Source organism: Saccharopolyspora endophytica, assembly GCF_018070075.1.
Classification (GTDB): Bacteria; Actinomycetota; Actinomycetes; order Mycobacteriales; family Pseudonocardiaceae; genus Saccharopolyspora; species Saccharopolyspora endophytica.
The window spans coordinates 509,045-565,836 of record NZ_JAGPXE010000003.1 but is presented as its reverse complement, the minus strand read 5'-3'; the positions used below and the strand labels follow the sequence as shown (position 1 = coordinate 565,836).

Below are 56,792 nucleotides of genomic sequence, written 5' to 3'. Positions count from 1 at the left end.
CACCTCCGAACCGATACAGTCCTGGGACGTCGCAGTGTGGTCGGGTTTGTCGCGATTGCCGAACCTAGCACCGGGAACGCGAATCACGGGAATGTTGGCGAAATTTCGACACGGTGACCCGAAAGGCCGCGCCACGTTCGCCGGAATGCCGGAGCAAATGGGAATTCCCATGTGCGCTCACGAGGAATTCGGCGAACAATGCCGTCGTTCACACGTCCCTCGGTTGAGAGGAACTCGCGATGAAGCGAACCCGACCCTGGCGCAGGCGCGCCGCGCTGCTCGCCGGCACCCTGCTGCTGGGAACGGCGGCGGGCACCGCGCCCGGCGGTGCCGCGCCGGTCGTGCAGGTGTGGGAGACCACCGGCGACAAGAGCAAGCTCCTCGAACGCCAGGAGGACGAGGAGTTCGGGTCCGGCGGCAGCGCGCAGACCATCATCGACGTGGACCCGGCCACGACCTACCAGACCATCGACGGGTTCGGCGCCGCGTTCACCGACTCCTCGGCCTCCCTGGTCGCCAACAGCCTCGACCAGGGCGCGCGCGACGAGCTGATGAACAACCTCTTCGGCGCCGACGGCATCGGGTTGAGCATGGTGCGGCAGCCGTTGGGCGCCAGCGACTTCGCCACCGCCGAGTCCGGCGACTACACCTTCGACGACACCTGCTGCGACCTCTCCGACTTCACCACCGGGCACGACGAGGGCTACATCCTGCCGGTCCTGCGGCAGGCCAAGCAGATCAACCCGGACCTGAAGGTGATGGGCACGCCGTGGAGCGCTCCGGCGTGGATGAAGACCAACGACAACGTCGACGGCGGTGAGCTCAAGACCGAGAACCACGGCGTGTTCGCCGACTACCTCGTCAAGACGGCCCAGGCCTACTCCGACGCCGGTGTGCCGCTGGACTTCCTGAGCATCCAGAACGAGCCCTACCACCCCGAATCCGGTGACGGCTCCTCCGGCTACCCGTCGATGCACATGTCCCCGGAGCAGCAGGCCGCGGCGATCGGCGACGAGATCGGCCCGAAGTTCGCCGAATCCGGGTTGAAGACCCAGCTGCTCGCGTGGGACCACAACTGGTCGCACCCCGAGTACCCGGGCATCGTCGTCGACGACCCCGAAGCGGGCCAGTACGTCCCGGGCGCGGCCTTCCACTGCTACGAAGGTGATGTGTCCGGGCAGAGCGAGTTCCAGCAGGCGCACCCGGACAAGGGCATCTGGCTGACCGAGTGCTCCGGTGGTGACTGGTCGCCGGACTTCGCCCAGAACCTCAAGTGGCAGACCCAGAACCTCGTCATCGGCGGAACCCGGAACTGGGCCAAGGGCGTCGCGCTGTGGAACGTCGCGCTGGACCAGAACCACGGCCCGACCAACGGCGGTTGCTCCGACTGCCGGGGCGTGGTCACCGTCAACACCGACGACGGGCAGGTCACCTACAACGAGGAGTACTACGTCCTCGGCCACGTCGCGAAGTTCGTGAAACCCGGTGCGCAGCGAGTCGAATCGACCAGCAACCCCAACGGCATCGAGTCCGTCGCCTTCCGCAACGCCGACGGCACCCTCGCCCTGCTGGCGCTGAACGCCTCGGACTCCGAGCAGACCTTCCAGGTCCGCAGCGGCGGTCAGAGCTTCGAGCACACCCTCCCGGCCGGGGCCGTCACGACCTTCACCTGGCAGGGGGCCTGACGCTGGGCGGGGGAAGGGCCGCCGGGAACTTCCCCCACCGCAGCGTCACTCGCCGACGGCCACGACCATGCCGCGGAGCTCGTAGCCGCCGATCGCCTCGTTGAACGACACCCTCGGCGGGGTCTGCAAGCGCACACCGGGCAGGGCGAACAGCCTCGTCAGGAAGACGTCGGTCTCCTGGATGGCGATGGTGTTGCCCGGGCAGCGGTGCGGGCCGTCGCTGAACGACAGCCCCGGCGCGGTCGCGTCGGTGAGCTCGCGGTGCGGGCACACCTGCAGCGGCTTCTCGCCGAACGCGGCCTCATCGGCGTTGGTGCTGGTCACGTCGATGTCGATGACCTCGCCGGCCGGCACGGTGTGGGTCTGGCCGTCCTCACCGGGCAGCTCCACCGGGGCGGTGGTGCGGCGCATCAGGTGCGCGACGACCGGCTCCAGCCGCAGGAACTCGTGCAGGATCGCCAGCCGCTCGGACTCCTCGGCGTTGACGTAGCGCTCGCGCAGGGCCTCATCGGTGAACAGGTGCCAGGCCGCCAGGTTGACGAACTCGCGGGTCGTGACCATGCCCGCCGCCGCGACCGTGATGCACTCGCCGAGGATCTCCGCCGACGAGCAACCGTCGGCGAGCAGGTGCGAGATGAGGTCGTCTTGCGGTTGCTTGCGCCGTGCGCGCACCGCGGGCAGCACGTCGGCGAAGTAGATGCCGCCCCAGTTCACCGCCTGCCGCCACACCCAGTACAGGCCGTGCAGGCTGGTGAAACCCGGCTCGCCGAACTCCTCCGGGAAGAACCGCTCCAGGCGTCCCGCCAGTCCCGGACGGCTCTCGGTCAGCCCGATCACCGCGCACGCCACGCCGATCGCCAGCTCGAAGCTCAGCTCCGAGAGCACCGCGGAGCCGTTGGCGGTGAGCTTGGCCAGCTGCTCGTCGCTGACCCGCTCCATGATCCCCCGGTAGGACTCGTCGACCTTGCGGGGAGTGAAGTACTTCGCCGTCTGGCGGCGGTGCTCGCGGTGCTCCGGGCCGTCCCGGTAGAGGACCGGGCGGCGGATCTTGGCGGGCATCTTCTCCACGGTCTCCACGCCGAGACCGGCCTGGACCGTGTCGGTGCTGCGCAGGGCCGCGCGGGCGGCGGCGTGACCGCGAACTCGCCACACGCCGTCGGCATCCCGGCTCACCGGGCATCCACCGGTGCTCTCCCCGCGATCGATCTTGCGTGCGTCCGTGCCGTCGTCGGTCGTCGACATCTGTGGGACCGGTCCTTTCCCGAAGCCGGTGGCGGAACATGATCTTTCCTCGCCTTTGGTAGCAGGCGCGCGATGGTCGGCGCAGCCGGGTCTGGCGCTTCGTAGCGGAAACTTCACCGAGCGCAGCGGCCGTTCAGGGGAGCGGGCAGTGGGCCGTGCTGTGCGCTCTGCGTAACCCAATAGGATGGCCGCAACTTCGGACTAGGAGCAGCAGTCGTGCAGTCGCAGTTCGGCCCGTACCGGGTGGAGGGCGTCATCGCCCGCGGGGGAATGGGCGAGATCCTGCGCGCTTACGACACCCGCCACGACCGCATCGTCGCGCTCAAGCTGCTCGCCCCGCACCTGGCGGCCGACCAGGAGTTCCGCGAGCGCTTCAAGCGCGAGGCGCACGCCGCCGGGCGGCTCAACGAGCCCCACGTCATCCCGATCCACGGCTACGGCGAGATCGACGGCCGCCTCTACCTGGACATGCGCCTGGTCGAGGGCGAAGACCTCGGCGCGCGGCTCACCGCTCACGGCCCGATGCACCCGCAGGACGTCGTGCACGTGATCGAGCAGGTCGCGCAGGCGCTCGACGCCGCGCACGCCGCGCGCGTGGTGCACCGCGACGTCAAGCCCTCCAACGTGCTGCTCGGCGCGGGCGGCTTCGCCTACCTCGTGGACTTCGGCATCGCGGCCTCCATCCAGGACGCCACGAGCCGCACCTCCGGCAGCGTCACCATGGGCACGCTGGCCTACATGGCGCCGGAGCGCTTCGGCGACGCCCCGTCCGACCACCGCGTGGACGTGTACTCGCTGGCCTGCGTGCTCTTCCAGTGCCTCACCGGCGCCAAGCCCTACGGCGTGACCAGCACCGAAGCGCTGATCTACGCCCACCTCAACCGCGAGCCCCCGAAGCCCTCGGACGCGATGCCCGGCGTGTCGCCGGAGTTCGACCGGGTGGTGGCCACCGGCATGGCCAAGAACGCCGCCGACCGCTACTCCAGCGCGGGTGAGCTCGCTGCAGCGGCCCGGCGGGCGCTGCGCAGCACCTCGCCGCTCGGGGCCGCCGCGTCCGGGGTCGAGCCCGAGCGGCGCAAGTCGCGGTGGCCGATCGCGCTCGCCGGCATCGGCGCGGTCGCCGCGGTGGCCGGTGTCGCCGCTGCGGTCATGACGCTGCAGCCCGAGCCCACCGACGGCCAGGCGATGCCGATCCCGGTCCCCACGTCACCCGCGGTGACGAGCGCCCCGGCGAGCCAGCCCGTCACCAGCGCCACGGCCACCCCGACGAGCGCCCCGACCTCGGCGACGTCCGCGCCGCGCAGCACCACCGCGACGCCGACGACCTCGCGGCGGCCGTACGCGGCGAAGACCTGCAAGACCATCACCTACGAAGGCAAGGATCGCGGCAACGGGTGCTTCAACGCCGACCGCGACCACATCGGGATCAAGGACACCTACAAGGACGGGTACTGGGTCAAGATCCGCTCGCAGACCGACTACCACCACACGGCCGAGTGCCGGGACACCAGCAGCGAGGGCGAGTACGTCGAGTGCAAGCTCCAGCTCAGGCCCGAGGGCGCGGTGCGGGTGACGGTCGAGCTGTGGGACGCCAACAAGATGCTCGCCCACACGTCCTGGTCGGACTTCGCGCCGATCAGCAAGTGAGTCAGTCGACGATGCCGGACTGGTAGGCGAACACCACCAGCTGGGCGCGGTCGCGCGCACCGAGCTTGACCATCGCTCGGCTGACGTGCGTGCGCGCCGTGGCGGGGCTGACCACCAGACGTCCGGCGATCTCCTCGTTGCTCAGCCCCTCCGCCACCAGGGCCAGGACCTCGCGCTCTCGGTCGGTGAGCGTGTGCAGCTGCGGGTGCGGATCGCGGGAACGCGGTGCCAGCTGGACGAACTCGCGCACCAGCTTCCGCGTCGCCGACGGCGCGAGCAGCGCCTCGCCACCCGCGACCAGGCGGATGGCGCGGAGCAGGTCCACCGGGGTGGTGTCCTTGAGCAGGAATCCGCTGGCACCGGCGCGCAGCGCGCTGAAGACGTACTCGTCGATCTCGAAGGTGGTCAGCACGATCACCTTGGTACCGGCCAGATCCGCATCCGCGGTGATGCGCCGGGTCGCCTCCAGACCGTCCACACCGGACATCCGGATGTCCATGAGCACCACGTCGGGGTGGTGCTCGCGCACCTTGCGGACGGCGTCGAGCCCGTCGGCGGCTTCGCCCGCGCAGTCGAGGTCGTCCTCGGATTCGATGAGCGTCCGCAACCCGATGCGCACCAGGTCCTGGTCGTCGACGATGAGCACGGTGATCACTGCTGCGCTCCGATCGGCAGCCGGGCGCGCACCCGGAATCGGCCGCCGGAGGCTCCGGCGCTGAACTCGCCCCCGAGCGCCTCCACGCGGCGTCGCATCCCCGGGATGCCGAGGCCGTCGCCGCCGGTGGTCGCGGGGGAGGGGTTGGTGACCTCGATGGTGACCTCCTCCGGCGAGTAGTCGACGGTGATCTCCGCGCGCTGCTCCCGGCTGTGGCGCAGCACGTTGGTCAGGGACTCCTGCAGTATCCGGTATCCGGTGAGGTCGACGGACTTCGGCAGCTCCGGCATCTCGCCGCGCACGCGCAGCGAGACGTCCACCCCGGCATCCCGGGTGCGGTTGACGAGGTCGTGCGCGCGGCTCAGGCCGGGTTCGGGGCCCTGGCCGGTTCCGGCGCGGACCACGGCCAGCGTCGCGCGGAGCTCGTCGAGGGCGTCGCTGCTGGTGCGGCTGATCGCGTTGAGGGCGATCTCGGCCTGGTCGGGTTTCTTCGGCAGCACGTGCAGCGCCACGTCGGCCTGCATCTTGATCGCGGCCAGCCCGTGGCCGACCACGTCGTGCACCTCCTGGGCGATGCGCAACCGCTCGTCGTCGACCCGTCGCCGCAGCGCCTCGGACCGCTGCCGGGCCGCGGCCTCCGACTGCGTGCGCGCCACCAGGCCCGCGGCGAAGGGCACCAGCACCCACGCCGCAGCCGGGATGATGCCGGCCCAGCCGGGGCCGGTGAGGAAGGTGTGCGCCCACAGCAGCAGAAGAGCGACACCGGCGGCGATGCCCGCCGTGCGCGGTGGTCGGTGGCGCGCGATCGAGTACACCGCGACCAGCAGAGCCAGCAGGATCGGCCCGTACCGGAACCCGGCGACTAGGTACCCGAACACCGCGACGGCCACGACCCCGAGCACCACCAACGGCATCCGGCGCCGCCACGCCAAGGTCAGCCCCGCGACCACGACGAACGCGATGGCGAGCCCGTCCAGGCCGCGCATCCCGTGCCCGGCCCACCGGTGGGCGGCGAGGGTCCCGACGACCCCGACCGCGGTCACCAGCAGCGCCAGGACCACGTCGCCGATGCGAGGGCGCAACACACTCATGCCGACCAGTCTCGCCGACCGGCCCGCGCTCGGGCGTCCTCCCAGTGCCGACACACCGGCTACGTCCCCGAGCGTACTCACGCGTCAACAGCGTCGATAACTTCAGTGTCGAATGAAATTGATCCGGTGGCACGAGCGGAACTGCCAGGAGCGAGGCGAGGGCAGCCGAACCGCGGAGTTCGCCGGCATGCGGGCGTGTTGGGAGCGTGCTGCGCAATCAACGACCGGGCGGCCATGCGGGCCGAGGAGCAGCGGGTCCTCGACGAGCTGGGGATCCGGGTCAAGTCGATTACCCAGCCGGTGGAGACACCCGCCAGCGCCAGCGCCAGGGCGTGGCGGAGGCGGGCAAGGTCCTCGAACTCATCGACCGGATCCGCGCGCGAGGTCTGCCGGTCTTGCTGATCAGCCACAACATGCCGCACGTGTTCGACATCGCCGATCGGATCCACGTGCACCGGCTCGGCAGGCGCGTGGGCGTCGTCTCGCCGCGCACGCACGACATGAGCCAGGTCGTCGGGCTGATCACCGGAGCGTTGGAGGCAGGGCAGGACGGAGCGTTGCGCGAGGTCTCAGGTGCTCGCCGCCGCGACGGCCGAGTCCGTCAACTATCCACAATGGAGTGGTACTCGGTCAGGCGGGCGACGTAGTCGTCGATCTGCTCGTCCAGCTCGGCCAGCCGGGCGCGCAACCGCTCGGCCTGCTGCGTCGAGGCACCGGGCAACTGCGCGGCGAGGTGCCCGTACTCGGCCAGCACCGTGGGGAGGTTGCTGGTGTCCTGCTGCCTGGGAATTCGCTCCATATCACGATGGTGCGGCCGAACGTCCGATTCGTCGATTCGATCTACGGCGTGCCACACGACCCTGGTCGGGTGATCTCGAGCGGATATGCTCACCAGCAACAACCGACCGGGTGAATTGGGGAGGCGCGATGAGCGACGCGGACGTGGTGGCCCAGGCCCGAGAGCTGCTCGAGGCCACGCCGGTGCTCGACGGTCACAACGACCTGCCCTGGGCGCTGCGGGAGCAGGTCCGCTACGACCTCGACCAGCGCGACATCGCCACCGACCAGACCGGGCGGCTGCACACCGACCTCGCGCGCCTGGACGCCGGGGGAGTCGGCGGGCAGTTCTGGTCGGTCTACGTGCCCACCGAGCTGCAGGGCGACGCCGCGGTCAGCGCCACGCTGGAGCAGATCGACTGCGTCAAGGCCCTCGCCGCCCGCTACCCGGACCGGCTGCGCCTGGTCCGCACCGCCGACGAGATCGAGGCCGCCCGCGCCGACGGCAAGATCGCCTCGCTGATGGGCGCCGAAGGCGGGCACTCGATCAACTGCTCGCTGGCCACCCTGCGCGCCTTCTACGACCTGGGCGTGCGGTACCTGACGCTGACGCACAACGACAACACCCCCTGGGCCGACGCCGCCACCGACGAGCCCGCCCACGACGGGCTCACCGCCTTCGGCGTCGAGGTCGTGCGCGAGATGAACCGGATGGGCATGCTCGTCGACCTCTCGCACGTCGCCGCCGAGACCATGCGCGACGCGCTGCGCGCCAGCCGTGCCCCGGTGGTGTTCTCGCACTCGTCCTCGCGCGCCGTGTGCTCGCACCCCCGCAACATCCCCGACGACGTGCTCGCCCAGCTGCCCGGCAACGGCGGCGTGGCGATGGCGACGTTCGTGACCAAGTTCGTCCTGCAGGAGTCGGTGGAGTGGACCGCCGCCGCGCAGCGCGAGCTGGTCGCCCACGGCCTCAGCGACCTCTCGGGCACCCCGGAGGCCAAGGAGGTCCTGCGCAAGTTCGAGGAGGCCAACCCGCAGCCGGTGGCCACCTCGGCGACCGTCGCCGACCACCTCGACCACATGCGCGAGGTCGCCGGCATCGACCACATCGGCGTCGGTGGCGACTACGACGGCACGATCTTCCTGCCGCAGGACCTCGACGACGTCTCCGGCTACCCGAACCTCATCGCCGAGCTGCTCCGCCGCGGCTGGTCGCACGCCGACCTGGGCAAGCTGACCTGGCACAACGCCGTCCGCGTGCTGCGCGACGCCGAGCGAGTGGCCGCGGAGCTGCAGCGCACCGAGTCGCCGTCGATCGCCACCATCGACCAGCTCGACGGCTGATCTCCTCGTGACGCGCGCCCGGCGGTGATCTCCGCCGGGCGCGTTGTGCTTCGCCCTCCTCTCCCCGGATCCGCTTCGGCCTCCGCTGCGCCGACCCGGTGACCCGGAGCCGTTGCTCGCCCCCGCGCGCAGTCGCAGTCGGTAGTCGACTAGTCCAAAGTGGTCAGGGTTGGCCACTCGATCCGGCCACCTGCTGGCGGGTCTGCGCGGGACGCGCGCATCCGGTGTCCAATATGGAACCGGGGAGAAGGTGCGTGGTCGAACACCGGCGCGAATCACCGTGATTCATGTGGTTCTTCGTTCGCCCTGCGGTGCGGCAGGGGCGCTCATACGATGCCGGTTGCGCCTCCTGGCCGGTGGATAGGAGGAGGACCGATGGTCTTGTCGTTGCCGGACGAGACGCTGTCCGGAGAGGATCCCGAACACCCGCAGTGGTCGGCGCGTCCGGGGGAGCTGCCGCGCAGCGCCGCCGTGCTGGCGAGAATGCGTTCGGAGAACTTCCCGGTGGCTTCCCGCGTCCTGCCCGGCGGTGTCCGCAGGCACCTGCACGCCCTCTACGGCTACTTCCGGCTCGTCGACTACGCCGGCGACGAGGCGCCCGGCAACCGCGACGCGCTGCTGGACTTCCTCGAACACGACCTCGAACGCGCCTACCAAGGCACCGCGCGCATCCCCATCATGCAGGCGCTGACGCCCACGGTCACCGAGTGCGGCATCCCGATGTCCACGCTGGTCAAGCTGATCGAGGCCAACCGGTGGGACCAGCACGTCAAGCGCTACGACGACTTCGCCGGGCTGCTGGACTACTGCGCGCTGTCGGCCAACCCGGTGGGAGAGTCGGTGCTGCACGTCTTCGGCCGCCCGGAGGAAGGCCTGATCGCGCTGTCCGACAGGATCTGCACCGCGCTGCAGATCCTGGAGAACCTGCAGGACATCGCCGAAGATCGCCGGGCCGGCCGCGTCTACCTGCCCACCGAGGACCTCGAGCGCTACGGCTGCGACGAGCAGGACCTCACCGCGCCGCGCGCCTTGACCGCGTTGCGCGGGCTGGTGCGCTTCGAGGTCGACCGGGCACGCCGGATGCTGCGCGACGGCAGCGTCCTGGTCGGCGCCCTGTCGGGAACCGCCCGGGTGGCCGTCGCCGGCTACGTCGCGGGCGGGCTGGCCACCGTCGCCGCGTTCCGCGCGGCCGGACACGACCCGCTGGCCGCGCAGGTCAGCCCGAGCAAGGCGCGCACCTTCGCCGAATGGGCGCGGCTGCATTCGATGGGAGGGACCCGGTGAGCTCACCGACCCGGTTCCGGGACGCCTACCAGGAGTGCGAGCGGATCACCCGCGAGCAGGCCCGCAACTTCTCCTACGGCATCCGGCTGCTGCCAGGTCCGAAGCGCGGCGCGCTCTCGGCGGTGTACGCCTTCGCCCGCCGGGTGGACGACGTCGGCGACGGCGATCTGCCGCGCGAGGACAAGCTGCGCGAGCTCAAGAACTGCCGCGAGGCGGTGCACCAGGCATCGACAGATTCGACCGATCCGGTGCTGGTGGCGCTGGCCGATGCCGCGAACCGCATGCCGTTGCCGCTGGAGGCGTTCGACGAGCTCATCGACGGTTGCGAGGCCGACGTGCGCGGCACCAGCTACACGACCTTCGACGAGCTGCTGCACTACTGCCGCTGCGTCGCCGGTTCGATCGGCCGGTTGTCGCTGGGCGTGTTCGGCACCGACGATCCGCGCGTCGCCACCGCGCGGGCCGATGCGCTCGGCGTGGCGCTGCAGCTGACCAACATCCTGCGCGACGTCCGCGAGGACCAGATCAACGGGCGGGTGTACCTGCCCGCCTCCGACCTCGCGCACTTCGGCGTGCACCTGGAGCCCGGCGGCGGGTTCGTCGAGGACAGCGCGCGGTGGAACAGGCTGATGCGGTTCCAGGCCGCGCGCGCCGACCGCTGGTACACCGAGGGCTTCCGGCTGCTGCCGATGCTGGACCGGCGCTCGCGCGCCTGCTGCGCCTCGATGGCCGGCATCTACCACCAGCTGCTGGTGCGCATCGCCACCAACCCCAACGCGGCGATGCACCAGCGGACCTCGCTGTCGGGCTGGCGCAAAGCCGGAGTCGCGGCCCGCTCGCTGGCCGGGATGACACCGTGAACCGCGGGACCGTGGTGGTCATCGGCGGTGGGCTCGCCGGCATGGCCGCTGCCCTGGACTGCCGGGAGCGCGGGTACTCCGTGCGGCTGCTGGAGGCGAGGCCCCGGCTCGGCGGGGCGACCTACTCGTTCGCGCGCGGAGACCTGCTCGTCGACACCGGCCAGCACGTGCTGCTGCGCTGCTACACCGCCTACCTCGACCTGCTGCGCAGGATCGGCGCGGCCGACGGGGTCCGGATGCAGCAGCGGTTCCGCGTCCCGGTGCTCAGCCCGGGTGCGGCACCGACATCGCTGACCCGCTGGAACCTGCGCGCGCCCGCGCACCTGGCCCCGGCGCTGCTGAACTACCGGCGGCTGAACTGGGCGCAGCGGGTCCGGGCGGCGCGCACCGCGCTCGCGCTGCGCGGCATCGACCCTTCGGACCCGGCGATCGACGAGCAGAGCCTCGGCCAGTGGTTGCGCGATCAGGGCGAGACGCCGCGCGCGGTCGACGCGCTGTGGGGTCTGCTGGCGGTGGCCGCGCTCAACGCCGCACCCGACGACGCCTCGATGGCGCTGGCCGCCAAGGTGTTCCGCACCGGGCTGCTCGAAACCGCCGACGCCTGCGACATCGGAGTCCCGCAGCAACCGCTCTCCGAGCTGCACGGCGAGGCCGGGCGGCAGACCCTGCTCGCGGCGGGCGTCGACGTGCGGCTGCGGCGCAAGGCGCGCGCGATCCGCCGCGGGCCGAAGGGCTTCCAAGTCCCGGTCGAGGAGCAGGCGGGCGCGAGCGTGCTCGACGCCGACTCCGTCGTGGTGGCCACCCCGCACTCGGCGGCGGCAGCGCTCGTCGACGAGCTGCCGGTGCGCGGATCCGCCGAGTGGTCCCGGCTGTCGTCCTCGCCGATCGTCAACGTGCACGTCCACTTCGACCGCGCGGTCACCGACCACGAGATGGCGGCCGTGCTCGACTCGCCCGTGCAGTGGGTCTTCGACCGCACCCGCATCTCCGGTGCCCGGCGAGGCCAGTACCTGGCGCTGTCGCAGTCGGCGGCGCAGCAGGAGATCGGGATGCGGACCGAGGAATTGCGCGAGATCTTCCTCCCGGCGCTGCGCGAGCTGTTCCCCGCGGTCGGGAAGGCGAAGCTGCTGGACTTCTTCGTCACCCGCGAACCCCACGCCACCTTCCGGCAGGCCCCCGGCAGCGCGGCGCTGCGTCCCTCGGCGATCACCGAGGTGCCCGGCCTGGTGCTCGCCGGTGCGTGGACGGCCACCGGCTGGCCGGACACCACCGAAGGCGCGGTGCGCAGCGGCATCCGCGCCGCCGAAGCGGTCGACGCCGAGCTGCGATCGCGGACGAGCGTGGAGGTGACGGCATGACGACACTCCTGCCCCCGGCCCTGCGCACAGCGCGGGAGCTGGTGGAACCGACGCTGCGCTCGGCGGTGGCGCGGCTGGACGCCGACACCCGCCGGGTCGGCGAGTACCACTTCGGCTGGATCGGCGTCGACGGCGCCCCCACCGACGCGGGCGGCAAGGCGCTGCGGCCCGCGATGGTCCTCGCCGCGACCGAAACCGCCTGCGGCACAGCAGAACGCGGTGTCCCGGCGGCGGCAGCGGTGGAGCTGGTGCACAACTTCTCGCTGCTGCACGACGACGTGATGGACGGCGACACCTCCCGCAGGCACCGGCCCACCGCCTGGACGGTCTTCGGGTCCTCCGCGGCGATCCTGGCCGGTGACGCGCTGCTGGCCGTGGCACCGGAGGTCCTGCTGGAATCCGATGCCCCCAACGCGGCGGTCGCGGTGCGCTCGTTGCTGACGACCACCCGGGTGCTCATCGCCGGGCAGACCGCTGATCTCGGCTTCGAACGCCGCCAGGACGTCGACCTCACCGAATGCCTGGGCATGGCGCACGACAAGACCGCCGCGCTGCTGGCCTGCGCCTGCTCCATCGGGCCGCTGAGCGCCGGAGCCCCGCGCGAGAGCGTCCGCGCGCTGCACGCCTACGGCACCGAGCTGGGGATGGCGTTCCAGCTGGTCGACGACCTGCTGGGCCTGTGGGGAGACCCGGAGGTCACCGGCAAACCGGTGTTGTCGGACCTGCGCACCCGCAAGAAATCGGTCCCGGTGGTGCACGCCCTGACCTCCGGAACGGCAGCGGGGGAGCGGTTGTGGGAGCTCTACGAGCAGCCCGAACAGCTCACCGAGGCGCAGCTGTGCGAAGCCGCCGAGATGGTGCGCCGCGCCGGATCCGAGGACTGGACGCGGCGGGAGTGCCGCCGCCGGCTCGACCTCGCGGAGGCGCAGCTGGAAGTCGGATCGCTGGGCGACACCGCCGCACTGGGAGAGCTCGCCGAATTCATCGTACGGAGGAAGCTTTGACCGAACAGCTGCAACAGCCCACGCGATCGGCCACCAGCGCCGCCGAGATTCCCAGCCAGGGAGCGGCGCGAGCCGACGCCCGGACGGCGGCGTTGGCCGCCCGCGACCACCTGCTGTCGCTGCAGAGCCCGGAGGGCTGGTGGAAGGGCGAGCTGGAGACCAACGTGACCATGGACGTCGAGGACCTGCTGCTGCGGCAGTTCCTCGGCATCCGCACCTCCGCGGAAACCGCGCAGACCGCCCGCTGGATCCGCTCCCAGCAGCGCGAGGACGGCACCTGGGCGAACTTCCACGGCGGCCCCGGCGACCTGTCCACCACGGTCGAGGCGTACGCGGCCCTCAAGCTCGCCGGTGACGACGCCGACGCCCCGCACATGCGGGCCGCCCGGGACTGGATCCTGGCCAGCGGTGGTCTGGAGGGAACCCGGGTGTTCACCCGGATCTGGCTGGCGCTGTTCGGCGAGTGGTCCTGGGACGACCTGCCCGTCATGCCACCGGAAGTGGTGCTGCTGCCCGAGTGGTGCCCGCTCAACGTCTCCGACTGGGCCTGCTGGGCCCGTCAGACCGTGGTGCCGCTGACCGTGGTGTGCACCCTGCGCCCGTGCCGCGACCTGGGCATCGACCTGCGGGAGCTGCGCACCGGACGGCCTGCGGTGCCGCCGAAGCGCGAGTGGTCCTGGGGCTACGGCTTCCACGCCCTCGACCGCGTTCTGCACCGCTACCACCGGCATCCGGTAAAAACGCTGCGCACGCACGCGATGCGGCGCGCGGCCGAGTGGATCGTGGCGCGTCAGGAGGCCGACGGCTCGTGGGGCGGCATCCAGCCGCCGTGGGTGTACTCGATCCTCGCGCTGCACCTGCTCGGCTACCCGATGGACCACCCGGTGATCGCCAAGGGCCTCGGCGGCCTGGAGCGGTTCCTGGTCCGCGAGCAGACGCCCGAGGGCACCGTGCGCAGGTTGGAGGCGTGCCAGTCGCCGGTGTGGGACACGGTTCTGGGCGTGCAGGCGTTGCGCGACGCCGGTGTTCCCGCCGACCACCCGTCGCTGCGGCGAGCGGTGGACTACCTGCTGGCCGAGGAGATCCGGGTCAAGGGCGACTGGTCGGTCAAGCGCCCGGAGCTGCCAGCCGGGGGCGGCTGGGCGTTCGAGTTCGACAACGACATCTACCCCGACATCGACGACACCGCCGAGGTGCTGCTCGCGCTCCACCGCGTCGAGCACCCCGACACCGACGCCGTGCGCGGTGCGATCGCGCGCGGCCTCCGCTGGTTGCGCGGGATGCGGTCCAAGGACGGCGGCTGGGCCGCGTTCGACGCCGACAACACCCGGCAGCTGGTGCGCAAGCTGCCGTTCTGCGACTTCGGCGAGGTCATCGACCCGCCGTCGGCCGACGTCACCGCCCACGTGGTGGAGGCGCTGGCCGTCCTCGGCGAGCAGGACGAGGTGCTGCGCGGCGGGGTGAAGTGGCTGCTGTCCAACCAGGAGCGCGACGGGTCGTGGTTCGGGCGGTGGGGCGCCAACCACGTCTACGGCACCGGTGCCGTCGTGCCCGCCCTGGTCGCGGCCGGAGTGGACCGCCAGCACCGCGCGTTGCGGGACGCCGTGCGCTGGCTGGAGAACCACCAGAACGACGACGGTGGCTGGGGCGAGGACCTGCGCTCGTACGACGATCCTCAGTGGATCGGACGGGGCACCTCCACGGCGTCCCAGACGGGCTGGGCGCTGATGGCGCTGCTGGCCGTGGGCAGGCACGACACCGACGCGGTGCGCCGCGGGATCGGCTACCTGGCCCGAAGCCAGCGCGCCGACGGCGGTTGGGACGAACCCCAGTTCACCGGGACCGGGTTCCCCGGGGACTTCTACATCAACTACCACCTGTACCGGGTGATCTTCCCGCTGGCCGCGCTCGGGCGCTACCTGCGGGACGGGGAGTGACATGTCGATGAGGATGCTGATCTGCGCGCCGATGCGACTGGAGGCCAGCGCGCTGCGCTCCGCCCTCGGCGGGGCCGTGACCGGCCAGGAAGCCCTGCGCACCGCCGGGCTCGGAGCCGATTCGGTGACGGTGCGCCGCACCGGGTACGGGCCGCGCCGCAGCGCGAGCAGCGCCGTCCGGCTGCTGGCCGCCGACTTCGACGTGCTGGTGATCGCCGGTTTGGCGGGCGGTCTGTCGCCGGAGGTGCGCAGCGGGGACGTGATCGTCGCCGACGAACTGCGCGGCCACCGCGAGGTGCTGCGCTGCGACACCGCCCACTCGCTGGCCGCCGAGCTCACGCGCAGCGGGTTCCCGGTGCGCTGCGGGCCCGTCGTGACCGCCGACGCGCTGGTCCGAGGTCAGCGCCGCGCCGAGCTCGCCGCAACGGGTGCGCTCGCGGTGGACATGGAATCGGCGGTGCTGGCCCAGGCCGCGGGGCACCGGCCGCTGGCGGTCGTGCGCGTCGTGGTCGACACCGCGCAACAACCCCTGCTGCGGCCCGGGACCGTCCACAGGGCGATGTCCGGGCTGGCGCGGCTGCACGCCGTGGGTTCCTGCCTGCGGCGCTGGGGCCGCCACATCCCACCGGAACTTCGCACGACCTGTGAGGAGGCGTTGTAACCATGGGCATTCCCGTGCGCCAAGCCGTTCGCGTCGGTGCGTACCTGATGAAGCAGAAGCTGGCCCGGCGCGAGAAGTTCGCGCTCACCCTGGAGCTGGAGCCGCTGTTCGCCTGCAACCTGGCCTGCGCGGGCTGCGGGAAGATCCAGCACCCGGCGAGCGTGCTCAAGCAGCGGATGCCGGTCGAGCAGGCGCTGGCCGCGGTCGAGGAGTGCGGTGCCCCGGTGGTGTCCATCGCCGGGGGTGAACCGCTGATGCACCCCGAGATCGACGTGCTGGTCAAGGAACTGGTCAAGCGCAAGAAGTTCGTCTACCTGTGCACCAACGCGCTGCTCATGCCGCGCAAGATCGACGCGTTCGAGCCCTCGCCGTACTTCTCCTTCGCCGTGCACATCGACGGGATGGAGGAGCGCCACGACGCCTCGGTGTGCAAGAAGGGCGTGTTCGCCCAAGCCGTGGACAACGTGAAGGACGCCCAGCGGCGCGGGTTCCGGATGACCACGAACTCGACGTTCTTCACCACCGACACGCCGCAGTCGGTGATCGAGGTGCTCGACTACCTCAACAACGACCTCAAGGTCGACCAGATGATGCTCTCGCCGGCCTACGCCTACGACAAGGCGCCCGACCAGGAGCACTTCCTCGGCGTGACCGAGACCCGCGAGCTGTTCAAGAAGGTCTTCGCCGACGGGCGGCGGAAGAGGTGGCGCTTCAACCACTCGCCGCTGTTCCTGGACTTCCTCGAAGGCAAGATCGACTTCGGCTGCACGGCGTGGGCCATCCCGTCCTACTCGCTCTACGGCTGGCAGCGCCCCTGCTACCTGATGAGCGACGGTTACGCGAGCAGCTACCGGGAGCTGCTGGAGGACACCGACTGGGAGGCCTACGGGCGCGGCAACGACCCGCGCTGCGCGAACTGCATGGCCCACTGCGGCTACGAACCCACCTCGGTCCTGGCCACCCTCGGATCGCTCCGGGAATCCGTCCGAGCCGTGCGCGGCTAGACCCGCTGTTGTGGTCGGAACCGACCGGTCACGACGGACTCGATCGTGGCCCGGTTCGGAGTGAGCGGCGATCAGCCGAACCTGGCGGCGAGGTGGTGGAAGACGCCGGGCAGCGCGCCGTGAATCCGGTCGGCCGCGGTCAGCCAGCCGGGGACGAAGACCTCCGCGCGGCCGCGGACCACCGCGTCCACCAGGGCGTCGGCGACCCGCTGCGGCTCGACCATGCGCGGGAACCGGCGCCGGTAGTCGCGGCCGTGGAAGAACGGGGTGCGCACCGCGCCGGGGAACACCGTCGTCGTGGTGATGCCCCGGTAGCGCAGGCTCGCGGCGAAGGCCCGCAGCCCTGCCTTGGTGGCCGAGTAGACGTCCTCGTCGCGGACGCCCACCACGGCCACCGAGGCCACGAACGCCACCCGCGGCGGCAGGACCGCGCGCGTCAACCGCATCGGCACGGTCAGGTTCAGCTCGACGAGCTCGTCGATGCGCTCCGGCGGCATCTCGGCGAAGGCTCCCGCCCAGCCGAGCCCGGCGCTGTGCACGAGCAGATCGACCCCGCTCGCCGCGTCCGCCACCTGCCGCAGCCCGTCATCGGTGGTCAGGTCCGCGGCGACGGTCTCACCTCCAGTGCGCTCGACCAGCGCGTCCAGGCGCGTCCGGTCGCGCCCGGTCAGCACGACCTGCCAGCCGTCGGCTGCGAGCCGGAGCGCGGTGGCCGCGCCGATCCCCGAGGACGCGCCGGTGACCAGCGCCGAGTTCATCCCCACGACTCGCTGTCCTCCCGGGCGGCCAGCTCGCGGCCGATCTGCTCGCTGCGCCGGGCCAGCACGGCGATGCCACCGATCATGAGCGCGCCCGCGACCACCTCGCCGGCCAGGATGGCGGGGGAGGACTCGATGCGCTCACCCAGCCAGCTCACCCCGATCGCCGCCGCCACCAGCGGATCGACCGTGGTGATCACCGCCAGCGACGGCGACATCAACCGGCCGCGCTGGAAGGTCTGCTGGCTGAGCAGGAAACCCATCGGCCCGATCACGCACACCACGTACAACGTCCAGTGCCCGAAGGGCTCGACGAGGCCGCCGGTGCGGAACTGCCCGGCCACCACCCGCATCAGCCCGGCCGTGACGCCGTAGAACACCCCGGTGGCCACGGCCAGACCGACCACGCCGAACTCACCGGGAAGCCACCGGGCCGCCAGCAGCGACGCGATCACCAGCAGTCCCATCCCCAGCGCCAAGGGGAGAACGGGTGCTCCGGTGAACTCGCTGCCCTGACCGGAGGGCCGCGCCAGGAGCAGGAACGCCGCCAGCCCGCCCGCGCACGACAGCGCGCCGAGCGCGAGAACCAGGTCCATTCGCCTGCCCGCGAGCCACGCCGCGAACGCCGCGCCGAACAGCACCGAGGTCACCAGCAGCGGCTGGACCAGCACCAGCGGACCGAACGCCAGCGCCACCACCTGCAGCGACAACCCGACGATCACGGTCCCGATGCTCAACACCCAGATCGGCTTGCGCACCAGGTCCCACAGCATCCGCGGGCTGAACGTGGCCACTTCCGGGACCTGCTTGGTGACCCGGTGCTGGATCGCGCTGGCCATCCCGAAGCTCGCGGCACCGATCACCGCGGCCGGCACCGCGACGACCAGGACCGTCCCGGAGGTCAACGCCTCTCCCGCAGCTCGTCGAAGGCCTCCCGCAGGTGCGCGGTCAACCGCCCGGCGTCGGGTGCGAGCCCGAGATCGGTGGTGATGCCGAAGCCGAACTCCTCGCCCCATCCGATCGCCCCGACCGCCACGCCCACGCCGTCGGCCAGCGACAGCACCGGCAGCACCTGGCCGACCCGGGTGCCGTTGACGTGGGCGGGCCGCCGCCGGCCCGGCATCACCGAGACCACCGCGTTGAAGAACCGGCGTCCGTAGATGCGCCGCACGATCCACGCGTGCACCGGGGCGGGCAGCAGGCCGAGCCCGGCCAGCACCGCGCCCGCCGCCTCGGGCTGTCCGCTGTGGTCGGGTTCGGCGAGCGCGTCGGCGACCGCGCGGATCCGCCACACCAGCGGCATCGGCCCGACCGGGAGATCGACCGACAGCGAGTGCGTGTGGTTGCCCGGAGCGGCGGTGCCCGCGCCGTCGCTCCCGGTGCGGGCCGTGCGCGGAACCATCACCCGGAACCGGGCCTCGCGCCGCTGCTCGCCCATCGCCCGGTGCAGCGCCTCGGCGACGAGCCCGATGAGCAGGGCGCTGCTGGTCACCCCGTGATCGCGCGCGCGGGCGCGGACCTGCACCGCCGGAAGCGTCACGTGGCCGAAGCTGCGGGCGTGCGAACTCCGCCCGGTCCAGGAGGGGTTGGTCGTACCGGCGGAGGTGGCCAGGCCGAGGAGTCCGCGCAGCACCACCGGGACCCGCCAAGCCCACGACCGGCCGCCGGTGCTCGGGGCCGAAGCGGGGTGGTGCCCGTCGCAGAGCAACCGGATCAGTGCGTTGGTGACCGCCAGTCCATCACCGAGGGCGTGGTGCATCTTCGCCAGCAGGGTCGCCCGCCCGGTGGCCGCGTCGTGCAGCAGGCGCAGCTCCCACGGCGGTCGGTCGGTGCGCACCGGCGTCGAGAAGAACTCGCTCGTGAGCCCCTCGGCGTCCTGCTCGGAGCCGATCTCGCGAAAGCCGAGGTGCAGGGCGGGGTCGACCGGACCGGCATGCCTCCACTGTGGACGACGGCCCGGCCGGGTCACCAGCCTGCGGGTGAGCATCGGCAGCGACGGCGCGTGGTCCTGGATCCGGCGCGCGAGGTGGTCGCACCACACCTGTGCTGAATCCGGCGACGGCTCCAGGCGCAGGATGGCGCCGGTCTGCTGCGACACCTCAGGTGTGGTGGCGTAGACGAAGAACGCGTCCTGAGCGCGCAACCGACGCGGGCCCTGGTGGCGGGGCACGTCGGCCAACACCGCCACCTGATCGGCGAACTCCGCCGACCGGCTGTGCTTGAGCGCCCGCTCCTCGCGCTCGCCGACCTCCTGCGGGTCGGCGACCCAGCGGCGCAGCGTCGCGGTCAGCTGCGACTCCCTCGGGCACAGCTCGGCCAGGCCCGCACCGGCCATCAGCTCGGCGTTGGCCCGGCCGTGACCGGCGATCGGCTCGAACATCAGCACCGCGCGCCCGCACGCGAGCGCCTCCAGCGCCGTGGCACCACCGGCGTTGGTGATCACCACGTCAGAGCAGGCCATCAGGCCGGGCATGTCCTCGACCCAGCCCAGCGGCACCAGCCGCTGCTCGCCCCGGGCGAGCAGGCGCTCCCGCAGCGCCTCGTTGCGCCCGCACACCACGAGCACCCGGGCGAGCCCGTCGACCCGCAGCGCCGCGTCGATGGCGCGCTCCACCGCGCCGAAGCTGAACGCACCGCAAGAGATCAGCGCCGTGAACCCGGCTTCCGGGAATCCGAACTCGGCCCGCGCCTCGGTGCGCTCTCGGGGATGGAAGTCGCGTCTCACCGGGGGCACCGACACCGCGCCGACCGCCTCGGGCTCGGCGCGGTGCATCGCGCGCAGGCTCGCCTCGCTCATCACGTAGTGCAGATCGGCTTCGGGGTACACCCAGAACGGGTGCGGCGCGAAGTCCGACACCACCGCCGAGACGGGGAGGTCGAGCTCGCCGTGCCGCCGCATCCAGTCCAGTCCCGCGGTTCCCAGCGGGTAGGTGGACACGATCAGATCCGGGTCGACCCGGCGGATCTCGCGGCGCAGCAGCGGACCGCACCAGGCGCCGACGAAGCGCCGCGAGGCGTTGGCGAACCATCGGTAGCGCCACAGCGAGTCGTAGAAGAAGTCGTAGAGCCACGGCGTGGATTCGACGTTGGTGACGTAGATCCAGTTGAACGCCCCGGGAACCCAGCGGCCCATGATGCGGAGCGCGTCGAGCCACACCACCTCGCAGCCGGGCCAGACCTCGCGGGCCGCCTCTTCGACGGCACGAGCGGTCGCGTTGTGGCCCTCACCGATGGTGGCGCTGATCAGGAGCACTCGACGGGGCTGGAAGCTCACGCGGCCGGTTCCTTTCGCCAAGCACGTGCCATCGCAGGCTAACGCGTGACGAGAGGACCGGCTTCCCGAGAACGGCCACCGAGGTCATCATCCACAGTGGCCGATGCCGCTAGGCCGCGGTGCGCTCCAGCGGGCCGTGGCTGGCCACCAGGCGAACGGTGCCGTCGGCCAAGCGGTAGGACAGGCCCGCCACGGCGCAGCGGCCGGCGGCGATCTCGTCGGCCAGCAGCGAGGAGCGCTCGACCAGCAGTTCGCTGGTGCGCTGGATGTGGACGTCGACGATGCCGTCGACGTCGTTCTCACCGGCGGCCCTGGCGGCCAGCACGCTCGGCGTGACCCGCTCGACGATGTCGCGGAGGTACCCGGGCGGGTTCGTGCCCTCCACGACGGCCTCCCGCGCCGCGACGACCGCGCCGCAGGAGTCGTGACCGAGCACCACGACCAGGGGAGTGCCCAGCACCCCCACGCCGTACTCGATGCTGCCCAGCACCTCCGAACCGGTCACCTGACCGGCGGTGCGCACGACGAACAGGTCGCCCAGGCCGCGGTCGAAGATGATCTCGGCTGCGAGGCGGGAGTCGGAGCAGCCGAACAGCACCGCGAACGGCGTCTGGCCCGGGGCCAGGGAGGCGCGGTGGTCGGCGTCCTGGTTGGGGTGCAGCCGGGTGCTCTCGACGAAGCGCTGGTTGCCTTCCATGAGTGTCGCGAAAGCCTCGGCAGGCGTGGCTGGCGTGCGGTTCATGGTGTTGACATTAACCCAGCCGGGTGGCCGCGGCAGATCGCGAGTGGGGCAGAGCACGCTGGTGGCGGCGGTGCTTGAGTTCGCAACGACCCTCCGTCCGTCGTATTCTCGGCGCGCGGTGGTGAGGCGGATGAGGGGGCCGCCTCACCGCCGATCTGTCGTTCGGAAGTGGTCCGCACGCGAGGTCCCACACGACATCGGCGTGTCGGAGCGAATTGAAATCGAGCAATTCGCACAGAGTTTCGCCAGGTCAGAATGGCGGCGGCGGCGAGCTTCGAAAATTGTTCGGCCTAAGAGCTTGTGCGCTGTTCGGGGGAACGGTCATCATCGGAACCGATGCCGGTGGTTCAACCACCGCGCTCTGGGGGAAGAAGCTACGCGAACACCTTGGGGGGTGTAGCGATGGATCATCGTCTTTTCTGGCCACGCGTGTAGGGCGACGCCGCGTGGGCCGACCTGCTTCGCCTGCAGGTCGGACGCCGATCACACGCCGGCCCGCGAGGCCGGATCACGTTGACGTTCCCGCGGCCTCGGCCGCCGCGTTGTCGCGAGCGGTTCGGGTTCTCGGAATGTCGTTCCATTCTCTGAAGGACCTGTTGTCACCCGGCCATTCGCGCTCCCATTCCGAAATCCGCGCCTGCATCGAACAGGTAGTCGGTATCACTCATTGGAGTGCCTCTCGTTGAGTTGGCCGCCGATGTGCGGCCAATGTGCGCGGCATGGCTTTCTCGCCGCTTTCCGGAGGCAGCGGCGAAGGGTCGAAGTGCGGCAGGATTGATCGTTTGTGGATTTCTGGGGGAAGCGAGATGCGGTTCGAAGTTCTTGGACCGGTCCGGATGTTCGACGGGGACAGAGCGGCGCTGCTGACGGGTGCGCTGCGGCGCAGCCTGCTGGCGGTTCTGCTCGCCCACGCCAACGAACCGGTACCGGTCACCGTCCTGTTGGAAGCGCTGTGGGGTGCGTCGGACGAGCACGGGGCGAGCCGGCTCCAAGTGCACGTTCACCGGCTGCGCCGGGAGCTCGACGACCCCGACCGGCTGACCTACGGCCCTGCCGGTTATTGCCTGCGGGTCGAGAAGGGAGAGCTCGACGCGGCGGTCTTCGCGGCCTTGCTCGACGAAGCGGCGGGAGAGCCGGATCCGGCCTGCGCGGCCGGCTTGCTGCGGCGCGCCCTGGGCCTGTGGCGGGGCAGGCCGTACCAGGAGGTCGACCTGCCCGACGTCGACGCCGTCGTCGAACGGCTCACCGAGCAGCGGTCGCTGGCGGTGGAGGAGTGCTACGCCGCCGAGCTGCGGGCCGGTCGGCATGAGTCCGTCGCGGGCGAACTGCTCGACGCGGTGCACCGCAATCCGCTGCGGGAGCGGTTGCACGGCCTGCTGATGCTGGCGCTCTACCGCAGCGGACGGCAAGCCGAGGCGCTGTCGGCCTACCAGCACGCGTGCGAGGTGCTCAACGACGAGCTCGGTCTGGACCCGGGACCGGAGCTGCGCGCCCTGCACGGCCAGATCCGCGCGGGCGAAGCGGTCGAGGTCATGGGAACGACGCACGTCCCGGCCCAACTGCCGCACAGCGCACCGGATTTCGTCGGCCGCGAGCTCCCGCTGTCCGAACTGGACGAGACGCTCGACGCCAAGACCCGCACGATCCCGATCGCGGTCATCGTCGGCACGGCCGGAACCGGCAAGACCTCGCTGGCGCTGCGCTGGGCGCACCGGGTGAAAACCCGCTTCCCGGACGGCCAGCTCTACACCGACCTCCGCGGCTTCGGCACCGGGACACCGGCTGAACCCGGCGACGTGCTGGCCGGGTGGCTGCGGGCGCTGGGCGTGGACGGCAAGGACGTGCCGCTGGACCCGGCCGAGCGCGGCGCGCGGCTGCGCAGCCTCCTCGACGGCAAGCGGGTGCTGCTCGTGCTCGACAACGCCGCCAGCGCCGAGCAGGTGCGCCCGCTGCTGCCGGGCAACTCCGACTGCGCGGTGGTGGTCACCAGCCGACACCAGCTCGACGGACTGCTCGTCGGGCACGGGGCGAACCTGGTCGAGCTGGACCGGATGACCGCGGACGAGGCGCGACTGCTGCTCAAGGAACTGCTGGGCGACCTGGTCACCGACGAGGGCGCCGTGGACGAGCTCATCGAGTGCTGCGCGCGATTGCCGCTGGCGCTGCGGATCGCGGCGGAACGGGTGCGGCGGCACCGCAACCGGGGCATCAGCCAGACCATCGCCGAGTTCGGTTGTGCCCAGGCGCGTCTGGACCTGCTCGACAGCGGTGACCCGCAGGCGTCGGTGCGCACCATCTTCGCCGCGTCCTACCGCAACCTGTCGGTGGCCGAGGCGAAGTTGTTCCGGATGCTCGGACTGCACCCCGGCGAGGAGATGGACGCCTACTCGCTGGCCGCGCTGGCCGGGGAGGACGACGTCCGCGTGATCCGCCGGGGCCTGGCCGAACTGGTGCGCGCGCACCTGGTGGAGGAGGTCGCGGGCAAGCGGGTCCGGCTGCACGACCTGCTGGAGACCTACGCCGCGGAGCTGTCCAGCATCACCGAGAACGCCGCCGAGCGGCGGGAAGCGCTGCGGCGCCTCTACGACTACTACCTGCAGGTCGCCACGACCGCGTCCGGGTTCCTCGCCCCGGGTTCGCTGCCGGCGCCCGAACCCGCCTTCCCCGCGCCGCCGATCCGCGACCACGAGGACGCGGCGCGCTGGCTGGACGCCAAGCGCGACACGATGGTGCGCATCGCCGAGATGGTCGACGGTGAATTCGAGCACTACGCGGTCGATTTCGCCGTCGTGCTGGACGTCGCGCTCGATTTCGGCTGGCACGTCGACGCGGCCCAGCGGCTCCACGGCAAGGCGCTGGAGATCGCCGCGCGGCGCGGCGATCGGGTCGGCGAGGGGATCGCGCTGCGCGGACTGGGTGTGGCGCACTGCCGGCGCAACGATTTCGCGGCTGCCCGCGACCTGCTGGAACGGGCGCTGCGCAAGGCCGATGGACCGGCAGGGACCGCGGCGGTGCTGCAGAGCCTGGGGGAGGTGTGCGTGTTCACCGGGCACACCGAGCTGGCGCTGGACCACCTGCGCCGTTCCACGCGGCTCTACCAGCAGGCCGGGCTGCGGTTGCTGGGCCTGCGCCCGATGATCTGCCTCGGACGGCTGCACCGCCGGTGGGGGCGGCACGAGGAGTCGCTGGAGTGCCTGCGGGAAGCCTCACGGGTGGCCGCCGCGCACGGGTACCGCCCGGCGGAGGCCGATGCGTCCTACGCGCTGGCCGGCCTCTACCGGGACCTCAACCGGTTCGCGGAGGCGGCCGAGCACGCCGAGCGCGCGCTGGTGCTCGCCCGGCGCAGCAAGTTCCGCTTCCTCGAAGGCATGACGTTGCACCGGCTGGGCACCATCCGCCGTTGCCTCGGTGACCACCCGCAGGCGCTGGAGAGCCACCGCGCCGCACTGGTCTTCGCGCGCCAGATGCGGTCGCCGAACCTGGAGGCGATCGCGCTGACCGCCCTGGCCGAGACGCACGCGGCGATGGGCGACGAGTCGGAAGCCACCCGCTGCCACCTGCACGCCCTGGGCGTGGCCAACAGCGGCTGCAGCAACTACGTGCGGGCCCGCGCCCACACCGGGCTCGGCGATCTGCACGCCGCGGCGGGCAAGCGCGAATCGGCCACCCGCCACTGGGAAACGGCGGTGCGGATCTACGAGGAGCTCGACGCTCCCGAGGCCGGCGAGCTCCGGAGGAGGTTGAACGCGGACATCAGCCCGAGCGTGCCCTGCTGAGCAGGCGCAGGCCGAGCCCGACGGTGAACACCGCCAGTCCTGCGACCACCGAGGTCCAGGGCAACGTCGCGGCCAGCAGGAGGCACCCCGCCAGCCCGGCGGCGTTGAGCGCCTTCGGCCACCGGCGCTCGGTCGGTGGCTGGGTGAAGGCGGAGGCGTTGGCGATCGCGTAGTACACCAGCACGCCGAAGCTGGAGAACCCGATCGCCCCGCGCAGGTCGGTGGTGAGCACGAGTGCGATCACCACCACGGCGACGGTCAGCTCGGCGTGGTGCGGGACCTGGAAGCGCGGGTGCACCGCTGCGAGGTAGTGGGGCAGGTCGCCCTCGCGGGCCATCGCCAGTCCCGTGCGCCCGACACCGGCGATCAGCGCGAGCAGCGCGCCGAGGCTGGCCGCTGCCGCGCCGATCCGCACCACCGGGGTCAACTGCGCGTACCCGGCCGCGGCGAGCGCGTCGGCGATCGGCGCGGTGCTCGCGGCCAGGGCGTGCGGTCCGAGGACCAGCAGCACGGCGAGTCCGACGACGCCGTAGGTCACGGCGGCGATCGGCAGGGCCAGCAGGATCGCACGCGGGATGGTGCGCGCCGGGTCGCGGACCTCCTCACCGAGGGTGGCGATGCGGGCGTATCCGGCGAAGGCGAAGAACAGCAGGCCGGACGCCTGCAGCACGCCGAGCGGCCCGTGCGGCAGCCAGTCGTGCGCACTGAGGGGCCCGGCGGACGGGTAGAGCAGCGCGGCCGAACCCGCGAGCACGACCAGCACCAGCACCAGCAGGATCCTGGTCAGCGCGGCGGTGCGGGTGATGCCGACGCAGTTCACGGCGGCGAGCACCGCGACCGCCAGCGCGGCGGCCGGACGCTCGAAACCCGGTGCGGCGTAGGCGGCGAAGGTCAGCGCCATCGCTGCGCAGCTGGCCGTCTTCCCGATCACGAAACCCCACCCGGCGGTGAAACCCCACCAGTGGCCCAGCCGGACGCGGCCGTAGACGTAGGTGCCACCCGAAGCCGGGTGGACCGCCGCGAGCTGCGCCGAGCTCGTGGCGTTGCAGTAGGCGATGAACCCGGCGATGACCAGCGCGAACAGCAGTCCGCTACCGGCGGCAGCAGCGGCGGGAGCGAACACCGCGAACACCCCGGCTCCCAGCATCGAGCCCAGGCCGATCGCGGTCGCATCCACGGTGCCCAACCGACGTGCCAGCGGAGCGCCCGAGGACTGCGGGTTCGTCGTCACGACCGGATCAGCGGTGCGCGGTGAGGAAGTGGGCCGGGACGAGCGCGCGTCCCGCCTCGTCGGCCGGGTGGTGGGTGCCGACCGCTGCGGGCAGGAAACCTGCGATGGTGCTCGGCTCGATCGAGTCGATCGTCCAGTGCTCGGCGACCGCCGCGCGCAGTTCGTCGGCGTCCACGGCGTGGGGTCCGCCGCCTTCCGGGAACGCGCCCTTGTCGAACACCAGCATGTGCAGCCGTGCGCCCTCGCGGGCCGCGCGGGCGATGGCGGCGACGTAGGGGGCGCGGCTCTCGACGGGCATGGAGTGGAACAGGGTGCTGTCGATGACCGTGCCGAAGTGCCCGTCGTGGCCGGAGAGCTCGGTGATGTCGCCGACCTCGAACGTCGCCGTGGCGTGCCGTTCGTCGCGGGCCGCCTCGGCTTGCGCGATGGCGGTCTCGGACAGGTCCACGCCCAACACCTCGAAGCCGCGCGCGGCCAGGTCCCGACTGGTGACGCCGACGCCGCACCCGGCGTCGAGGACCGGCCCGGCGATGTCACCGCGCTCGATGACCTCGGCGATGGCCGGCTGCGGCACACCGATGTTCCACGGCACGCGCGCGTCTTCGGTCACCGGCGACTCGCCCCGGTAGACGGCGTCGAAGTCAGGAAGTTCGGTGCTCACGCGAGCCTCCGCAGCAATTCGCACGATGCCTCGTCAACGCGGGAAAGCTACCACGCTCCAAGATCCGATCCGCGGTGTGCGAACCCGAGCCCGACGGTCTTCGCCGACGGCAGCGCCGCTTTCGCGCGATCACGCCCCCAGGTAGCGCCCAGGGCGGTGGTTGAGCGCGAGGACTCCGTTGAGCAGCACCGCGCCCAGCGCCGAGATCACCACCGCGATGGGCGAGACGACGAGCAGCGCGGCGATGATCACCAGCACGTCCAGCGCCATCTGCACGTAGCCCGCCCGCCACCGCAGGCGTTCCTGGGCGATCAGGGCGACGACGTTGAACCCGCCGAGGCTGGAGTCGTGCCGGAACACGATCAGCAGCCCGATGCCGATGAGCAGGTTGCCGCTGACCGCCGCGTAGACCTGCGGCAGGTGCAGGGCTCCGAACAGCTGCGCGTGCAGCGGGGCGAACGCCGAGACCAGCGCGATCGAGATCAGCGAGCGCACCGCGAACCGGCGGCCCTTCTTGGCCACCGCCAGCGCCATGAACGGCAGGTTGACCAGGAGGAACAGCACCCCGAAGGGAACCGGCAGCCCGTAGCTGAGCAGCAGTGACAGCCCGGCGGTTCCACCGGTGACGATCTGGCTCGACTTGAGCAGGTGCAGGCCGAGCGAGACCACGAAGGTGCCCGTGAGCAGACCGAGCACGTCCTCGGTGCGGGTGTGCGGTACCGCGGTCGGCTGCCGGATCTCGGCGGCGTTGGGCGGTGCGGTCACGGGGGTCGAGGTCGCGGTCTGCGCAGGCATGCTCGAAATGGTCGGGTCAGCACAGCACAACAGGCAACACAGCCCTTCGCGGCTGCGACAGAATTCGCGAACGACCGCGCGGGTGTGGCAGAGTGCTCAATCCGCAGGTGCTCGTCACACGGTTCTCGGTCGTTGTGTCGGGCACCACATCTGACCTGGGGTTTCGCCGGCGCGCCCAGAACGCGCGGCGACCACCGACCTCCCGGAGCGTGCCGCTGGTGAACGAGATCGATGCCCTCGACGCCCGAATCCTGCTCGCGCTCGACGACGATCCGGACCTGACCATCCTCGGCCTGTCCCGCGAGCTCGGCGTCGCGCGCAACACCGTGCACGCGCGGCTGCGCAAGCTGGGCCACAACGGCGTCATCGGCGACTTCAGCCGACGCGTCGACCCGGTGGCGCTCGGCTACGACCTGGTGGCCTTCGTGTCGATGCAGATCAGCCAGACCAAGCAGCCGGTGACCACCACCGCGCTGCGCGAGCTGCCCGAGGTGATCGAGATCCACGCGACCTCCGGCGACGCCGACCTGATGGTCAAGGTCGTGGCTCGCGACACGCAGGACCTGAACCGGATCACCAACGAGATCCTCGGCATCGACGGAGTCGAGCGCACCAGCACCGCCATCTCCTTGCACGAGGCGATGACCACCCGCATGCGGGGATTGCTGGAGGTCGCCGCCCGCACCTCGTGAGCGGCTGCGCAGCGAAGTGGCCGAATGGCTTCCGCCTTATGCTGCTTCGGCTACTGACTCGAGATCGAACCGTGTTCACCCGAAGGGGTGTGATCTTGCGTTCCGAACAGGCATGATCACCCGGTGTCGCTCGATGTCTCTCGCCTGTCCGTGCTGATCTTCGATGTCCTGGGAACCGTTGTCGACGAACGAGGTTCGATCCGCGCCGCGGTCCAGGACGCGCTCGGGGAGGCAGGTGAACCGGAGGAGAGAGGCGACGCGCTCGCGAACGCCTGGCTGACCAGGCTCGACGAGCTGCTGTCCGAGGCGGCCGGCGGCGAGTACCGGCCGATGGACGAGCTCAACCGCGAGGCCCTGGAGCACGCGGTCAAGGCCGCCGACGTCTCGCTCGGCGAGGACGCGCTCGCCGCGCTCGCCGCGGAAGGTCTGCGCCCCAAGCCCTGGCCGGACGCCGCGCCCGGTGTCGGCGCGCTGGCCGACCGGTTCAACGTCGTCGCCCTGTCCAACACGACCATGCTCGCGCTGGCCGAGATCACCCGTCGCGGCGGTCTGCGCTGGGCGTTCGCCCTGTCTTCGGAGCTCGTCGGCGCCTACAAGCCGGACCCGTCGGTCTACCGCAAGGCGCTGGAGCTCATGCGCGTCGAACCCGGTCAGGCCCTGATGGTGGCCTCCCACCCGTGGGACCTGCGCGCCGCCGCGGAGCAGGGCATGGCCACCGCCTACATCGCCAGGGAAGGCGAAGGCGAACCGGCCGAAGAGGACGAGTTCGACCTCCAGGCCGCGACGATCGCCGAACTCGCCGCCCAGCTCCTCTGAGGCGCCCGAAGCGCAAGTGCTCCGCCGTTCGGTGCATTGTCGCAGGTATGACGACTACGTGTTACCGAAATGTACACCCGAACGATTGCCACCGGGCTGCGGAACATGGACGATTTGCTGGGGATCGATGATCTCGCCTGCTCCGAACCACCTCAACGACGACGGGAACGGAACATGACGAACCTGGCAGCGAACCTGGTCGCGTCCGCTCAGCGGCACGGCGACCGGCCCGCGGTCCGTCTCGACGAGCACGTGCTCAGCTACGCCCAGCTCCACGCCTCGGCCGCCGCCGTGGCCGGTGACCTGCGGGAACGCGGCATCTCACCCGGCGACCGAGTCGGCTTGGTGTTCCCGAACGTTCCCGCTTTCCCGATCCTGTTCTACGGCGCCCTGCTGGCCGGGGCGACCGTGGTGCCGATGAACCCGCTGCTCAAGGCCCGCGAGGTCGAGTACTACCTGCGCGACTCGCAGATGTCGCTGGTCTACGGCTGGGACGGCGGCGGCGACGCGGTGCCGGCCGCTGCCGCGGAGGTGGGGATCCCGGGTGTCGTGGTGGGCGCGGTCGGCCCGCTCGAACTCGGTGGCGAGCCGATCACCGAACCCGTCGAGCGCACCGACTCCGACACCGCCGTGCTGCTCTACACCTCGGGAACCACCGGCAAGCCCAAGGGCGCCGAGCTGACCCACCACAACCTCGCCTCCAACGCCGAGATGGCGGTGGAGACGCTGTTCGAGCTCACCCCGGACGACGTGGTGATGGGCTGCCTGCCGCTGTTCCACGTCTTCGGCTTGACCTGCGCGCTCAACACCTCGGTGATGGTCGGCGCCTGCCTGACCCTGCTGCCGCGGTTCGACCCGGGGAAGGCCCTGCAGATCGTGCCGCGCGACGGGGTCACCATCTTCGAGGGCGTGCCCACCATGTACGCCGCGATGCTCAACCACCCCGACGCCGACGGCGCCGACATGAGCTCGCTGCGCACCTGCGCGACCGGTGGTTCGGCGATGCCGGTGGAGGTGCTGCGCGGGTTCGAGGCGAAGTTCGACTGCCAGGTGCTGGAGGGCTACGGCCTGTCGGAGACCTCGCCGGTGGCCTCGTTCAACCAGCCCGGCTACGAGCGCAAGCCCGGGTCCATCGGGCTGCCGGTGCGCGGCTGCGAGATGAAGGTCGTCGACCTCGACGGCAACGAGGTCGGCCTCGACGAGCCCGGCGAGATCGTCATCCGCGGCGAGAACGTGATGAAGGGCTACTGGGGCCGTCCGGAGGCCACTGCGGAGGCGATCAAGGACGGCTGGTTCCACACCGGCGACATCGCCACCAAGGACGCCGACGGCTACTACTTCATCGTCGACCGCAAGAAGGACCTGATCATCCGCGGCGGCTACAACGTCTACCCGCGCGAGGTCGAGGAGGTGCTCTACGAGCACCCGGCGGTCGCCGAGGCGGCGGTGGTCGGCGTCAAGCACTCCGACCTCGGCGAGGAGGTCGGCGCGGCCGTGTCGCTCAAGCCCGGCCAGGACGCCACCGAGGACGAGCTGCGCGAGTTCGTCAAGCAGCGCATCGCCGCCTACAAGTACCCGCGCGAGGTCTGGCTGGTCCCGGAGCTGCCGAAGGGGCCGACGGGCAAGATCCTGCGCCGCGAGGTCAAGGAGATGCCCCGCGAGGTGTGAGCGGTGCCGGGCCCGGCCGCGCGCCGGGCCCGGCACCGGCGGACTAGGCTCACGGAAGTCTGTGAGTGAGGTCTGAGCATGGTCGGAATCAAGGACGTCGCGCGGCTGGCCGGGGTTTCCATCGGCACGGTGTCCAATGTGGTCAACCGCCCGCAGCTGGTGTCGGACGAGACGCGGCGGCGGGTGCAGTCGGCGATCGAGGAGCTCGGCTACGTCCGCGACGAGTCGGCTCGGCAGCTGCGCGCCGGAAGCAGTCGCATCATGGCGCTGCTCGTGCTCGACCTGGCCAACCCGTTCTTCGTCGACCTCGCCCGAGGAGCCGAGGAAGCCGCTCACGAGGCCGGGCTCAACGTGATCACCTGCAACAGCGGCCAGCGCGTCGACCTGGAGTCCTCCTACCTGTCGATGCTGGCCGAGCAGCGAGTGCGCGGACTGCTGCTGTCCCCGGTGGACACGACCGGCGAGCGGCTGCGGACCTTCGCCCGCAGCCGCATCCCCTACGTGTTCGTCGACCGCACCGTGCCGGAGGTGCAGGGCAGCTCGGTCGCCGTCGACGACGTGACCGGGGGAGCGCTGGCGGCGCGCCACCTGGCCGAGACCGGGCACCGCGAGATCGCGATGGTCAACGGCCCGTCGATGCTCGCGCAGTGCCGGGACCGCGAGTCGGGCGCCCGATCGGCGCTGGAAGGCACCGGCGCGCGCCTGTCGGTGCTGGAGTCCTCCGCGCTGGACGTCGCGTCGGGACGCGACGCGGGTGCGCGGCTGCTGGGGATGAGCCCGCGCCCGACGGCCGTGTTCTGCGCCAACGACCTGCTCGCGCTGGGCCTGCTGCAGGCGATGGTGGCCGCGGGTGTGCGGGTGCCGGAGGAGATGGCGATCGTCGGCTACGACGACATCGAGTTCGCCGGGGCCGCGGCGGTGCCGCTGACCTCGGTGCGCCAGCCCGCGCGCAAGCTCGGCCGCACGGCGGCGGAACTGCTCATCGCGGAAACCTCGGGTGAGCCGATCCGGCACCGCCAGCTGGTGTTCCAGCCGGAGCTGGTCGTCCGCGACTCAACTCGCGTCAGCCGCTAGGAGCCGGACGAGAAGGCGCGGTGCGGGACTCGGCCCGCACCGCTGCGCGAAGCGGGTCCTCAACGGTTCCTAGAAGTAGCCGATCCACATCGCACCGACCGCGAGGAAGGTGGTGATGGACAGCGTCGCCGTGATCAGCTCGGCGTGACGTGCGGTCATGGTGGTTCCTCGGGTGGGCTCAGGTTTGGGCGGTGGCGCGGCCGGGGTGACCGGCAGCGGCGTGCGGATCGGGGAGGTGCCGGGGCGAGCGGGCAGCGGGCGCCCCACCCAGGGGCGGGTGGCGGTCGGGCGCGTGTTGTGCCTGCCGCGGGAGTGCTGCCTGCGCCGTGCCTTCCGGTGGACCTGTGCGGTGTTCAAACCAGCGCCCCCTCGCGGCCGATCATCCTAATGCGTCGCGGGCAGGAGATTCCCTCCGCCTGCCCCGAACGGCGTCGGGACCGTTGATCCGTTCGGTCGACCGCCGGCGAGGTGGGCATGCCCGCGCACCCGAGTGCTGGGCTCAATCTGACAGCGGCCGGAGCAGAAGTTAAGCGCTGATGTCCGGCGCGCCCGGATTCCGCTGGATTGCACCCGTTCGGCCGCCACCGGTCACTCATCGTGACGTAGCCGCTGAGCTGCGCGAAAGCGGTCAAGGTCAGTCGCTCTCGACGAGATCCAGGAACTGCCGGTGACCGTCCGAGAGGCCGGCGAGCAGCTTGCCGCAGTTCTGCGCACGCCCGGTCCCGAGGTCACGTGCTGGGTGCCTCCGTGCAGATCGCGGAAGGAGCGCTGCAGGACGCAGCGCCGCGACCTCGGCGATGGTCTCCAGCGCCTGGCGCGGGGAGAACTCGTAGCCGCCCAGCTCGACGGGGACCCCGATCCATTCGAGCAGTGGAACGCCCATGTCAGGTCCCCGAGGACGCTGCAGGCGGGTGCTCGGACGCGGCCACCGACCTGCGCAGCCGGTCAGCTGGAGGACAGCACCGACTGGGAGGAGATGATCGTGCCGTGTCGGGCGATGGTCAGCGCGGAGTCGTCGACGTGGTACACGTGCCCGTCGTTGCTCTCGGTCGCGTACCCGCTTCCGCTGGTGTAGGCGCGCAGCGTGATCGACCCGCTGTCGCTGGATCCGTAGTAGTACAGCGATCCTGCCGATCCGCAGATGTCCACATGGGACTGCGCGGTCTCGTAGGAGGCCACGCAACCGCTCGTGCGGCCCGCGCTCGGCTGCGGAACCTCGTAGGGCGCTGCGGGTGCGACGGGCGCTTCCGGCACCGGGATCGTGATCGTCGGCGCAGCGGGCAGGTAGGTCACGCACGCCGTCAGCGCCGGTGCGCTCAGCAGTGCGAGCGCAGCGGCGGTGGTGCGGAGCCGGCGGCGCATGGCGGGGTCCTTCCGGGTGGTGGGGTGGACGAGCGGGATGCGGGGTGAGGTCGCGATGAGTCCGCATCCCCCTCGAAGCGCGGGAACTCCGGCTGCGAGCCCGAGTTCCCGCTGTCATTGGGCTCCGGATCATCGAGCTCCGACCAGGGGCTTTGGTCCCGGGGCACCTGTGATGCGGCGACGTAACGTGGACCCCGGGTGGTTGGTCGTCCACCGCGGAATTCCTGGGGGTGCGTGATGTACGCAGCGGCCTTGGCAGGAGGTGTCGCGGCTGCCGCGTTGCTCATCGGGTGCTCTGCGGGGCAGCTGCCCCGGACCGTGTACGTCGAGGTCCCGACGCCGCCTGCACCGCCGCGAGCACCGGTCGAAAAGCAGCGCGACGACTGCGGGACCGATCCGGCGCGGATGAGCGAGAGGACCAAGGCCCAGTGCGGTCTCGTGGTCCGGGAGAGCGCGGATCGTCACTGCGACGATCCGGAGTGGTGGGACTTCTACGACCCCGCCGACGTCCACAGCTACCTCCGGCTGTGCGCCGACGGCCCGATCCCGGTTCCTGTCCCGGTACCCGTGCCGGTGCCGTACGAAGTGCCGGTCCCGCTGTCGACGAGTTCGCCCTCGGAACCGCCCTCGTCGGTCGAGTCCGAGGTGGAGGAGCCGGAGACATCTCCGCCCGAGTCGCCGGAGTTGCAGCCCCCGGAACCGGACACGAGCTCGGTCGAGCCGGACCCCGGGTCATCGGAGGAGGCTCCGAGTTCGGAGGACTCGACTCCCGAGGAGGATTCCGGCGGGTGATCCGGGCTGGTGGTTCAGCGCTCGATGATCGGGTTCCCGAGGACGTCCAGGGCGCCGGTGAGATCGTCGACCGCGATGAGGCGATCCGGCGGGAACGCCTGCTCCACCTTCACGACCGCGCCCGCGTCGATGCCGTCGTCGTCGATGAGCAGGTGCGGCTCGGCATCGACGCCGAGGCCGAGCAGTTCGACACCCGCGTGTGCCGTGCCGTCGGCGACCGGCTCGGGTGACGGGGGCGGTGCGGGAATCGGCAGCGGTGGCAACGGGTTCGGCTGCTGAGCGCCGGTCGGGGGAGCCGGTCGTCCGGGCGCCGGCGCGCTTCCCGGCGCGGCGGGAGCGGCCGGAGCCGCCGGGGGTGCGGGCGGCGACGGCGGTGACTGCGGCTGCGGCTGCTGCGGGGCGGACGGCTGCGGTGGTGCGGAGGCGACGGGCGGGAGGTCTTCCTCGTTGGCGGCCAGCGCCAGGCCGAGGACGGTCAGCGCTGCGGCCACGGCGGCCCCCGACACGGCCGCACGTCGCGGTCCGCCCACGGCGTTGACGACCCCGCCGACGACTCCGCCGCTCCCGGCACCCACCGCGGTGAGATAACCGGCCGCGGTCGCGCTGCCGATCACCAGGGGAGCGATGAACACGCGCAGCGCTCCGTTGATCTCCACCAGTTCCGCGGCCAGCGCGCTGCACCGGTCGCAGTCGTCGAGGTGCGCCTCGACCCGCGAGGTCTCCCGCTTCGCCAGGCCGCCGCGCGTCCACGCGCCGAGCCGTTCGACGTTCTCCCGGCAGCGCTCCTGCTCGGCGTCCAGGCTTCCCAGGTGCACCTGCAGGAACGCCTGCTTGAGGCCCTCCCGCGCGCGGTAGGCCAGCGCGGACACGCCGTTGGGCGTCATCCCCAGCAGCGGAGCGACCTTCGCCGGGGACTCGCCCTCGATCTCGACGTGCCAGAGCACCATCTGCCAGCGCTCGGGAAGCTTCGCGAACGCCGCCGCGACCAGGGACCGGTCCTCGCCCTCGACAGCGGTGTCCTGGAACGGCTCGGAGATGTCGATGCCGGGCACCGTCTCCAGGTCCTCGGCGTACTGGAGCCGCTGCTGCTTGCGGGTGCGGTCGTAGGCGGCGTGCCGGACGGCGGTCAGCAGGTAGGCGCGGAACGCCGAGGTCGGTCCGCGCTGGTCGCGGAGCAGGTCGAGGACCTTCGCGAACGCCTCGGAGACGACGTCGTCGGCCTCGGCGGGCGATTTGGTGACCTGGCGGGCCATGCTGTGCGCGGCGGCGACGTGCCGCTCGTAGAGGCTTCCGTAGGCCCCGGTGTCGCCCTCGCGCACCGCCTCGATCAGCTCGCCGTCGCTGCGCTCCTGGGAGCCAGCCTCCGTCGGTAACGCCGCCATGCCAGCCCCCTGCTCGCGATCTTGATCATCACTGCCCGGCACAATTGCTACCCCGGCCAGGACGGCGGTGGTCGGCGGCGACCCCATTCGTTGCGCCTTCGTGACCGCGTGTTGCTCCGTTCGTATGGCGCGCAAGGGATTCCGACGGGCTACGGCGATGGGCGGAACATCGCAGCGCTGGAACGCCCGAAGGTCACGAACGGGGCGGAACGGTCAATTCGCGAGTTGCAGCCGGTGATTCGTCGGACGGGGCAGGACGTGCACCCAGCTGCCCGCGTCGGTGAACACCAGTCCGCACTCGCGCAGATCCGCCAGGCGGGAGTGCACCTGCCCGCCGAAGCGGGCCGCGAGCACCGACAGGGGGCAGGGGGCGTCCACGTACCGCAGGAGCTCCGCCGCTTCACCGGCGAAGACGTACTCGTGCCGGCCGAAACCCGGCCGGTCGTCGAGGACGACGAGCGCGCCGCCGTCCTCGACGAGCTCCAGCAGGCCGAGCGGGTGGTCCCGCCGCCACGCCGCGACACCGGCCAGCAGCGCCGCTTCGGTGTCGTCGGAGATGCCGTCACCGCACCGGACGGCGCTCTGCATCGGCGGAAGGTGGTGCAGAGCGGAGAACTGCGTCAGCACCCGCGAGTAGGAGCGGTCGGTCTCGCCGGGGAAGCCGTAGCGGTAGGTCCACTCCACCGACAGCCCCAGAGTCCGCGCGTCGCGGAGCATCCGGACGTTCCCGCAGCCCTCGGCGCGGCTGCCCGCCAGGCGCAGCACCCGGGTGCTGAGGTTGTCGATACCGGGCCGGAGCCGGCGGAACCCGGTGTCGCGCAGGCGCGACAGCCGCTCGTAGGACACCTCGGTGCTGATCTCGGCCTGCGACCGCATCGGACCCGCATCACCTTTCGCCACTCGTGCGGTGGAGCAGCGGGAAGCCGCCCCCTCGCGCATCTCAGAAGTCCGGACGTCGTCCACGTCGCCTCGTCGCACCGCGAAGAACCCCAGTCCGATCCACCGTGCCAGGAAGGCCCTCGCGAAACCAGGCGAGATTCACCCGGACGTCGTCATCGTCTAGTTCTCGGGTTTCCCGCTTTTCCGCTCGCTCGCCGAGAGGGTTTCCAGCAGCGCGTCGTAGGCGGGCTTGGGGGTGAAGTCGTCCCAGTAGATCGTCGCCGCGCCCTGGTTCGGGAACGTTCCGGGGACCCAGGAGTACTTGTCCGGCAACCCCCACACGGTGAACGAGTGGCAGCTGGAGACGTCCAGGCACGACTGCAGCGCCCGGCGGTAGTAGTCGGCCTGCTCGGTCAGCTGCTGCGGGGTGGGAGCACCGCCCTGCGGCAGCGTCATGCGCACGTCCAGCTCGGTGATCGCGGTTTCCAGTCCGAGGTCGGCGAAGCGCTGCAGGTTCTGCGTGAGGTCCGCCGGGAACCCGTCGTCGAGGTTGAGGTGGGCCTGCGCGGAGAAGCCCTGCACCGGAACTCCCTGCGCCAGCAGGTCCTGGACCAGCGCGTAGTAGGCGTCGCTCTTGGCGTTGTCGCCTTCCACGCCGTAGTCGTTGAAGAACAGCTTGGCGTGGGGATCGGCTTCGTGGGTCCAGCGGAAGGCGTCGGCGATGATGCCGGGGCCGAGCTCCCGGATCCAGATGTTGTCGGTGGTGCGCAGGTTCCCGGACTCGTCGAAGATCTCGTTGGCCACGTCCCACTGCTGGATCCGCCCGGCGTAGCGGCCGACCACGGTGGTGATGTGCTCGTGGAGGATCTCGCGCAGCTCTTCGGGCGAGAAACCGCCGTTCTCCAGCCATTCCGGGTTCTGGCTGTGCCACAGCAGGGTGTGCCCGCGCATGACCTGGCCGTGCTGCTCGGCGAAGTCGACGATCGCGTCGGCGGTGCCGAACTCGTATGTGTCGCGAGCGGGGTGGAGGTACTCCCACTTCATCTGGTTCTCCGGCGACAGCGAGCTGAACTCGCGGGAGAGCACGTCCCGGTAGGGCTGGTCGGCGGTGAACGGGTCGGGGTAGGGCTGCTCGTCGTGGTGGCCGCCGCCGGCGACGGCGGAGCCGACGGCGAGACCGTCCGGTGCGGCATCGCGCAGCGCGGGCGCCTGGGGCGCGGCTTCGGCGTGGACGGGTAGCAGCAGGACCGCTGCGGCGGCGGTGGTGGCGAGGCGAATCGGCTTCATTGCGGACTCCCGCGTTCTCTACTGGACCGGAACAGTTTCCGAAATATTTCGAACAACACGCGATTTCGAAGACTATGGGCGCGTGCGAGGAAAGGTCAAGAACCGCAGCTTTCGGATTCAAGGTAGGTGAAGTTCCCAGCCCTCGCTTCCCGAGCCGATGAACCGCCCCCGAGGGTGGAACTCGGATCGGCGAGCGAAACATTTCAGAGAAGAATCCGACCGCGCGCCGCAGCAGGTATCAACCTCGGAACAGCTCCCGCTGGGCGGAAAGGAACGCTGGTCCGGGTTCCGGGAGGCACCCACATGATTCCGGGCACGACACCGACATCGAAGAGGTGACCTGGAATGACAACGGCGTCAGGACGGTCCGGCCGCGCGCCGGGGACGAGCGCCCGGGGCGTCGCCGCGCTGTGCTGGGCCGCGGTGGCGCTGGAGGGCTACGACCTGGTGGTCCTGGGCGTCGTGCTCCCCAAGCTGCTGCGCGACCCGAGCTGGCAGCTCACGCCCGCGACCGCCTCGGTGATCTCCTCGGTCGGACTGGTGGGCGTGATGATCGGTGCCCTGTGCGTCGGGCCGCTGACCGACCGCTTCGGCCGCCGCAAGCTCATGATCACCACGGTCGCGCTGTTCTCCGCGCTGACCCTGGCGTGCGCCTTCGCCGACGGCCCGCTGCTGTTCGGAACCCTGCGACTCCTGGCCGGTCTCGGCCTCGGCGGCGTCCTGCCGGTGGCGATCGCCCTGGTCAACGAGGCGACCCAGGCCAAGGGCGGGAGCGCGACGACCACCCTGATGACCGGCTACCACGTGGGCGCCGTGGCCACCGCGCTGCTGGGGATCCTGGTGATCCCCGCGCTGACCTGGCGCGCCATGTTCGTCATCGGTGCGCTACCCGCGCTGGTGCTGCTGCCGCTGCTGGCGCGCCACCTCCCGGAGTCGCTTCCGGCGACGGCCGAGGAGAAGGCCGCCCGCAGCCCGGTGGCGACCCTGTTCCGCGGTGGCTACCTGCGGTCCTCGCTGGCGTTCTGGGTGACCTCGTTCATGGGTCTGCTGCTGGTCTACGGGCTCAACACCTGGCTGCCGGAAATCATGCGCGCGGCCGGCTACGAGCTCGGCGCCGCGCTGGCGCTGCTGCTGACCCTCAACGTCGGTGCGGCGCTGGGTCTCCTGCTCGCCGGACGGGTTTCCGACCGCATCGGCGTGCGCACCTGCACGCTGATCTGGTTCACCGCCGCAGCCGTGTTCCTCGCCCTGCTGAGCGTGCGGCTGCCCGGCTTCGGCGTGTACGTCAGCGTGCTGCTGGCGGGTGTGTTCGTCTTCAGCACGCAGGTCCTCGTCTACGCCTACGTCAGTCACCACTACCCGGCCGTCGGACGGGCCACCGCGCTCGGCGCGTCCAGCGGTGTGGGGCGGCTCGGCGCGATCTGCGGGCCCCTGGTCGGCGGAGCGCTGCTCAGCGCGGGTCTGGCCTACCCGTGGGGCTTCTACGCGTTCGCGGCCGTCGCGGTCATCGGGCTGGTGTCGGTGACGTTCGTGTCGAACCGGCGACCTGCGTGACCCCTGACCGGCCCGGGATGTGGGACGCGAGCGGCGGCGCTTCACAGCGCTCCCGAACGCGGGTGAGGATGACCGGCATGACAGCCCAGGCCGGTTCCGTGGTGCGGTGCCACATCGACCTGCTGCGCGTGTGCGGCGCGATCTGTTGATCCGCGGCTGACCAGCCGTCGCATCGGGAATCGTCTCTCCTGCACCGGTTCTCAATCCGGTGCCCGCTCGCACGTCTCGTCCCGGGAGTTCTCATGCTGTCGTGTCCCGCCATGCCCTCGTTCAGGTTTCGATGGACCGAGGAGGGCGGGCGTGGTTGAGTTCGCCGTGCTCACCGGCACCTGAGCCCGAGGTCGCGGTCCGCGGCGGTGGCCCGCACCCTCCTGGACGAGCTGCGCCGCCCGGCGGCGCCGAGGCAGCCGAAGCCGCGGTGGGGGAGCTGCCGCACTCCGCCTTGATGGCCCGGAACCACCGGCACCCCGCCGTGCGCGCGAGCCTGCGGGTGGTCGCGGAGGCCGATGCGGTGGCCGTCGTGACACCCCGCTACGAGCCGCACGGCAGCGTCCCGCTGCGGTCCTGCATGACGATGCCGCCGAACGGTGTGCTGTACGGAAAACCCGTGCTTCCAGTCGGTTTGGGCACCGTGAGCAGTCATTCCGTCGGTCTCGGCGGTGGCCTCGGTACCGCGCGGGCGCTGCCCGCGACGTTCCTCTACGACCACTGGTTCACCGACATTGGCGGGTGGAGCCCGGACCCGCGCGCCGACGACCTCCTCCGACGCGCGGCCCGCGGCCTCCGGGCATCCGCGATCGGCGAGGCCGTCGCCGCGTGAACCGGTGATCAGATGCCGTGGACCTGCTCGCGCGCGGCGGCGTAGGCCGCCCGGACCGCAGCACCGCTGGTGTCGTCCCCGACGGCCCGGCGGGTGCCCGCGACCTCCCACTCCGGCGGCTCGGCGCTGCCGGAACGGGCCCAGGCCGCCTGCTTGGCCGCGCCGATGGCCACGTACTCGGCCGGTTCGGGGATGTCCACGTCGACGCCGAACAGGCCGGGGGCGATGGCCTGGACCGCCTCCGAACGGGCCGCGCCGCCGATGAGCAGCACCCGCCGGACCTCGGCACCGGTGTCGCGCAGCGCGTCGATGGCGTCGGCCATCCCGCACAGCATCCCCTCCACGGCCGCGCGGGCGAGGTTCTGCGGGGTCATGTTCGCGCCGGTCAGACCGGCCAGCGTACCGGTGGCCTCCGGGAGGTTCGGAGTCCGCTCGCCCTCCAGGTACGGCAGCAGGCTCAACCCGCCGGAACCCGGCTCGGCCGCCAGCGCGAGGCGCGAGAGCCCCTCCAGATCGGTGTCGAGCATGTGCGCGGTGGAGCTGAGCACGCGCGCGGCGTTGAGGGTGCACACCAGCGGCAGGTACCGGCCGGTGGCGTCGCAGAAGCCCGCGACGATGCCGGTCCGGTCGGCGCTGGGCTTCTCGGCGGGCGCGAACACCGCACCCGAGGTGCCCAGCGACACCACCACGTCACCGGGCTTGAGCCCCAGGCCGAGCGCGGCGGCCATGTTGTCGCCGGTGCCGACGCCGATGGTCGCGCCCTCGATGCCCGGCAGCGTCGCTCGCGCGGCTTCGGCGTTGGGGCCCAGCAGCTTCGGCAGCTCCGGGGTGCGTCCGCCCATGGCCTCGGTGAGCAGTTCGGGCAGCCACTCGCCGGTGGTGGGGGAGTAGTAGCCGGTGCCCGAGGCGTCGCCGTGGTCGGTCCAGCTCTGCTCGGGGCGTCCGGCGAGCTGCCAGCCGAGCCAGTCGTGCGGCAGCAGCACCTGCGCGACGCGGTCGGCGTTGTCCGGCTCGTGCTGCGCCAGCCACGCGAGCTTGGTGATGGTGAAGCTCGCGACCGGGACCAGACCGGTGCGAGTGGCGAGCGCCTCGGCCCCGTGGCGTTCGATGAGCTCCTCGGCCTGCGGGGCGGAGCGGGTGTCGTTCCACAGCAGGGCGTCACGGACCGGCTCGCCGGAGGAGTCCAGCGCGACCATGCCGTGCTGCTGGCCGCCCACCGACACCGCCTCGATGCGGCCCGGCGACTTCGCGACGACCTCGGCGATGGCGTTCTGCGCCGCCTCCCACCAGACCGCCGGGTCCACCTCGGTCCCGTTGGGGTGCGACGCCTTGGCCTCGGCGACGACCGCGCCGTTGTCGGCGTCGACGACGAGCGCCTTGGTGGACTGGGTCGAGGAGTCGATGCCTAGCACCAGCATTGCGGATCATCCTTCGTGCTCGCGGAGTGCAAGCACTCCCGGGCCGGGTTCGTGCGGCGCCGGAACGCCGTGGTCGGTTCTGACCGGACACGATTGTGCGCGATCAGGACGCGGTGGTGCGAACGCCCCGGCCCCAGCACCGGGGTGCCGGGGCCAGGGACTCGATGGATCAGTTGACGCCGAGCAGGTGGTCCATGGCGAGCTGGTCGAGGCGCTCGAAGTGCATGCCGCGAGCGGCCGCGGCTTCGACGTCGAGGTCCTCGGACAGCAGGTCGGACACCGATTCCCCGGCGTTGAGGGTCGGGGTGGACAGCTCGGCGACGCGAGCCGCCTCCAGCGCCTCCTTCACCCGCGGGTCCGCGCGGAAGGCCGCCGCTCGCTCCTTGAGGATCAGGTAGTTGCGCATGCAGCCGGCCGCCGAAGCCCAGACGCCGTCGTAGTCCTCGGTGCGCGGCGGCTTGAAGTCGAAGTGCCGCGGACCCTCGTAGCCGCCGTTCTCCAGCAGGTCGACCAGGAAGAACGCGTTGCGCACGTCGCCGGCGCCGAAGCGCAGGTCCTGGTCGTACTTGATGCCGCTCTGCCCGTTGAGGTCGATGTGGAACAGCTTGCCCGCCCACAGCGCCTGCGCGATGCCGTGCGCGAAGTTCAGGCCCGCCATCTGCTCGTGCCCGACCTCGGGGTTCACGCCGACGATGTCGCCGTGCTCCAGCTCGTTGATGAACGCCAGCGCGTGGCCGACGGTCGGCAGCAGGATGTCGCCGCGCGGCTCGTTCGGCTTGGGCTCCAGCGCCAGCTTCATGTCGTATCCGCGCTCCTTGATGAACGCGCAGACGGTGTCCACGGCCTCGCGGTAGCGGTCCAGTGCGGCGCGCACGTCCTTGGCCGCACCGGATTCGGAGCCCTCGCGACCGCCCCAGGCGACGAAGGTCTGGGCGCCGAGCTCGGCGGCCAGCTCGACGTTGCGCAGCACCTTGCGCAGCGCGAAGCGGCGCACGTCGCGGTCGTTGGCGGTGAAGCCGCCGTCCTTGAAGACCGGGTGGCTGAACAGGTTGGTCGTCACCATCGGCACGGCGAGACCGGTCTCGTCCAGCGCGCCCCGGAAGCGGGAGACGATGGCCGAGCGCTCGGTGGAGTCGGAACCGAACGGCACCAGGTCGTCGTCGTGGAAGGTGATGCCGTGGGCGCCCAGGTCGGAGAGCCGGTGCACGGCCTCGACCGGGTCCAGCGGGCTGCGGGTGGCTTCGCCGAACGGGTCGCGTCCGAGCCAGCCGACGGTCCACAGGCCGAACGAGAACTTGTCCTCGCGCTTCGGGGTGAAGTCGGTCATGACTTGATGCTCCTCACGTCGTGGTGCAGTGCGATGGTGGTGCCGAAAATTGGTCAGCCGACGGCCTTCTCGGCCGCGGGGATGCGCAGCGGATCGCGGAAGACCTCCTCGATGACGATGCTGCTCGCGCCGCGCACGGCGGCGGAGAACCCGTAGGTGGAGGCGGTGATCCGGCAGACCGCCGCGTCGCCGGCCACCGAGCGGTCGCGCAGTTCCCGCATCGCGGCGGGAACCAGGTAGGGCGCTACGGTGCCGAGGTAACCGCCGAGGACGACGACCCCCGGGTTGAGCAGGTTGACCAGCATCGACACGCCGATGCCCAGCCACCTGCCGATCTCGTCGAAGCCGGCCATGGCCTCCGGCCCGCCGTCCTCGGCGCGCTGGCGCAGCGCATGTGCCTGCTCCTGCGGGTCGACGTCCCGGTCGGCCAGGTCGGGTGCCGCCGCGCGCAGCACGGCGGGCAAGCCGATCTTGGTCTCCAGGCAGCCGCGACGTCCGCACCCGCAGACCTGCCCGTCGAGGTCGACCGGGACGTGCCCGATCTCCCCGCTGAACCCGCCGGAACCGCGCAGGAGCCGCCCACCGGTGATCAGGCCCGCGCCGACGCCGACCTCACCGGTCAGGTACACCAGGTCGGCGGCGGGCTGGGGCATGGAGTGCAGCTCGGCGAGCGCGGAGAGGTTGGCCTCGTTGTCGACCACGATCGGCACGTCACCGCCGAGGCGCTCGCGCAGCGCTTCGGCGATCGGGATCGAGCGCCATTCGAGGTTGGGCGCGTAGCGCACCCGGCCGGTCTCGGCGTCGACCAGACCGGGCACCGCGACGGCGATGCCCGCCAGGAACGACGATCCGGTGCCCGCCAGTTCCGTGACGGCTTCCCGGGCGATCGCGGCGAGCCGGTCGAGCGTGGTCTCCGGGTCGGCGCGCATGGCGTCGAACCCGAGCCGCCGCTCGACGATGACGCGCCCGGCCAGGTCGGTCCCGCGCGCGGCCAGGTACTGGGAGTTGATCTCCAGCCCGAGGGCGGTGATGCCGCCGCCGTCGAGCTCCAGCGAGCGTCCGGGACGACCGACGGCGCCGTCGCGGCGCAGGCCGGTCTCGCGGATGAGGCCGCGGTCGATGAGCTCGGCCGCCAGGCTCGACACGGTCGCTTTGGTGAGCTTGCTGCTGGTGGCGATGTCGGCGCGCGAGACGACCTCGCCGCGCCGCACCTCGTCGAGCACGCGCGCGAGGTTGGCCCGCCGCACCGCGGTCTGGTCGACACCGGCCGACGCGCCGAGCCGCACGGCCTCGCCGCTTCCTCGTTCGGCCACACCCACCTCCAATAAGTACGGCCGCCAAACTAATAGGCGAATCCCTCGATGGCAAGAGCGGCCGCGAAGAAGGCGTTTTGCGTGGTCATGTCGGTTTCGCCCACTGGATCCCGCGACTCGCCTGAGCTTTTAGTTGACCCGGCGAACTAATCCGGTCACCGGATGCGGTGAGATCGTCACGCGGTGCCGCATTCGGGGATCGTCCTTGCGCCGAACGGCGTAGTCTCTCGGCTGCCCGTCTCGCTCCCGCCCCCTCGGTGAGGCGGGCACCACTTCGTCCAGGACACGAACCGGACAGGGTTCGGTTCGTGTCCTGGACAATCCGTTGCCCTGAGCTCAAGAGCGGTGGCAGCATCGTGATCACGCACGATCACCGGATCGCGACCACCAGCGGCGTCCGGAACGACTCGCCGGAGGGGCGATGACCGCGAACCATTCCGCCGACCCGAGCGCGGCCACCGCCACGATCCGGCACGTCGAGATCGGCTGCCGGAACCTGGCGCGCTCCCAGGAGTTCTACACCGGACTTCTGGGATTCACCGAAACCGCACGGGAATCCGGTGTCAGCTGGCTCGACGCCGGGCCCGCGTGGATCAAGCTCGTCGAGATCGGCGAGGGCGACCTCGGCGGCTGGGCGCCCGACGACCTGCAGTGCGGGATGCGGCACGTGGGCATGAAGGTCGGCGACGTCGACGCCCAGGCGGCCCGGCTCCGCGAAGCCGGCGTCGAGTTCACCACGCACCCCAAGGACGCCCACGGCAACGTGCGCATCACCTTCTTCACCGACCCCGACGGGACGCTGCTGGAACTCGTCGAGGGCGCCGTGCGCCACGACGAGACCTACTCGCCCGAGCTGGCCGCCGAAGACCTCGCCGCGCACCACAACAGGCCGCGCGAGGCAGGACCGGTCTTCGACCACATCGCCGTCACCGCCCCGGACCTGCAAGAAGCGCTCGACTTCTACGTCCGCACCCTCGGCGCGAAGGTGATCGGCAAGCTCATCCGCTCCGATGACCCACGCGGGTTCGTCATCACCAACCTGCGACTCGGCGACGCCGTGCTGGAGCTGTTCACCTTCCGCCGCGAGACCGCGCCCAGCCCGTGGTCGGCGGGGCAGTCCCGGCACGGGCTGCGCGCCGTCGGGCTCGGCGTGGCCGAAGCGCGCGGAGCCGTGGGAGCGATGACCGCCGCCGGTGCGGGTGCGGTGCTGCGACCAGGACCGGAGCCGCTGCTCATCGACCCGCACGGCCTGCCGCTGACCATCACCACGCGATGATCCGCTCGAGGAGGGGCGCGCGAGCGGCCCCGCCCGAGCAGGAGTCCGGTGTGGACGTCAGGGCTTCTCGGTCATCGGGAACGTGATCCCGGTGAGGTGCTCGGAGAGGGTCCACAACCGTTGGGCCGCTTCGGGATCGCTGGCCGCCTGGGTGCGTCCGACCAGGGTGGGGGAGCCGCGCAGCTCGAACGGGCCGTCCGGACCCACGTAGCTGGCGCCCGGGATGTCCTGGGTGGCCGCGAACAGCGTCGGCAGCGCGCCCGCTTGCGCAGGTTGCGCGATGACGAGGTTGCCGATGGCCATCAACCGGCGCAGCAGCGAGTTCCCCGCGTGGCTCTGCAGGTTCGTCGCCGCGTAGCCCGGGTGCGCGGCCGTGGCGCGGACCGCCGAACCCGCCTCGGAGAGCCGGCGCTGCAGCTCCAGGGTGAACAGCAGGTTCGCCAGCTTCGACTGGGCGTAGGCCTTCTGCGGATCGTAGGCACCGGTGAAGTTCGGGTCTTCCCAGCGGATCCCCTTCACCGACCGGTGCAGGCTGGACGACAGGGTGACCACGCGGTCGGTGACGTGGTCGATCAGCAGGTTGGTCAGCGCGAAGTGGCCGAGGTGGTTGGTGCCGAACTGGATCTCGAAGCCGTCCCTGGTGAGTCCCTCGGGCGGGAACATGACCCCGGCGTTGTTGATGAGCATGGCGATCTCGCCGTCCCAGGTCTCGGCGAACTCGCGCACCGAGGCGAGGTCGCCGAGGTCGAGCCGACGCACCTCGGCCGAGCCGGGCACGCTGCCGACGGCCTGCTCACCCTTGGCGACGTTGCGCACGGCGAGCACCACGTGCGCGCCCGCCCGGCCCAGCGCCTGCGCGGCTTCCAGGCCGAGTCCGCTGTTCGCGCCGGTGATGACGGCCGTCTTGCCGGCCAGGTTCGGTAGCTGATCGCTGGTCCATCGCGTCATGCCGCCCATCGTGCCACCGATCCTGCGACATGCCGACGACCACGGCCGCGTGAAGCAACCGTGGCCACCGACGTCCCCCTGTCAGCAGGGATCGACCTCCCAGGTCTCGAAACCCTTGTCGTTGGGGCTGTCCTCCGGAGCGGTGGACGAGTACTGGTGCTCGCCCGCCGGGCCGTAGAAGTGCGCGACGGTCCCCGCGTACTGCCGGTTCATGAAGGAGCCCAAGGTGTAGCGCAGATCGATGGGCAGATCCGAGCATTCGAAGAAGTCGGTCCGCTGACCGGTGTAGTTGAAGTCGTCCCAGACGCACAGGTAGCCCTCGGCGCACTCCAGCTTGGCGCGCGCGGTGGCCTCCTCCTGCGTCTCAGCGGAGGCGACTCCGGCTCCGGCCCCCAGCAGGAGCAGTGAACCCGCGCCCGCTGCGGCGATCTTCCTCATGGTTGTTGCGTACATCGTTTCCCCCAGTTGGTGCTGCCCGGCCACCACCGCGCGAACAGCGGTGGCCGGGCCCTTTTCCTCACATCAGCAGGGATGCACCCGGCGGGTGTCGAATCCCTTGTTGTCGTCGCTGAACTCGGGTGCGGTCGAGGTGTACTGGACGATCCACTCGCCGTTCGGGTTCGCCGGGTCGGGACCGATGAACTCGGCCACCTGGCCGGTGTACTGGTTGTTGATCCAGGAACCGACCGGCCACGGCGTGTCGTACACGCCGCACTCGAAGAACTTCACCATCTCGCCGTGCCCGCTGGCCTCGGGCCAGACGCACAGGTAGCCGTCCCCGCATGCTTCGGCCATGGCGCGTTGAGTGGCTTCCCGGTCGGTTTCGGCAGAGGCGAGGCCCATGCTCGATCCGGCCAGCAACAGTCCTCCGGCCACCGCGAGAGTGGCTTTGAAACCCTTGCTGCGCAGTGCGTTCGTCGACATACTTCCTCCCAGTTTTCAGTGCGCACAGGCGTGCGTTCGCACAGGTGTGTCCCGTGGAGTGGTGCTGTGGCCCCCAGTGGCCCGCAAGTCCGGGCCTTGGCATCGCGACACCCATCTCACGTCGCACGCTCGCCTAGGGTTGCCCTCAAGCGGACGAAAGATTCCTGGTTTTCGGTGAAGCCACTCGGCCGAGACCGCGCGAGGGCCGAACTCACAGCCGGTAACCAGCGCGAACATCAACCAGGCAGCCCGCTTTCAGGGCGAACCCACGTGCGAAACGCCTGCGCATCGCTCGCATGCGCACAGGGTGAGGAAGTGGACCCTCAGCGAACGCCGTGCGGTGTATTTGGGTGGAGGTCCGGGGGAGGAGGACGCGAATGTCGTCGGCGGCTAGTGCTGTTGGCGCTGCTCGGTCCACAGCGGTATCTGGATGGTGCTGCCCAACATGCTCGAGAACCCGTCGACCAGGCGTCGAGGCCGGTATCCGGTTAACTCGACCAGCCCCGACGCAGCAGGCCCTGCGCTGCCCGGATCAGACGTGTGCCGGTGCCAGTCCGCATCGCCAGGTCGTAGGCGCCGCGCAGCGCCGCCGGCCTGATGGACTCAACCGCGGGAGAACAACGGTAGGGACTGCCGCCGAAGTCGCACTTGTATCGCTCGTAGCTGCTCAACGACGAGCGATCACCGACGTCGTCCAGCAACGTCCGCAACGCCGACTCCGGCAGACCCCCGAGGTCGAACCATCGACACCCCTGGCTCCTGGCCCACATCATGGCTTCCCAGTGCAGGATGCCGGGCAGCCCATTGGGGCTCGGCACCGTGCGGTCGAACCCGGTCAGGCGCGACCTCATCGTGGCCCCGCACAGGGTGTAGAGGTGGGCGACTACGGGGGTTCCGCGATAGCGGGCGATCCACAGCACGGCGTTCCTGCCGAGCCCACGCATCAGGGCTTCCACGTACTCCTCGGAATATGGCTCGAACCCGTGATGGGCACCGGTCCGGGCGAGCAGCTCGGCCATCACCGGCACACCCCGTTCGTCACCACGATCGACCTGAACCCCCTTTTTCTCCCAGGATCTCCTCCTGATGTCCCGACGCAGCCGGCTGTTGCCGAACTCGGACCGCAAGGCATCCTCGGAGCGGTTGAGATCGATGCGCAACGACCCCGGCGGGGCGACGCGCGCGTCGGACGCGCGGAACCCGCGCTCGATCAGCCCACCGCTGAGGTCGTCGACGCCTTCCGGTGGCTGCACGAACAGCATCCGCAATCGATGCCTGGCGAGGTCGTCGAGCGCCCCGGCGAGCGCATCACGCACACACGCGCGATCAGGCACGCCCGTCGCGATCACGGGCCCGTACGGCACGTAGCCGAGCGTCCCGAGCGGACGCACCTGCCGGACCAGGACCTGCGCCCCACCGAGGACTTCGCCCTGGCGCGTGACCAAGACGTAGTGGGGCGCGTAGCCCGCCGCCGCGCGAACGCGCCCCCAGGCGCTCAGCTGGCTGACGTCGCAACCAGGTGTGGCCTCGACGAGCTCGTCCCACGCCCGGAGCCAGGACTGTCCTGGTCGAGCCGAGTCCACGATCGTCAGCGAGTTCCCCGAAGACATGTCCTGCCCCTTTCGCGACGCGGAGCCGGTCACCGGCGTCCGTCACAGCTTTTCCGCGTTACCGGACCGCAGCCGGTTGCGCGTGTCCAACACGCAGTCGCTGCGTTGAGCGACCAGGTCCCAGTTGATGACGTCGTGATCGGTCAGCACAATCACCAGGTCAGCACCGTCGAGCTGGTCCCGCTCGCAGCCCACCATCTCCACGTACGTAGGTACCGCGGCCTCGTCGACGAGTGGGTCGATCGCAGAGATGCGAGCGCCGAGCTTGTCGAGGAGCCGTGCTACGGCGACCGCCGGAGAGTTGCGCGCGTCCCCGGAGTTCGACTTGTAGGCCAAGCCGACGAGCAGTATTCGGCTGCCGTTGACCGCCTTGCGGCGGGCGTTGAGGCATTGGGCCGCACGAGTGACGACGTGTTCCGGCATGTGGTCGTTGACGGCGTTGGCGAGGTCGACGAATCGGAACGCCTGCCCGAGCGACCGCTTCACCTGCCACGACAAGTACGACGGATCGATGGGCAGGCAGTGGCCGCCGACACCGGGACCGGGCTCGAAACGCATGAACCCGAACGGCTTCGTCGCGGCGGCGTCGATCACCGACCACACATCGACCCCCAGTCCGTGCGTGTAGACCGCGAGCTCGTTGATCAGGGCGATGTTGACGTGGCGGAAGGTGTTCTCCAGCAGTTTGGCGAGCTCGGCCTCCCGCGTCCCGGGGACCGCGAACGTGCGGGAGACGAGCGAGTCGTAGAACTCCCGCACGACTCCGAGCGACTCGGCATCGACGCCCGAGACGATCTTCGGCGTGTTCTGGAACTGCCACGTCCGGTTGCTCGGGTCGATGCGTTCTGGGCTGTATCCGACGTGGAAATCCGTGCCGGCACGGAGTCCGGAACCGGCTTCGAGGATCGGGACCAATACATCTTCGGTGGTTCCCGGGTATGTGGTGGACTCCAGCACGACGCAGCACCCGGCAGTGATGTGGCGCGCGATCACCCGCCCGGCCTCCTCGATGCAGCCGATGTCCGGGGCCCCGTCCCGCAGGGGTGTCGGCACGCAGATGACTGCGACGTCGAACCCGGCCAGCTCATCGCGGTCGCTGGTGGCGACGTACCGGCCGGACGAGAGCGCGAGTGCGATCTGGGCGTCGCTCACGTCGTCGACGAACGTGCTGGCCCGCCTGAGCAGCTCCACCCTGTCCTTGTCGAGATCGAACCCGACGACCTCGAAACCGACTTCCACCGCCCTGATGGCGACCGGCAGTCCCACGTATCCCTGGCCCACCACTACGAGCCGTCCACACGATTCGTCTGGCATCTCACCCATCTCCTCTGCGATGCGACTCGGTACTCGGCTCCGAGCACGGCGGGTGGGCCCGTCGTCGCTGCATGAATCGGGGCCGGGCTCTAACCTCGGAGAACAACCGCTCGGGTTTCGGACGGGGAGGGAAACCATGAGCGTCAAGATGGTGATCGCGGTCGTGGGGACCACGGCGGCGCTGTTCGCAGGCGCGTGCACCGGTAGTGGGGGCGAACCCGAGGGGCCGTCCCAGCCGGAGCGAGCTCCGGCCGCGGCGGCCGAGCCTCCGCGAGACCCACCCCCCGTCACCTGCACGCACACCGCGACCGATCAGGAGCAGGCTCGCGCTCTGCTCGCTCAGGCCGCGCCCGGGCAGACGCTGTGCTTCGCGGGTGACGGACTCCGCGGCGCCGACTTGGAGGCGTCGGCGTCGGGGACTCCGGAGCAACCGATCGTGCTGGTCGGTCGGGACACCACCGTGGGTTCGGTCTCGGTGGAGGGCGACCACGTGGTCGTTGACGGCTTCACCACCGCCGACGGCGACGGCCTGACGCTCACCGGGACGGGCATCACCGCGCGGGGGAACGAAGTGCTGCGCGCGCACGACGACGGCATCGGCTGCCAGTGCACCGACGCGGATATCGAGGACAATGTCGTGCGCGAGGCGGACGGCACCGGGATCAGGATCGAGGGCGAGCGGATCTCCGTGCTGGGCAACGATGTGAGCGGCTCGGTCATGCGCGAGTCGAACGATGCCGACGGGATCCGGTTCTTCGGCACCGGACATCGGATCAGCGCCAACAAGGTTCACGACATCTCCGACGACGGATACCCCGACCCGCCGCACACCGACTGCTTCCAGACCTACGACAACTCCAGTCCGCCCACGCGCGACGTGGAGATCTCCGGGAACACCTGCCACAACGTCGATCACCAATGCTTGATCGCCACGGCGGAGGAGGCTGGGCAGAACAACGCCGTCGGCCGCTCCCGCTCGCTGCGGTTCGTCGGCAACACCTGTGCCGTCGAGGGGTCGCAGGCCGTTCTCGTCCGATGGTTCCCCGAGATCACGGTGCGGGACAACGAGATCTCGGGTCCGGATCTGGCCAACGGGGTGTACATCGCGAACGGTTCGACTTCCGCGACGGTCGTCCACAACCGATTCCGCGGTGACTACCCGATGGTCGAGGTGGACGAGAGCTCTCGGCCGGGCTTGCGCGTCGAGGGAAACCAGCGCTTCTGACACGGACAGCCCCGCGGGCGACAACGCCCGGGCGAGACCGCGTCGATGATCGCACGACATGTCGCCGCTCCTAGCAGAAGTAGTGGTACAGCACGCCGCCGGCTCGTGCCGTGACCTCGTCCGGGACAGAGTCCTCGGTGAGCAGCAGCGTGATCGCGTTCAAGGTCGATCCGACCTCGATCTCCGCGGGCGAGGGCTCCCCTCGGGAACGCAGCGTCACGACCCGCGACTCGTGCGTGGAGTACTTGCGCTTGAACCGCTGCAGACCGGGCTGGTCGAGTCCGCTGATGCCCCAGTCGACCATCCGCAGCCCCTGCTGCGCCGCCCAACGGATACCCGCCCAGTACAGTGCGTCGTTCGGCCTGTCATCGAGGAATCCGGGCAACGACGCCATGAACTTGGCGTACAGCACATCGTTCCACCGCAGGAACACAACACCCGCCACTGGCTCCGTGCCGCCGGGTAGGTACGCCAGCATCGAAATCACGGCCTGCTCCGGGGTGAACGCCTCCCAGATCCGTTCGAAGAACTGGACCGGCTGCGCCAACATCCGGAACTTGACCTTGCGCAGCGCGACCTGCATCTGATGGAACTGCCGCACACCGTGAAGACCGGTATCGATCTCGATCCGAACGCCCCGTCGCTCGGACCTCGTGATGCTGCGCCGGGCAGCGGCCCCGATACGCTCGTACAGGTCCTGCACAGGGACGTCGAGACGACAACCGTGTCGTACCGACTCGTCGACCACCTCGAGGCGGGTGTCCTCGAAGGGAACCGAGTCCTTCGAGCACCGCACGCTGAAGCGGTTCCCCGGGGCGAGCAAATCGTCGGTCAGCGCGTGCCAGGTCGCTGCGTCCGCCATGATCGGGTCCGCCCAGTCGGAGAACGGGAGACTGCACACCCGATGTCCTCGAGCATCCGACACCGGGATCCACGCCAGTCCTGCGACCGGGTTTCCCGCAGCGTCGAGCGCGAGCTTGGCCATCGGGGTGAATCCGTAGGTCGCGCACAGCGCTCGGATCCACGGCGGAGAAACGAACGGTCCTCCGGACGCGCTCAGCGCCAACTCCCTCCATCGGTCATCGCGGCGCGGGTCGACCCGCACGACTTCGCCGGCAGCGAGCGTCATCGCCGACCACCCCTTTCGTGCTGCGGGATCAGGCTGAACGGGCTCGGTTCGTCAACGCGCCGAACCGACCAGGACATGCTTGCGATCAGCTCCGCGACGTCGACCGGCCCGTTCGGTCGGTACGACGCCAAGCCACGCCGCCGCAGCTCCTCGGCCAGCTGATCCTGATGGTCGTCGCTGGCTTCGCCGTACTCGTGCAGGCGAGTGACCAGGGCGGGCTTCAGTCCCGCTTCGAACGCCGCCATCGCCGACCCGGTACCGGCATGACTGATCACGATGTCCGACTCCGACAGGGCGTGGTCCAGATCGGGCCCCGACAGGTACGGGATCCCGTCGATCGGCAACCCGTCGACCGGCGTGGAACCCGTTTGCCACAGCACCTCCACGGTCCGCCCCGTGGTGGTGGTCAGCGCACCCCGCGGCGCGAGCAGCTGCACGAGCTGGGCGAGCATGCGCCTGAACGGGAAGGCCGACGTTCCCACGGTGACCAGGACCCGGATCGGACCACGGCGATCGCGGTGCGCCGGTGCCGGTGCGTAGCAGTCGAACTGGCTGCCCCCGTAGTGCCAGTGTCGCGATGCCCATCTTGGGTACTGCGTGTAGCAGCGCACGCCGGGTACCCACCGCATGATCCGCCCGGTGAGCGAGGGACTCGTGACTCTGGCCGCGCTCTCGACGTAGTGGCACTCGACACCGCGCGCCGCCAGGTACGGGAGGAACCCCAGCGCGATTCCCGAACCCGTTGAGATGGCCCGCGTCACCTCCCGGTCCCGCCAGATCCGGTGGGCGATCGGCAGGCACCGCAGCACACCCGACACGCTGCGGCCCGGGACGACGTGGGTGAACTCGGCATCCCGGTCGGTCAGCAAGGACCGGCCCTGCGTGGAGTCGGGGGTCACCCACAGCGCGGTGCCGTCGGGGGGAACGCGTTGCGCCAGCCTGTCCAACTGGGCGAGGTGACCTCCGGTCGTCGCCACGAACAGCGTGGTCATCGCGAACCACCTCCGCGCAGCATCGAAGGCACCGTTCGGGCGAGGATCACGAGATCGCTCCAGAAGCCGCGCTGCCGGACGTAGGTGAGGTCCAGCTGCAACATCTGGAGAGTCCCCATCGTGCTCCTGCCGCTGACCTGCCAGAGCCCGGTCATGCCGGGCCGGACGGTGAACCGCGCCGCGTAGGTCGCGGGGAACATCTCCGCTTCCCACTCCAGACAGGGCCGCGGACCGACCAGCGCCATCTCTCCGCGGATCACGTTGATCAGCTGGGGGAGCTCGTCCAGGCTGGTCCTGCGCAGCCACGAGCCAAAGCGGGTGATCCTCGGATCGGTGTCGAGCTTGCAGCTTCCGTCGATCGAGGTGTCTTCACCCCGGAGCTCGCGAGCGATGAGCTCCCGGTGCGCGGCGTCGCTGCCGCCGAGGCGCATCGTGCGGAACTTGTAGAGGGTGAACGCTTCACCCGCGAGGCCGACGCGGCGCTGCCGCAGCAGGGCGGGGCCGGGACTCGTCAGCCTCACGAGCGCGCCGATGACGAGCATCGGTAGTGCGAGCACTCCCAGCGCCGCGATCGCCAGGACCACGTCGGTCCACAGAGGTGGATCGAATCGCCTTCGGGCCGGTAGGTCACGACCGTTCACGGGTGCACCTCCCCGAAACCACCGCGAGGAGCACGAAGAGAAGGTCGCCGGACCCCCGCAGCACCAGGTGGATGTCGATGATCGAGAGCACGATGATCACCCACCACGCGATCTCCAGAGCCGCCGCGTAGGCGCCGGTGGCGTCCGGGCGCGCCCGCAACCGCGACGTCGCGGTCAGAACCGCCACCGAAAGCCATCCGAACGCCGCGAGAAGCGGCAGACCGCCCACCCACAGCAACTGCAGGTACCCGCTCTCGAGGTAGATCAGCTCGCGCCAGGTCTCCGGAGCGACGAGCACCGAATCCGGGGAGACGCCGAGCACGAAGCCGAAATCGTCGAGCCGGGGCAGGTAGAAGTGGGTGATGTTGTCCCAGCGCCCCAACCAGCTTCGCGGGACGGGGAAGCCCTCCGAGAAGTCCGACATCCGGCCGAGGAACGCGGGCGCGCCGACCAGCACGGCGACCCCCACCACCGGCAGGAATCTCACGGCGCGCCGCCGGAGCTGCGGGATCCGCCGAAGGATCACCACCACCGCGACCGCAGCCGCAATCCACGTGGAGAACTGCCCGGCCGCCAGCACTCCCGCTCCGAGGACGAAGCCGGCGACGAGCGCTTCCCGCCTGGCGAACAGACCGCGCAGCGAGCAGCAGATCACCAGGCTCAAGCACATGATGACGTAGTCACCGGTGGCGATCGACGAACCGAGTGTCGTCGTGCCCCGCGACGAGAGCCCCCCGCTGTCCGTGGACCACCACCCGGCGAGCAGGTCCAGCACGGGACCGACGTTGAGCGTCTGCAGGATCGCCACCACGGCGACGACGGCACCCGGCCAGACGATCAGGCGCGCGCACCGGAGCAGCTGCGCGTCGGTTCGTACGGTCATGCGCACCAGGACGAACAACGCCGCGAGCTTGCACATCGGCAGGACGGCCGAGAAGTCCGAGCCCAGCGGTGTCTGCCCGCGAAGCATCATGGAGGCGATCGGCCACACCGTGGCCAGCAGCACGAGGCCGGCCAGCGGCATGTCCATCGGACGCAGCCGCAGTCGCACGGCGTCACCGCGGAGGTATCTCAGGAGACCGCCGAAGCAAGCGCCCGCCAGCAGCACGGCCAGCAGAGCTTCGTTCGGACGTGCCATCGGCACCAACGCGCCGCGTTCGATCCCGGCCAGGAACGGCAACGTGGCGAGGTAGATGTAAGGAGCGAACACCGGGCGGTAGGCGCAGACGGCGAAGATCGCGACGATCCCGAGCATCGCGAACACGAGCAACCCGCCCACGATCGACAACGCCCCGAACACGACCGCCGTGACCACGGCCAACGCGACCAGTCGACCGTCGCCGACGCCCGCTCGCGGTGTTCTGTCGCGGACCAACGAGATCATGTCGCACCTCCCGACAGGTGGAGCAACCTGGCACGTGCAGCTCCGGCGAAAGCGGCCAAGGACAGCAGTCCGCACGCAGCGAGCACGCCGAACTCGGCGACGGTGCCGAGTTCGCTGGAATCCAGCAGCCACCAGCCGACCCCGACGACGGGCAGCATCGCTGCCGTAGCAATCACGACGACCGCGATGTGCGCCGCATCGGCGAACCTCTCGGGCCGGATGGCGTGCCACAGCCGAACGAGCGTGATCACCGCTCCCGCGAGCTCCCCGAGCAGCAACGCGACGCACAGGATGACCAGGCGCGTTGTTCCGGGCGTGACCAACAGCGCCAACGCGGCGATCGTCGCAGTCACGATCAGCAGTGCCAGGCTGGCGTTCCTCGGTCCGAGGACATCGATGCGCGCGAACAATCCCTGGCGTCCGATCTGATGCATCCCGGCCGCGAGCTGCGCCACCGCAACGACGGTGATGCACGCCGCGAACCGCGCGATCACATCGGGCGACCGCATCTCGCCGCTCGCCAGCACGTGGGCCACTGGTTCACCGAGCACCAGGAGCAGCACCAACGCGGGCAAACCGGTCACCGTGGCATAGGTCAGCGCCTGACGCCATGAGGAGGCGAAGGCCGCGCGGTCGCCACGTTCGTAGCTGCCTGACATGTCGGGCAGCACGGCGATCGAAACGGCACGAGCCCCCAACGCGATCGGGAACTGGAAGATGGCGTACGCGAGCTGGACGACGACCACACCGCCGGGAACCGTCGCCGCGATCATGAGCAGCGCGTACATCCCGATCATCGGTGCGGCGGGTACCGCGAGGGAGCCGCGAAGCCGCCGCGCGACCCGCACCGTGCCGGGTTCGCGCCACCACCTCCGAAACGGCCGGATCGCCAGGCCGCACCGTGCGGCACCGTACAGCTGCAGTCCCGTGTGGACGAGGACGGCGGCTGTGCTGCCCAACCCGAGCGTCAGGAGGAAACCGTGCGGGACACCACCGAACTCCTGACCAGTACCCCACGTGACACCGGCGAGGACAACGATCACGATCAGGACGACGTTCTCCACCGCCGGCGCGGCGGCGGCGAGGACGAACCGCTCCCGTGCCTGCTGGGCGGCAGCCGCTAGGGCAGCCAGCGTGTACAGCACGACCTGCGGGCTGACCAGGAGGATCAGCAGCATT

50 protein-coding genes and 1 pseudogene (1 of these 51 cut by a window edge) are annotated in these 56,792 nt (G+C 70.7%); 21 read left to right on the top strand and 30 right to left on the bottom strand.

Annotated features, from left to right (window positions below; all coding sequences use genetic code 11):
* Positions 1–239: 239 nt before the first annotated feature.
* Entirely contained in the window at positions 240–1,685 is a 1,446-nt protein-coding gene (locus KBO27_RS10265; protein WP_210969712.1) for a glycoside hydrolase family 30 protein, read from the top strand.
* Positions 1,686–1,730: 45 nt separating this feature from the next.
* On the opposite strand, the gene KBO27_RS10260 is transcribed toward KBO27_RS10265, so the two are convergent.
* Positions 1,731–2,927 carry a cytochrome P450 gene (locus tag KBO27_RS10260; RefSeq protein ID WP_210969711.1) on the bottom strand — a complete coding sequence of 399 codons (1,197 nt, stop codon included), beginning with the start codon at positions 2,925–2,927 and terminating at the stop codon, positions 1,731–1,733.
* Positions 2,928–3,143: 216 nt separating this feature from the next.
* Between KBO27_RS10260 and KBO27_RS10255 the strand changes: the two genes are divergently transcribed.
* Positions 3,144–4,574 (top strand): protein kinase domain-containing protein, encoded by a 1,431-nt coding sequence (locus KBO27_RS10255; protein ID WP_210969710.1) that lies wholly within the window; start codon positions 3,144–3,146, stop codon positions 4,572–4,574.
* A gap of 1 nt (position 4,575) precedes the next feature.
* On the opposite strand, the gene KBO27_RS10250 is transcribed toward KBO27_RS10255, so the two are convergent.
* A complete protein-coding gene (locus tag KBO27_RS10250; protein ID WP_210969709.1) occupies positions 4,576–5,229 on the bottom strand; it encodes a response regulator in 654 nt (217 codons plus the stop codon).
* Positions 5,226–6,320: a sensor histidine kinase gene (locus KBO27_RS10245; protein WP_210969708.1), complete on the bottom strand. Its 1,095-nt coding sequence runs from the start codon at positions 6,318–6,320 to the stop codon at positions 5,226–5,228. The genes KBO27_RS10250 and KBO27_RS10245 overlap by 4 nt, the downstream gene beginning before the upstream one ends.
* A gap of 183 nt (positions 6,321–6,503) precedes the next feature.
* Here KBO27_RS10245 and KBO27_RS10240 point away from each other — a divergent pair.
* Positions 6,504–6,967 (top strand): annotated as a pseudogene (locus tag KBO27_RS10240) (hypothetical protein); the annotation flags it as partial.
* Here the strand turns inward: KBO27_RS10240 and KBO27_RS10235 are convergent.
* Positions 6,922–7,119 (bottom strand): hypothetical protein, encoded by a 198-nt coding sequence (locus tag KBO27_RS10235; RefSeq protein WP_132673685.1) that lies wholly within the window; start codon positions 7,117–7,119, stop codon positions 6,922–6,924. The pseudogene KBO27_RS10240 and the gene KBO27_RS10235 sit on opposite strands and share 46 nt — an antisense overlap.
* 128 nt (positions 7,120–7,247) lie before the next feature.
* Between KBO27_RS10235 and KBO27_RS10230 the strand changes: the two genes are divergently transcribed.
* The 8 genes from KBO27_RS10230 (at position 7,248) to hpnH (ending at position 16,549) form a co-directional block, all read left to right on the top strand.
* Positions 7,248–8,441, top strand: a complete 1,194-nt coding sequence (locus KBO27_RS10230; RefSeq protein WP_210969707.1) for a dipeptidase — start codon at positions 7,248–7,250, stop codon at positions 8,439–8,441.
* 375 nt (positions 8,442–8,816) lie between these two features.
* On the top strand, positions 8,817–9,725 hold the full coding sequence (hpnC, locus tag KBO27_RS10225) for a squalene synthase HpnC (protein ID WP_210969706.1): 909 nt from the start codon (positions 8,817–8,819) through the stop codon (positions 9,723–9,725).
* Entirely contained in the window at positions 9,722–10,585 is an 864-nt protein-coding gene (gene hpnD / locus KBO27_RS10220; protein ID WP_307870325.1) for a presqualene diphosphate synthase HpnD, read from the top strand. The genes hpnC and hpnD overlap by 4 nt, the downstream gene beginning before the upstream one ends.
* Positions 10,582–11,943, top strand: a complete 1,362-nt coding sequence (gene hpnE, locus KBO27_RS10215; protein WP_307870324.1) for a hydroxysqualene dehydroxylase HpnE — start codon at positions 10,582–10,584, stop codon at positions 11,941–11,943. Before hpnD ends, hpnE begins: the two co-directional genes overlap by 4 nt.
* Entirely contained in the window at positions 11,940–12,947 is a 1,008-nt protein-coding gene (locus tag KBO27_RS10210; protein WP_210969704.1) for a polyprenyl synthetase family protein, read from the top strand. Before hpnE ends, KBO27_RS10210 begins: the two co-directional genes overlap by 4 nt.
* A 47-nt stretch (positions 12,948–12,994) precedes the next feature.
* Positions 12,995–14,884, top strand: coding sequence for a squalene--hopene cyclase (gene shc / locus KBO27_RS10205; RefSeq protein ID WP_210969835.1), 1,890 nt, complete (start codon positions 12,995–12,997; stop codon positions 14,882–14,884).
* A gap of 1 nt (position 14,885) precedes the next feature.
* Entirely contained in the window at positions 14,886–15,545 is a 660-nt protein-coding gene (locus KBO27_RS10200; protein ID WP_210969703.1) for a 5'-methylthioadenosine/S-adenosylhomocysteine nucleosidase family protein, read from the top strand.
* A gap of 2 nt (positions 15,546–15,547) precedes the next feature.
* Positions 15,548–16,549 (top strand): adenosyl-hopene transferase HpnH, encoded by a 1,002-nt coding sequence (gene hpnH / locus KBO27_RS10195; RefSeq protein ID WP_210969702.1) that lies wholly within the window; start codon positions 15,548–15,550, stop codon positions 16,547–16,549.
* Between the two features lie 71 nt (positions 16,550–16,620).
* Here hpnH and KBO27_RS10190 read toward each other — a convergent pair whose 3' ends face one another.
* From KBO27_RS10190 to KBO27_RS10175, 4 genes are all read right to left on the bottom strand, one after another.
* The gene (locus tag KBO27_RS10190) at positions 16,621–17,307 is read right to left on the bottom strand and encodes an SDR family NAD(P)-dependent oxidoreductase (protein ID WP_210969834.1); all 687 of its coding nucleotides are present in this window, start codon (positions 17,305–17,307) and stop codon (positions 16,621–16,623) included.
* Positions 17,304–18,212 (bottom strand): DMT family transporter, encoded by a 909-nt coding sequence (locus KBO27_RS10185; RefSeq protein WP_246536633.1) that lies wholly within the window; start codon positions 18,210–18,212, stop codon positions 17,304–17,306. Before KBO27_RS10185 ends, KBO27_RS10190 begins: the two co-directional genes overlap by 4 nt.
* Complete coding sequence (locus KBO27_RS10180) at positions 18,209–20,581, bottom strand: wax ester/triacylglycerol synthase domain-containing protein (protein WP_210969700.1); 2,373 nt, start codon at positions 20,579–20,581, stop codon at positions 18,209–18,211. Before KBO27_RS10180 ends, KBO27_RS10185 begins: the two co-directional genes overlap by 4 nt.
* Positions 20,582–20,690: 109 nt before the next feature.
* Positions 20,691–21,323 (bottom strand): carbonic anhydrase, encoded by a 633-nt coding sequence (locus KBO27_RS10175; RefSeq protein ID WP_210969699.1) that lies wholly within the window; start codon positions 21,321–21,323, stop codon positions 20,691–20,693.
* A gap of 806 nt (positions 21,324–22,129) precedes the next feature.
* On the opposite strand from KBO27_RS10175, the gene KBO27_RS10170 reads away from it, so the two are divergent.
* Complete coding sequence (locus tag KBO27_RS10170) at positions 22,130–25,099, top strand: AfsR/SARP family transcriptional regulator (protein ID WP_210969698.1); 2,970 nt, start codon at positions 22,130–22,132, stop codon at positions 25,097–25,099.
* Here the strand turns inward: KBO27_RS10170 and KBO27_RS10165 are convergent.
* The 3 genes from KBO27_RS10165 to KBO27_RS10155 form a co-directional block, all read right to left on the bottom strand.
* Positions 25,077–26,246 (bottom strand): APC family permease, encoded by a 1,170-nt coding sequence (locus KBO27_RS10165; RefSeq protein ID WP_246536824.1) that lies wholly within the window; start codon positions 26,244–26,246, stop codon positions 25,077–25,079. The genes KBO27_RS10170 and KBO27_RS10165 overlap by 23 nt on opposite strands.
* Positions 26,247–26,337: 91 nt before the next feature.
* Complete coding sequence (locus tag KBO27_RS10160; protein WP_210969697.1) at positions 26,338–26,991, bottom strand: class I SAM-dependent methyltransferase; 654 nt, start codon at positions 26,989–26,991, stop codon at positions 26,338–26,340.
* Between the two features lie 129 nt (positions 26,992–27,120).
* The gene (locus KBO27_RS10155; protein WP_210969696.1) at positions 27,121–27,786 is read right to left on the bottom strand and encodes a DUF6198 family protein; all 666 of its coding nucleotides are present in this window, start codon (positions 27,784–27,786) and stop codon (positions 27,121–27,123) included.
* A 218-nt stretch (positions 27,787–28,004) separates the two neighbouring features.
* Here KBO27_RS10155 and KBO27_RS10150 point away from each other — a divergent pair, with 218 nt between their 5' ends.
* The 4 genes from KBO27_RS10150 to KBO27_RS10135 all read left to right on the top strand — a co-directional run bounded on the left by KBO27_RS10150 (position 28,005) and on the right by KBO27_RS10135 (position 32,036).
* The gene (locus tag KBO27_RS10150; RefSeq protein WP_210969695.1) at positions 28,005–28,478 is read left to right on the top strand and encodes an Lrp/AsnC family transcriptional regulator; all 474 of its coding nucleotides are present in this window, start codon (positions 28,005–28,007) and stop codon (positions 28,476–28,478) included.
* 123 nt (positions 28,479–28,601) lie between these two features.
* On the top strand, positions 28,602–29,294 hold the full coding sequence (locus KBO27_RS10145) for a haloacid dehalogenase type II (protein ID WP_210969694.1): 693 nt from the start codon (positions 28,602–28,604) through the stop codon (positions 29,292–29,294).
* A gap of 174 nt (positions 29,295–29,468) precedes the next feature.
* On the top strand, positions 29,469–30,962 hold the full coding sequence (locus KBO27_RS10140; protein ID WP_210969693.1) for a long-chain-fatty-acid--CoA ligase: 1,494 nt from the start codon (positions 29,469–29,471) through the stop codon (positions 30,960–30,962).
* A gap of 78 nt (positions 30,963–31,040) precedes the next feature.
* Positions 31,041–32,036 (top strand): LacI family DNA-binding transcriptional regulator, encoded by a 996-nt coding sequence (locus tag KBO27_RS10135; RefSeq protein ID WP_210969692.1) that lies wholly within the window; start codon positions 31,041–31,043, stop codon positions 32,034–32,036.
* A gap of 69 nt (positions 32,037–32,105) precedes the next feature.
* Here KBO27_RS10135 and KBO27_RS10130 read toward each other — a convergent pair whose 3' ends face one another.
* The 3 genes from KBO27_RS10130 to KBO27_RS10120 form a co-directional block, all read right to left on the bottom strand.
* The gene (locus KBO27_RS10130) at positions 32,106–32,393 is read right to left on the bottom strand and encodes a hypothetical protein (RefSeq protein WP_210969691.1); all 288 of its coding nucleotides are present in this window, start codon (positions 32,391–32,393) and stop codon (positions 32,106–32,108) included.
* A 277-nt stretch (positions 32,394–32,670) separates the two neighbouring features.
* Positions 32,671–32,919: a hypothetical protein gene (locus KBO27_RS10125; RefSeq protein WP_210969690.1), complete on the bottom strand. Its 249-nt coding sequence runs from the start codon at positions 32,917–32,919 to the stop codon at positions 32,671–32,673.
* A 62-nt stretch (positions 32,920–32,981) separates the two neighbouring features.
* Positions 32,982–33,398 carry a hypothetical protein gene (locus KBO27_RS10120; protein ID WP_210969689.1) on the bottom strand — a complete coding sequence of 139 codons (417 nt, stop codon included), beginning with the start codon at positions 33,396–33,398 and terminating at the stop codon, positions 32,982–32,984.
* A gap of 237 nt (positions 33,399–33,635) precedes the next feature.
* Between KBO27_RS10120 and KBO27_RS10115 the strand changes: the two genes are divergently transcribed.
* Complete coding sequence (locus KBO27_RS10115; protein WP_210969688.1) at positions 33,636–34,190, top strand: hypothetical protein; 555 nt, start codon at positions 33,636–33,638, stop codon at positions 34,188–34,190.
* Between the two features lie 14 nt (positions 34,191–34,204).
* Here KBO27_RS10115 and KBO27_RS10110 read toward each other — a convergent pair whose 3' ends face one another.
* The 3 genes from KBO27_RS10110 to KBO27_RS10100 form a co-directional block, all read right to left on the bottom strand.
* A complete protein-coding gene (locus tag KBO27_RS10110) occupies positions 34,205–35,572 on the bottom strand; it encodes a sigma-70 family RNA polymerase sigma factor (RefSeq protein WP_210969687.1) in 1,368 nt (455 codons plus the stop codon).
* Between the two features lie 213 nt (positions 35,573–35,785).
* On the bottom strand, positions 35,786–36,448 hold the full coding sequence (locus KBO27_RS10105; RefSeq protein WP_210969686.1) for a RiPP maturation radical SAM C-methyltransferase: 663 nt from the start codon (positions 36,446–36,448) through the stop codon (positions 35,786–35,788).
* A 183-nt stretch (positions 36,449–36,631) separates the two neighbouring features.
* A complete protein-coding gene (locus KBO27_RS10100) occupies positions 36,632–37,738 on the bottom strand; it encodes an endo-1,4-beta-xylanase (protein WP_210969685.1) in 1,107 nt (368 codons plus the stop codon).
* Positions 37,739–38,083: 345 nt separating this feature from the next.
* Here KBO27_RS10100 and KBO27_RS10095 point away from each other — a divergent pair, with 345 nt between their 5' ends.
* Both KBO27_RS10095 and KBO27_RS10090 read left to right on the top strand, forming a co-directional pair.
* On the top strand, positions 38,084–39,292 hold the full coding sequence (locus tag KBO27_RS10095) for an MFS transporter (protein WP_210969684.1): 1,209 nt from the start codon (positions 38,084–38,086) through the stop codon (positions 39,290–39,292).
* A 304-nt stretch (positions 39,293–39,596) separates the two neighbouring features.
* Positions 39,597–40,112, top strand: a complete 516-nt coding sequence (locus tag KBO27_RS10090) for a hypothetical protein (protein ID WP_210969683.1) — start codon at positions 39,597–39,599, stop codon at positions 40,110–40,112.
* An 8-nt stretch (positions 40,113–40,120) separates the two neighbouring features.
* On the opposite strand, the gene xylB is transcribed toward KBO27_RS10090, so the two are convergent.
* The 3 genes from xylB to KBO27_RS10075 form a co-directional block, all read right to left on the bottom strand.
* On the bottom strand, positions 40,121–41,530 hold the full coding sequence (xylB, locus tag KBO27_RS10085; protein WP_210969682.1) for a xylulokinase: 1,410 nt from the start codon (positions 41,528–41,530) through the stop codon (positions 40,121–40,123).
* Positions 41,531–41,699: 169 nt separating this feature from the next.
* The gene (xylA, locus tag KBO27_RS10080) at positions 41,700–42,857 is read right to left on the bottom strand and encodes a xylose isomerase (protein WP_210969681.1); all 1,158 of its coding nucleotides are present in this window, start codon (positions 42,855–42,857) and stop codon (positions 41,700–41,702) included.
* Between the two features lie 53 nt (positions 42,858–42,910).
* Positions 42,911–44,170 carry an ROK family transcriptional regulator gene (locus tag KBO27_RS10075; RefSeq protein WP_210969680.1) on the bottom strand — a complete coding sequence of 420 codons (1,260 nt, stop codon included), beginning with the start codon at positions 44,168–44,170 and terminating at the stop codon, positions 42,911–42,913.
* A 421-nt stretch (positions 44,171–44,591) separates the two neighbouring features.
* On the opposite strand from KBO27_RS10075, the gene KBO27_RS10070 reads away from it, so the two are divergent.
* Entirely contained in the window at positions 44,592–45,446 is an 855-nt protein-coding gene (locus KBO27_RS10070) for a VOC family protein (RefSeq protein WP_210969679.1), read from the top strand.
* 57 nt (positions 45,447–45,503) lie between these two features.
* Here KBO27_RS10070 and KBO27_RS10065 read toward each other — a convergent pair whose 3' ends face one another.
* The 5 genes from KBO27_RS10065 to KBO27_RS10045 form a co-directional block, all read right to left on the bottom strand.
* Positions 45,504–46,394: an oxidoreductase gene (locus tag KBO27_RS10065; RefSeq protein ID WP_210969678.1), complete on the bottom strand. Its 891-nt coding sequence runs from the start codon at positions 46,392–46,394 to the stop codon at positions 45,504–45,506.
* An 81-nt stretch (positions 46,395–46,475) separates the two neighbouring features.
* Positions 46,476–46,832 carry a peptidase inhibitor family I36 protein gene (locus tag KBO27_RS10060; protein WP_210969677.1) on the bottom strand — a complete coding sequence of 119 codons (357 nt, stop codon included), beginning with the start codon at positions 46,830–46,832 and terminating at the stop codon, positions 46,476–46,478.
* 84 nt (positions 46,833–46,916) lie between these two features.
* A complete protein-coding gene (locus KBO27_RS10055) occupies positions 46,917–47,318 on the bottom strand; it encodes a hypothetical protein (RefSeq protein ID WP_210969676.1) in 402 nt (133 codons plus the stop codon).
* A 488-nt stretch (positions 47,319–47,806) separates the two neighbouring features.
* On the bottom strand, positions 47,807–48,928 hold the full coding sequence (locus KBO27_RS10050) for a lipid II:glycine glycyltransferase FemX (protein WP_210969675.1): 1,122 nt from the start codon (positions 48,926–48,928) through the stop codon (positions 47,807–47,809).
* Between the two features lie 42 nt (positions 48,929–48,970).
* A complete protein-coding gene (locus KBO27_RS10045) occupies positions 48,971–50,242 on the bottom strand; it encodes a nucleotide sugar dehydrogenase (protein ID WP_210969674.1) in 1,272 nt (423 codons plus the stop codon).
* Between the two features lie 136 nt (positions 50,243–50,378).
* On the opposite strand from KBO27_RS10045, the gene KBO27_RS10040 reads away from it, so the two are divergent.
* Positions 50,379–51,467 (top strand): right-handed parallel beta-helix repeat-containing protein, encoded by a 1,089-nt coding sequence (locus KBO27_RS10040; protein WP_210969673.1) that lies wholly within the window; start codon positions 50,379–50,381, stop codon positions 51,465–51,467.
* A gap of 70 nt (positions 51,468–51,537) precedes the next feature.
* On the opposite strand, the gene KBO27_RS10035 is transcribed toward KBO27_RS10040, so the two are convergent.
* The 5 genes in view from KBO27_RS10035 to KBO27_RS10015 are tightly spaced (at most 43 nt apart) and all read right to left on the bottom strand, a layout consistent with a single transcriptional unit that may run on beyond the window.
* Positions 51,538–52,596, bottom strand: coding sequence for a GNAT family N-acetyltransferase (locus KBO27_RS10035; protein WP_210969672.1), 1,059 nt, complete (start codon positions 52,594–52,596; stop codon positions 51,538–51,540).
* A complete protein-coding gene (locus KBO27_RS10030; RefSeq protein WP_210969671.1) occupies positions 52,593–53,588 on the bottom strand; it encodes a glycosyltransferase in 996 nt (331 codons plus the stop codon). Before KBO27_RS10030 ends, KBO27_RS10035 begins: the two co-directional genes overlap by 4 nt.
* Positions 53,585–54,172 carry a sugar transferase gene (locus KBO27_RS10025; protein WP_307870322.1) on the bottom strand — a complete coding sequence of 196 codons (588 nt, stop codon included), beginning with the start codon at positions 54,170–54,172 and terminating at the stop codon, positions 53,585–53,587. Before KBO27_RS10025 ends, KBO27_RS10030 begins: the two co-directional genes overlap by 4 nt.
* Positions 54,173–54,215: 43 nt before the next feature.
* Positions 54,216–55,613 (bottom strand): hypothetical protein, encoded by a 1,398-nt coding sequence (locus KBO27_RS10020; RefSeq protein WP_210969669.1) that lies wholly within the window; start codon positions 55,611–55,613, stop codon positions 54,216–54,218.
* A protein-coding gene (locus tag KBO27_RS10015; RefSeq protein WP_210969668.1) for a lipid II flippase MurJ crosses the window boundary here: on the bottom strand, positions 55,610–56,792 show its 3' portion. Its footprint extends 386 nt past the window's final position; only the last 1,183 of its 1,569 coding nucleotides appear in the window; its start codon lies beyond the right edge, outside the window — the gene reads right to left on this strand; its stop codon occupies positions 55,610–55,612. The genes KBO27_RS10020 and KBO27_RS10015 overlap by 4 nt, the downstream gene beginning before the upstream one ends.

What these genes read in the sequence shown, in the direction of transcription:
- KBO27_RS10125 (WP_210969690.1), bottom strand. Translation starts at nt 32,919, where the DNA reads ATGGGCGTTCCACTGCTCGAATGGATCGGGGTCCCCGTCGAGCTGGGC.
- KBO27_RS10245 (WP_210969708.1), bottom strand. Translation starts at nt 6,320, where the DNA reads ATGAGTGTGTTGCGCCCTCGCATCGGCGACGTGGTCCTGGCGCTGCTG.
- xylB (WP_210969682.1), bottom strand. Translation starts at nt 41,530, where the DNA reads ATGCTGGTGCTAGGCATCGACTCCTCGACCCAGTCCACCAAGGCGCTC.
- KBO27_RS10165 (WP_246536824.1), bottom strand. Translation starts at nt 26,246, where the DNA reads ATGCTGGGAGCCGGGGTGTTCGCGGTGTTCGCTCCCGCCGCTGCTGCC.
- KBO27_RS10020 (WP_210969669.1), bottom strand. Translation starts at nt 55,613, where the DNA reads ATGATCTCGTTGGTCCGCGACAGAACACCGCGAGCGGGCGTCGGCGAC.
- KBO27_RS10030 (WP_210969671.1), bottom strand. Translation starts at nt 53,588, where the DNA reads ATGACCACGCTGTTCGTGGCGACGACCGGAGGTCACCTCGCCCAGTTG.
- KBO27_RS10190 (WP_210969834.1), bottom strand. Translation starts at nt 17,307, where the DNA reads ATGAACTCGGCGCTGGTCACCGGCGCGTCCTCGGGGATCGGCGCGGCC.
- KBO27_RS10065 (WP_210969678.1), bottom strand. Translation starts at nt 46,394, where the DNA reads ATGACGCGATGGACCAGCGATCAGCTACCGAACCTGGCCGGCAAGACG.
- KBO27_RS10070 (WP_210969679.1), top strand. Translation starts at nt 44,592, where the DNA reads ATGACCGCGAACCATTCCGCCGACCCGAGCGCGGCCACCGCCACGATC.
- KBO27_RS10055 (WP_210969676.1), bottom strand. Translation starts at nt 47,318, where the DNA reads ATGTCGACGAACGCACTGCGCAGCAAGGGTTTCAAAGCCACTCTCGCG.
- KBO27_RS10175 (WP_210969699.1), bottom strand. Translation starts at nt 21,323, where the DNA reads ATGAACCGCACGCCAGCCACGCCTGCCGAGGCTTTCGCGACACTCATG.
- KBO27_RS10100 (WP_210969685.1), bottom strand. Translation starts at nt 37,738, where the DNA reads ATGAAGCCGATTCGCCTCGCCACCACCGCCGCCGCAGCGGTCCTGCTG.
- hpnC (WP_210969706.1), top strand. Translation starts at nt 8,817, where the DNA reads ATGGTCTTGTCGTTGCCGGACGAGACGCTGTCCGGAGAGGATCCCGAA.
- KBO27_RS10045 (WP_210969674.1), bottom strand. Translation starts at nt 50,242, where the DNA reads ATGCCAGACGAATCGTGTGGACGGCTCGTAGTGGTGGGCCAGGGATAC.
- KBO27_RS10060 (WP_210969677.1), bottom strand. Translation starts at nt 46,832, where the DNA reads ATGAGGAAGATCGCCGCAGCGGGCGCGGGTTCACTGCTCCTGCTGGGG.
- KBO27_RS10120 (WP_210969689.1), bottom strand. Translation starts at nt 33,398, where the DNA reads ATGCGCCGCCGGCTCCGCACCACCGCCGCTGCGCTCGCACTGCTGAGC.
- KBO27_RS10040 (WP_210969673.1), top strand. Translation starts at nt 50,379, where the DNA reads ATGAGCGTCAAGATGGTGATCGCGGTCGTGGGGACCACGGCGGCGCTG.
- KBO27_RS10095 (WP_210969684.1), top strand. Translation starts at nt 38,084, where the DNA reads ATGACAACGGCGTCAGGACGGTCCGGCCGCGCGCCGGGGACGAGCGCC.
- KBO27_RS10200 (WP_210969703.1), top strand. Translation starts at nt 14,886, where the DNA reads ATGTCGATGAGGATGCTGATCTGCGCGCCGATGCGACTGGAGGCCAGC.
- KBO27_RS10050 (WP_210969675.1), bottom strand. Translation starts at nt 48,928, where the DNA reads ATGTCTTCGGGGAACTCGCTGACGATCGTGGACTCGGCTCGACCAGGA.
- xylA (WP_210969681.1), bottom strand. Translation starts at nt 42,857, where the DNA reads ATGACCGACTTCACCCCGAAGCGCGAGGACAAGTTCTCGTTCGGCCTG.
- hpnH (WP_210969702.1), top strand. Translation starts at nt 15,548, where the DNA reads ATGGGCATTCCCGTGCGCCAAGCCGTTCGCGTCGGTGCGTACCTGATG.
- KBO27_RS10210 (WP_210969704.1), top strand. Translation starts at nt 11,940, where the DNA reads ATGACGACACTCCTGCCCCCGGCCCTGCGCACAGCGCGGGAGCTGGTG.
- KBO27_RS10260 (WP_210969711.1), bottom strand. Translation starts at nt 2,927, where the DNA reads ATGTCGACGACCGACGACGGCACGGACGCACGCAAGATCGATCGCGGG.
- KBO27_RS10265 (WP_210969712.1), top strand. Translation starts at nt 240, where the DNA reads ATGAAGCGAACCCGACCCTGGCGCAGGCGCGCCGCGCTGCTCGCCGGC.
- KBO27_RS10110 (WP_210969687.1), bottom strand. Translation starts at nt 35,572, where the DNA reads ATGGCGGCGTTACCGACGGAGGCTGGCTCCCAGGAGCGCAGCGACGGC.
- KBO27_RS10170 (WP_210969698.1), top strand. Translation starts at nt 22,130, where the DNA reads ATGCGGTTCGAAGTTCTTGGACCGGTCCGGATGTTCGACGGGGACAGA.
- KBO27_RS10135 (WP_210969692.1), top strand. Translation starts at nt 31,041, where the DNA reads ATGGTCGGAATCAAGGACGTCGCGCGGCTGGCCGGGGTTTCCATCGGC.
- KBO27_RS10235 (WP_132673685.1), bottom strand. Translation starts at nt 7,119, where the DNA reads ATGGAGCGAATTCCCAGGCAGCAGGACACCAGCAACCTCCCCACGGTG.
- KBO27_RS10035 (WP_210969672.1), bottom strand. Translation starts at nt 52,596, where the DNA reads ATGACGCTCGCTGCCGGCGAAGTCGTGCGGGTCGACCCGCGCCGCGAT.
- KBO27_RS10115 (WP_210969688.1), top strand. Translation starts at nt 33,636, where the DNA reads ATGTACGCAGCGGCCTTGGCAGGAGGTGTCGCGGCTGCCGCGTTGCTC.
- KBO27_RS10105 (WP_210969686.1), bottom strand. Translation starts at nt 36,448, where the DNA reads ATGCGGTCGCAGGCCGAGATCAGCACCGAGGTGTCCTACGAGCGGCTG.
- KBO27_RS10155 (WP_210969696.1), bottom strand. Translation starts at nt 27,786, where the DNA reads ATGCCTGCGCAGACCGCGACCTCGACCCCCGTGACCGCACCGCCCAAC.
- KBO27_RS10140 (WP_210969693.1), top strand. Translation starts at nt 29,469, where the DNA reads ATGACGAACCTGGCAGCGAACCTGGTCGCGTCCGCTCAGCGGCACGGC.
- KBO27_RS10230 (WP_210969707.1), top strand. Translation starts at nt 7,248, where the DNA reads ATGAGCGACGCGGACGTGGTGGCCCAGGCCCGAGAGCTGCTCGAGGCC.